This window comes from Acinetobacter sp. YH12070 (assembly GCF_013419625.1).
Lineage (GTDB): Bacteria > Pseudomonadota > Gammaproteobacteria > Pseudomonadales > Moraxellaceae > Acinetobacter > Acinetobacter amyesii.
The window spans coordinates 1-57,671 of record NZ_VOZT01000002.1 but is presented as its reverse complement, the minus strand read 5'-3'; the positions used below and the strand labels follow the sequence as shown (position 1 = coordinate 57,671).

54 protein-coding genes, 1 tRNA gene and 1 pseudogene (1 of these 56 running past the window's edge) are annotated in these 57,671 nt (G+C 42.1%); 40 read left to right on the top strand and 16 right to left on the bottom strand.

Translation table 11 applies throughout. From position 1 onward, the window contains the following. Together FTU17_RS01045 and FTU17_RS01040 are read right to left on the bottom strand one after the other, a co-directional pair. On the bottom strand, window positions 1–523 hold the 5' portion of the coding sequence (locus FTU17_RS01045) for a crotonase/enoyl-CoA hydratase family protein (RefSeq protein WP_180009005.1). Its footprint begins 266 nt before the window's first position; 523 of the gene's 789 nt are visible here — the first part of the coding sequence; the start codon lies at window positions 521–523; its stop codon lies beyond the left edge, outside the window. 111 nt (window positions 524–634) lie between these two features. Continuing rightward, window positions 635–3,442: an ATP-binding protein gene (locus tag FTU17_RS01040; RefSeq protein WP_180134510.1), complete on the bottom strand. Its 2,808-nt coding sequence runs from the start codon at window positions 3,440–3,442 to the stop codon at window positions 635–637. A gap of 153 nt (window positions 3,443–3,595) precedes the next feature. On the opposite strand from FTU17_RS01040, the gene cysM reads away from it, so the two are divergent. From cysM to FTU17_RS00905, 27 genes are all read left to right on the top strand, one after another. Next, window positions 3,596–4,516 carry a cysteine synthase CysM gene (cysM, locus tag FTU17_RS01035; RefSeq protein ID WP_180055878.1) on the top strand — a complete coding sequence of 307 codons (921 nt, stop codon included), beginning with the start codon at window positions 3,596–3,598 and terminating at the stop codon, window positions 4,514–4,516. Between the two features lie 32 nt (window positions 4,517–4,548). Next, window positions 4,549–5,367 (top strand): 3'-5' exonuclease, encoded by an 819-nt coding sequence (locus FTU17_RS01030; protein ID WP_078191277.1) that lies wholly within the window; start codon window positions 4,549–4,551, stop codon window positions 5,365–5,367. A gap of 6 nt (window positions 5,368–5,373) precedes the next feature. Then, a complete protein-coding gene (gene rlmD, locus FTU17_RS01025) occupies window positions 5,374–6,762 on the top strand; it encodes a 23S rRNA (uracil(1939)-C(5))-methyltransferase RlmD (protein WP_180134509.1) in 1,389 nt (462 codons plus the stop codon). Window positions 6,763–6,795: 33 nt separating this feature from the next. Continuing rightward, on the top strand, window positions 6,796–9,102 hold the full coding sequence (locus tag FTU17_RS01020; RefSeq protein ID WP_180134508.1) for a bifunctional (p)ppGpp synthetase/guanosine-3',5'-bis(diphosphate) 3'-pyrophosphohydrolase: 2,307 nt from the start codon (window positions 6,796–6,798) through the stop codon (window positions 9,100–9,102). 166 nt (window positions 9,103–9,268) lie between these two features. Further along, window positions 9,269–9,652 carry a transposase gene (locus tag FTU17_RS01015; protein ID WP_180134507.1) on the top strand — a complete coding sequence of 128 codons (384 nt, stop codon included), beginning with the start codon at window positions 9,269–9,271 and terminating at the stop codon, window positions 9,650–9,652. Then, window positions 9,649–9,984, top strand: coding sequence for an IS66 family insertion sequence element accessory protein TnpB (tnpB, locus tag FTU17_RS01010; protein ID WP_004691519.1), 336 nt, complete (start codon window positions 9,649–9,651; stop codon window positions 9,982–9,984). Before FTU17_RS01015 ends, tnpB begins: the two co-directional genes overlap by 4 nt. A 74-nt stretch (window positions 9,985–10,058) precedes the next feature. After that, the gene (locus tag FTU17_RS01005; RefSeq protein WP_180134506.1) at window positions 10,059–11,705 is read left to right on the top strand and encodes an IS66 family transposase; all 1,647 of its coding nucleotides are present in this window, start codon (window positions 10,059–10,061) and stop codon (window positions 11,703–11,705) included. Between the two features lie 152 nt (window positions 11,706–11,857). After that, window positions 11,858–12,481, top strand: a complete 624-nt coding sequence (locus tag FTU17_RS01000) for a beta-ketoacyl synthase chain length factor (RefSeq protein ID WP_180134505.1) — start codon at window positions 11,858–11,860, stop codon at window positions 12,479–12,481. Then, window positions 12,475–13,287 carry a 1-acyl-sn-glycerol-3-phosphate acyltransferase gene (locus FTU17_RS00995; protein ID WP_180134504.1) on the top strand — a complete coding sequence of 271 codons (813 nt, stop codon included), beginning with the start codon at window positions 12,475–12,477 and terminating at the stop codon, window positions 13,285–13,287. The genes FTU17_RS01000 and FTU17_RS00995 overlap by 7 nt, the downstream gene beginning before the upstream one ends. Next, window positions 13,271–13,531: a phosphopantetheine-binding protein gene (locus FTU17_RS00990; protein WP_180134503.1), complete on the top strand. Its 261-nt coding sequence runs from the start codon at window positions 13,271–13,273 to the stop codon at window positions 13,529–13,531. The genes FTU17_RS00995 and FTU17_RS00990 overlap by 17 nt, the downstream gene beginning before the upstream one ends. A 9-nt stretch (window positions 13,532–13,540) precedes the next feature. Beyond that, window positions 13,541–13,789 carry an acyl carrier protein gene (locus tag FTU17_RS00985; RefSeq protein ID WP_111885456.1) on the top strand — a complete coding sequence of 83 codons (249 nt, stop codon included), beginning with the start codon at window positions 13,541–13,543 and terminating at the stop codon, window positions 13,787–13,789. Further along, a complete protein-coding gene (locus FTU17_RS00980; RefSeq protein WP_180134502.1) occupies window positions 13,786–14,340 on the top strand; it encodes a septation protein IspZ in 555 nt (184 codons plus the stop codon). Before FTU17_RS00985 ends, FTU17_RS00980 begins: the two co-directional genes overlap by 4 nt. A gap of 54 nt (window positions 14,341–14,394) precedes the next feature. Then, the gene (locus FTU17_RS00975) at window positions 14,395–16,062 is read left to right on the top strand and encodes an AMP-binding protein (RefSeq protein WP_180134501.1); all 1,668 of its coding nucleotides are present in this window, start codon (window positions 14,395–14,397) and stop codon (window positions 16,060–16,062) included. 15 nt (window positions 16,063–16,077) lie between these two features. Continuing rightward, the gene (locus tag FTU17_RS00970) at window positions 16,078–16,812 is read left to right on the top strand and encodes a glycosyltransferase family 2 protein (RefSeq protein ID WP_111885459.1); all 735 of its coding nucleotides are present in this window, start codon (window positions 16,078–16,080) and stop codon (window positions 16,810–16,812) included. A 68-nt stretch (window positions 16,813–16,880) separates the two neighbouring features. Next, the gene (locus FTU17_RS00965) at window positions 16,881–17,759 is read left to right on the top strand and encodes an acyltransferase (protein ID WP_180134543.1); all 879 of its coding nucleotides are present in this window, start codon (window positions 16,881–16,883) and stop codon (window positions 17,757–17,759) included. Window positions 17,760–17,764: 5 nt separating this feature from the next. Further along, window positions 17,765–19,288: an aromatic amino acid ammonia-lyase gene (gene hutH, locus FTU17_RS00960; RefSeq protein WP_180134500.1), complete on the top strand. Its 1,524-nt coding sequence runs from the start codon at window positions 17,765–17,767 to the stop codon at window positions 19,286–19,288. A gap of 15 nt (window positions 19,289–19,303) precedes the next feature. Further along, a complete protein-coding gene (locus FTU17_RS00955; RefSeq protein WP_180134499.1) occupies window positions 19,304–19,723 on the top strand; it encodes a thioesterase family protein in 420 nt (139 codons plus the stop codon). Window positions 19,724–19,793: 70 nt separating this feature from the next. Beyond that, window positions 19,794–20,372, top strand: a complete 579-nt coding sequence (locus FTU17_RS00950) for an outer membrane lipoprotein carrier protein LolA (RefSeq protein WP_257227352.1) — start codon at window positions 19,794–19,796, stop codon at window positions 20,370–20,372. Then, entirely contained in the window at window positions 20,347–22,671 is a 2,325-nt protein-coding gene (locus FTU17_RS00945) for an MMPL family transporter (RefSeq protein WP_180134497.1), read from the top strand. The genes FTU17_RS00950 and FTU17_RS00945 overlap by 26 nt, the downstream gene beginning before the upstream one ends. Before the next feature lie 19 nt (window positions 22,672–22,690). Continuing rightward, window positions 22,691–23,989: an NAD(P)/FAD-dependent oxidoreductase gene (locus FTU17_RS00940; protein WP_111885825.1), complete on the top strand. Its 1,299-nt coding sequence runs from the start codon at window positions 22,691–22,693 to the stop codon at window positions 23,987–23,989. Then, window positions 23,979–24,548, top strand: coding sequence for a DUF3261 domain-containing protein (locus FTU17_RS00935; RefSeq protein WP_111885824.1), 570 nt, complete (start codon window positions 23,979–23,981; stop codon window positions 24,546–24,548). Before FTU17_RS00940 ends, FTU17_RS00935 begins: the two co-directional genes overlap by 11 nt. Before the next feature lie 7 nt (window positions 24,549–24,555). Further along, window positions 24,556–25,737, top strand: coding sequence for a beta-ketoacyl-[acyl-carrier-protein] synthase family protein (locus tag FTU17_RS00930; RefSeq protein ID WP_257227351.1), 1,182 nt, complete (start codon window positions 24,556–24,558; stop codon window positions 25,735–25,737). Then, entirely contained in the window at window positions 25,734–26,165 is a 432-nt protein-coding gene (locus FTU17_RS00925) for a 3-hydroxylacyl-ACP dehydratase (protein ID WP_111885823.1), read from the top strand. The genes FTU17_RS00930 and FTU17_RS00925 overlap by 4 nt, the downstream gene beginning before the upstream one ends. 2 nt (window positions 26,166–26,167) lie before the next feature. Further along, window positions 26,168–26,893, top strand: a complete 726-nt coding sequence (locus FTU17_RS00920) for a 3-ketoacyl-ACP reductase FabG2 (RefSeq protein WP_180039864.1) — start codon at window positions 26,168–26,170, stop codon at window positions 26,891–26,893. Beyond that, entirely contained in the window at window positions 26,893–28,113 is a 1,221-nt protein-coding gene (locus tag FTU17_RS00915) for a beta-ketoacyl-ACP synthase (protein ID WP_111885822.1), read from the top strand. Before FTU17_RS00920 ends, FTU17_RS00915 begins: the two co-directional genes overlap by 1 nt. A 21-nt stretch (window positions 28,114–28,134) precedes the next feature. Then, on the top strand, window positions 28,135–28,569 hold the full coding sequence (locus tag FTU17_RS00910; RefSeq protein ID WP_180134495.1) for an excinuclease: 435 nt from the start codon (window positions 28,135–28,137) through the stop codon (window positions 28,567–28,569). 123 nt (window positions 28,570–28,692) lie between these two features. Further along, entirely contained in the window at window positions 28,693–29,268 is a 576-nt protein-coding gene (locus FTU17_RS00905; protein ID WP_180134494.1) for a 4'-phosphopantetheinyl transferase superfamily protein, read from the top strand. Between the two features lie 128 nt (window positions 29,269–29,396). On the opposite strand, the gene secF is transcribed toward FTU17_RS00905, so the two are convergent. The 8 genes from secF to queA form a co-directional block, all read right to left on the bottom strand. Next, window positions 29,397–30,359 (bottom strand): protein translocase subunit SecF, encoded by a 963-nt coding sequence (secF, locus tag FTU17_RS00900; RefSeq protein ID WP_111885820.1) that lies wholly within the window; start codon window positions 30,357–30,359, stop codon window positions 29,397–29,399. Between the two features lie 10 nt (window positions 30,360–30,369). Next, window positions 30,370–32,268: a protein translocase subunit SecD gene (secD, locus tag FTU17_RS00895; RefSeq protein WP_111885819.1), complete on the bottom strand. Its 1,899-nt coding sequence runs from the start codon at window positions 32,266–32,268 to the stop codon at window positions 30,370–30,372. 54 nt (window positions 32,269–32,322) lie between these two features. Further along, complete coding sequence (gene yajC, locus FTU17_RS00890; protein ID WP_078191271.1) at window positions 32,323–32,652, bottom strand: preprotein translocase subunit YajC; 330 nt, start codon at window positions 32,650–32,652, stop codon at window positions 32,323–32,325. A 106-nt stretch (window positions 32,653–32,758) separates the two neighbouring features. Beyond that, the gene (gene tgt, locus FTU17_RS00885) at window positions 32,759–33,889 is read right to left on the bottom strand and encodes a tRNA guanosine(34) transglycosylase Tgt (RefSeq protein ID WP_180134493.1); all 1,131 of its coding nucleotides are present in this window, start codon (window positions 33,887–33,889) and stop codon (window positions 32,759–32,761) included. A gap of 80 nt (window positions 33,890–33,969) precedes the next feature. Further along, the gene (locus FTU17_RS00880) at window positions 33,970–34,866 is read right to left on the bottom strand and encodes a DUF4303 domain-containing protein (protein ID WP_180134492.1); all 897 of its coding nucleotides are present in this window, start codon (window positions 34,864–34,866) and stop codon (window positions 33,970–33,972) included. 80 nt (window positions 34,867–34,946) lie between these two features. Beyond that, entirely contained in the window at window positions 34,947–35,513 is a 567-nt protein-coding gene (locus tag FTU17_RS00875) for a LemA family protein (RefSeq protein ID WP_180009021.1), read from the bottom strand. 54 nt (window positions 35,514–35,567) lie between these two features. Next, a complete protein-coding gene (locus FTU17_RS00870; RefSeq protein ID WP_180009023.1) occupies window positions 35,568–36,596 on the bottom strand; it encodes a hypothetical protein in 1,029 nt (342 codons plus the stop codon). A gap of 21 nt (window positions 36,597–36,617) precedes the next feature. After that, window positions 36,618–37,658: a tRNA preQ1(34) S-adenosylmethionine ribosyltransferase-isomerase QueA gene (queA, locus tag FTU17_RS00865; protein WP_078191326.1), complete on the bottom strand. Its 1,041-nt coding sequence runs from the start codon at window positions 37,656–37,658 to the stop codon at window positions 36,618–36,620. A gap of 178 nt (window positions 37,659–37,836) precedes the next feature. Between queA and FTU17_RS00860 the strand changes: the two genes are divergently transcribed. Further along, window positions 37,837–37,923 (top strand) — tRNA-Leu (locus FTU17_RS00860). A 257-nt stretch (window positions 37,924–38,180) separates the two neighbouring features. Here FTU17_RS00860 and FTU17_RS00855 read toward each other — a convergent pair. Together FTU17_RS00855 and FTU17_RS00850 are read right to left on the bottom strand one after the other, a co-directional pair. Continuing rightward, window positions 38,181–38,480 carry an HNH endonuclease gene (locus tag FTU17_RS00855; protein WP_180009650.1) on the bottom strand — a complete coding sequence of 100 codons (300 nt, stop codon included), beginning with the start codon at window positions 38,478–38,480 and terminating at the stop codon, window positions 38,181–38,183. A 159-nt stretch (window positions 38,481–38,639) separates the two neighbouring features. Further along, entirely contained in the window at window positions 38,640–38,786 is a 147-nt protein-coding gene (locus tag FTU17_RS00850; RefSeq protein WP_180009651.1) for a hypothetical protein, read from the bottom strand. A gap of 119 nt (window positions 38,787–38,905) precedes the next feature. Here FTU17_RS00850 and FTU17_RS00845 point away from each other — a divergent pair. Beyond that, window positions 38,906–39,651, top strand: a protein-coding gene (locus tag FTU17_RS00845; protein WP_180134491.1) for an IS5 family transposase whose coding sequence is annotated in 2 segments (ribosomal slippage) — window positions 38,906–39,107 and window positions 39,107–39,651 — 747 coding nt in all. Because the reading frame shifts where the segments join, the coding sequence is not laid out codon by codon here. Between the two features lie 32 nt (window positions 39,652–39,683). Here FTU17_RS00845 and FTU17_RS00840 read toward each other — a convergent pair. Together FTU17_RS00840 and FTU17_RS00835 are read right to left on the bottom strand one after the other, a co-directional pair. Next, on the bottom strand, window positions 39,684–39,875 hold the full coding sequence (locus FTU17_RS00840; RefSeq protein WP_180009406.1) for a hypothetical protein: 192 nt from the start codon (window positions 39,873–39,875) through the stop codon (window positions 39,684–39,686). 566 nt (window positions 39,876–40,441) lie between these two features. Next, on the bottom strand, window positions 40,442–42,676 hold the full coding sequence (locus tag FTU17_RS00835) for an NADP-dependent isocitrate dehydrogenase (protein ID WP_180009405.1): 2,235 nt from the start codon (window positions 42,674–42,676) through the stop codon (window positions 40,442–40,444). A gap of 1,121 nt (window positions 42,677–43,797) precedes the next feature. Between FTU17_RS00835 and FTU17_RS00830 the strand changes: the two genes are divergently transcribed. The 11 genes from FTU17_RS00830 to rfbC all read left to right on the top strand — a co-directional run bounded on the left by FTU17_RS00830 (window position 43,798) and on the right by rfbC (window position 56,187). Further along, entirely contained in the window at window positions 43,798–45,084 is a 1,287-nt protein-coding gene (locus FTU17_RS00830; protein ID WP_180009404.1) for a sensor histidine kinase KdpD, read from the top strand. A 92-nt stretch (window positions 45,085–45,176) separates the two neighbouring features. Next, a complete protein-coding gene (glnE, locus tag FTU17_RS00825; RefSeq protein WP_180009403.1) occupies window positions 45,177–47,936 on the top strand; it encodes a bifunctional [glutamate--ammonia ligase]-adenylyl-L-tyrosine phosphorylase/[glutamate--ammonia-ligase] adenylyltransferase in 2,760 nt (919 codons plus the stop codon). An 18-nt stretch (window positions 47,937–47,954) separates the two neighbouring features. Continuing rightward, on the top strand, window positions 47,955–48,881 hold the full coding sequence (locus FTU17_RS00820; protein ID WP_180009402.1) for a branched-chain amino acid transaminase: 927 nt from the start codon (window positions 47,955–47,957) through the stop codon (window positions 48,879–48,881). A gap of 83 nt (window positions 48,882–48,964) precedes the next feature. Further along, window positions 48,965–49,855: a mitochondrial fission ELM1 family protein gene (locus FTU17_RS00815; protein ID WP_180009401.1), complete on the top strand. Its 891-nt coding sequence runs from the start codon at window positions 48,965–48,967 to the stop codon at window positions 49,853–49,855. A 13-nt stretch (window positions 49,856–49,868) separates the two neighbouring features. Beyond that, entirely contained in the window at window positions 49,869–50,678 is an 810-nt protein-coding gene (locus FTU17_RS00810; RefSeq protein WP_180009400.1) for a polysaccharide deacetylase family protein, read from the top strand. A 2-nt stretch (window positions 50,679–50,680) separates the two neighbouring features. Then, window positions 50,681–51,670, top strand: a complete 990-nt coding sequence (locus FTU17_RS00805) for a glycosyltransferase (protein WP_180009399.1) — start codon at window positions 50,681–50,683, stop codon at window positions 51,668–51,670. Beyond that, complete coding sequence (locus tag FTU17_RS00800; RefSeq protein WP_180009398.1) at window positions 51,660–52,685, top strand: ELM1/GtrOC1 family putative glycosyltransferase; 1,026 nt, start codon at window positions 51,660–51,662, stop codon at window positions 52,683–52,685. The genes FTU17_RS00805 and FTU17_RS00800 overlap by 11 nt, the downstream gene beginning before the upstream one ends. Window positions 52,686–52,776: 91 nt before the next feature. Continuing rightward, window positions 52,777–53,844, top strand: a complete 1,068-nt coding sequence (gene rfbB / locus FTU17_RS00795) for a dTDP-glucose 4,6-dehydratase (protein WP_096901154.1) — start codon at window positions 52,777–52,779, stop codon at window positions 53,842–53,844. A gap of 2 nt (window positions 53,845–53,846) precedes the next feature. Further along, window positions 53,847–54,740, top strand: a complete 894-nt coding sequence (gene rfbD, locus FTU17_RS00790; RefSeq protein ID WP_096901155.1) for a dTDP-4-dehydrorhamnose reductase — start codon at window positions 53,847–53,849, stop codon at window positions 54,738–54,740. Next, window positions 54,737–55,621, top strand: coding sequence for a glucose-1-phosphate thymidylyltransferase RfbA (gene rfbA / locus FTU17_RS00785; protein ID WP_179993906.1), 885 nt, complete (start codon window positions 54,737–54,739; stop codon window positions 55,619–55,621). The genes rfbD and rfbA overlap by 4 nt, the downstream gene beginning before the upstream one ends. Beyond that, on the top strand, window positions 55,618–56,187 hold the full coding sequence (gene rfbC, locus FTU17_RS00780) for a dTDP-4-dehydrorhamnose 3,5-epimerase (protein WP_180009397.1): 570 nt from the start codon (window positions 55,618–55,620) through the stop codon (window positions 56,185–56,187). Before rfbA ends, rfbC begins: the two co-directional genes overlap by 4 nt. 34 nt (window positions 56,188–56,221) lie before the next feature. Here the strand turns inward: rfbC and FTU17_RS00775 are convergent, their stop codons facing one another. Both FTU17_RS00775 and FTU17_RS00770 read right to left on the bottom strand, forming a co-directional pair. Beyond that, on the bottom strand, window positions 56,222–57,526 hold the full coding sequence (locus FTU17_RS00775; protein WP_180134490.1) for a glycosyltransferase family 25 protein: 1,305 nt from the start codon (window positions 57,524–57,526) through the stop codon (window positions 56,222–56,224). A gap of 45 nt (window positions 57,527–57,571) precedes the next feature. After that, window positions 57,572–57,671: pseudogene (locus FTU17_RS00770) on the bottom strand (IS1 family transposase); the annotation flags it as partial.

Sequence of the window (57,671 nt, the reverse complement as noted above, 5' to 3'; positions counted from 1 at the left end):
ATTCTGCGTCAAAAATACGTGCTGTTAAGGTTAATTCTTTGGCTAAATCCAGTCCAATCACACCTTTGAGTGAGCGCGTTAAGCCCATATCAGGGACTAAGCCCCAACGACTTTCCATAATCGACATTTGCGTTTTCGGGTGGGCAATACGGATATCGGCAGCCAAGGCAAGTTGCATGCCTGCACCAAAGCAAAAGCCTTCAAGTGCGGCAATCACCGGCACAGGAAGCTGTTGCCAAATCAGGAAGGCTTTTTGAAATAAACTTTGACCGGGCTTTAACAGTTCCCACGCGGCATAGGCACGATTTTTTGGATCATTTAGGTCAGCCAAATCAATGCCAGCACTAAATACATTGGCTTCACCGGTTAAAATGACACAGCGTAAGCTACGATCTTTTTTTAATTTTTCAGCGGTGCTGACCAATTCTTTGAGCAATGCAAAGCTCATTGCATTACGTTTTTCTGGACGGTTTAAGTAAACCGTTGCAATGCCATTATTTTTTTCTACACGTAATAAAGCCATGGTAATTACTCTTGTTGTTTCTGCGCCCGAGCATAGCATGCACCCTGATAGGATACATGACAGTGCAGTCACAACAGAAGCTGGACGGCACTGACTTTAGTCGGACTGTGCTTAATTATTTTGTTTGGCTAAGATTTGTTGAGCTGCGTGTTCAACTTGAGCCATGACATTTTTTAACTCATCAAAACGGTTCAGGGTTTCTTGGACAAAAGCGTCATCTGCTTTACGGCGTTCCTTACGTAAGGTCGATACAAACTGCTCAAAATGACCTGAAACCTCTTGGAGGGTCGGAGCGCCCACATAGCGGGTTGCGCCATAAAGCCGATGTAGCACATGCTCTAATTGTGGAAAATCTTCATCTTCGATGAGCTGTGCCATTTCATGGGTTTCTTGCTCAAAGCTATCGACGAGCATTTTCAGTAAATCGACCGCAAGGTCTTCTTTATTCGCGGCCAACTGCAAGCTTTGCTGCCAATCTAAAATACTTGGCTCTAGGGCTTCAATCACCGAACTGCGCTCTAAAACCGGCACTTTCTTAAAGTTATCGGTAGTCCATTGAGTCAAGATTTGAATAATTTGATCCATTTGAATGGGCTTGGTGACATAGTCATCCATACCACTTTGCAGAAGCTTTTGTTTTTCATCAGAGAGCGCATGTGCCGTCAAAGCGATGATAGGAAGGCGCTTATGATTTTCAAAGGTTGACTCAAGTGAACGAATAGCGCGCGTGGTATCGACACCTGACATCACAGGCATTTGAATATCCATAAAGATGAGGTCAAAAGCTGCCAAACCTTGCTCTTGGCGAGCCTGAATGATTTCTATGGCTTCTTGTCCACTCAAAGCCTTGGTGGTTTTCACATTTAACTCAGAGAGCAGGGCTTCAAGTACAATCAGGTTCGGTAAATGATCGTCGACAGCCAAAATGTGCAGACCTTGACCATTAAATTCTTCATGTTGCTCTTGATCAAACCACGGCTCATTACTCAACAACTGAATCAGCGCTGTACGGCTGAGGGGTTGATGCAATGGGCGAGCACGGTACTCGTTCAACATGTTTGGATCGAGCATCATTTGGTAGCCATAAACCGCTAAGTTACCGCTATAACGATGACGAATTTCTTTGAGTAAAGCTTCGGAGTCACCACTATGATCGACGATCAACCAGGTATTTTCGTTGGTTTGCAACTGATTGAGTCGGCTAAATAAATCAAGGATCGACTGCGTTTCAATATGTTCAACATCATAATTTTCTAAATAATGACGCAGGACATTGGCAGTTGCTGGATGCGCCAAATAAGAAACAACTTGTAGATTGCTAAATTGTGGATGCACAATTTCAATTTCTTCATCGACCACAAAGCGCGCAGTAAACCAGAAGGTTGAGCCTTTTTCTGTTGGGGCACGTTCTTGGTTATCTTCAAAACCAATTTGTCCATGCATCAGGCTGACCAATTGTTTGGAAATGGCAAGACCTAAACCTGTACCGCCAAATTGGCGGGTCACAGATGCATCACCTTGTGAGAATGATTCAAACAGTTTTTTGCGGTCGGTACCGCTTAAGCCAATTCCACTGTCTTGGACACTAAAGTGCAGCAGGCATTGACCGATGTCATCATGCTCCATACGGACACGGACAATAATTTCACCATCTGGAGTGAACTTAATCGCATTTGAAATTAAGTTGGTCAAAATTTGCTTGAAGCGCAGGGCATCACCAACCACAAATTTCGGCACATTGTCCGCATAGTAGAAGGTCATATCAATATGCTTTTGCGCTGCCAATGGCGACAACATATCCATCACATCAAAGACGGCTTCTTCTAAGTCGAATTGTGCAGTTTCGAGTTCTAGTTTGCCGGCATCAATTTTGGAGAAATCAAGCACGTCATTAATTAAAGCCAATAAATGCGCTGAAGATTTACGAATCGTTTGTAGATATAAATTTTGCTCATTACTGAGGTTGCCTTGGCGCAGTAAAAGATGAATAAAGCCATCAATACTGTTAAGTGGCGTGCGCAGTTCATGGGAAATATTGGCTAAGAACACCGACTTCGACTGATTGGCATGGATCGCTTGGTCACGAGCTTGACGATAGGTGATGTTTTGCACTTCCAAAGTATCGAGGGTGCGTCTTAAGTCATCTTCAGTTTGTTCGGTATGTTCACGTAACTCTAAGAAACTGAAATGCAAGCGTTTAACCACATTGGCAATATCACGCTGTAATAAACGGAGCTCGCCAGTACTGTTAATGATCATGTGCTGATCTAGAGTATCGGCATTTAAACGTTGTAACTGCATACGAATTTCGTACATTGGTGCAATCCAACGACGTGAATAGAAATTCAAACAAAGCAAAAGTAATAAGAGCGTCAATAAACCTGTTGCAATCAACACGATTAACACGCGATAGCGGGCAATTTGCAGCGGTTGATTATCCAGTTCAATGCTTAACCATGCCGGCGTCTGGGTTGAATCTGAAATTTTCAGGGCATAAACATGGTTACCCTGATGTGCAATTGGTCCAATAAAAGATGCCTTACTGTCAAAAGCAGGCCAAATAGCTTGATCTTGAAAGCCAATGCTCAGGCGGTTATTGCCTTTGAAATCTATAATCGCAGCACGAATCAAATGTTTTTCGTTCAACATGCTTTGCATGGCATTACGAGCTTGATCAAACTGCCACGGATAATGGTTGAGCAACTCTATAGCCGATTCTGATGTCGGTTGATAGCGCGTCAGAATCGCAACAGCCATTTGTCTTTGTTGTGCTTTGGCTGCATTGGAGGTTTCTGTTATTACCAACATCGCACCGACACAGGCCAAAATGGTGATCGGCACAAAAATAAGTGCAATCAACTGACCATAGGCATGATTTAAGTGTAGGCGTTTAAAAAGCTTTTTGTTGATATTTGACATGGTTTAAGCAGTTTATTCCTTATGCCCCGAATATTAGCATGGATTATTTAAAACTGATTGCGCTTTAATCACTTTCGCGAAAAAGCGAGGCAAATGGGTGCAGGCAAAGGCATTTTTTCATACAATAGGCGCACCTCGATATAGGTGTGAATAATGAGTAATACAACCCCTGATTTTCAAGCAGACGATTTTTTATTAGACCATTACGTCGGCAACACGCCGTTAGTGCGTTTACAGCGTCTGGCAAGTCATACTCAAGCAACAGTATTAGCCAAGTTAGAAGGCAATAACCCAGCGGGTTCGGTCAAAGATCGCCCTGCATATAACATGATTATGCAAGCGGAAAAGCGTGGTCAGATTAAACTGGGTGATACGTTGATTGAAGCGACGAGCGGAAATACGGGGATTGCTTTAGCCATGGTTGCAGCAATGCGTGGCTATAAAATGACTTTGATCATGCCCGCAAGTTCTAGCCAAGAGCGTAAAGATGCCATGCGTGCCTACGGTGCTGAACTGATCGAATCAGAAAACATGGAAGAAGCACGTGATCTTGCCCTTCAAATGGAAAAAGACGGCAAAGGTTTAGTCCTAAACCAGTTTGGTAACCCAGACAATGTGGAAGCACATTACCTTACTACTGGGCCTGAAATTTGGAAACAAACAGGTGGTAAAATTACACATTTCGTCAGCTCAATGGGAACCACCGGGACCATTATGGGGATTTCAAAATATTTAAAAGAACAAAATCCGGATATTCAAATTGTTGGTTTACAACCGTCTGAAGGTTCAAACATTGCCGGTATTCGCCGTTGGCCACAAGAATATCTTCCTACGATTTTTGACCCTTCACGTGTTGATCGCATTATGGATATTCCGCAAATTGAAGCGGAAAAAACAGCTCGTCGTTTAGCACGTACAGAAGGTATCAGTGCAGGTACCTCATCGGGTGGTGCGGTATGGGCTTCAGTTAAATTGGCTGAAGAAAATCCGGATGCCGTGATTGTTTGCATCGTATGTGACCGTGGTGACCGATACTTGTCTACTGGTCTATTCTCTGTTGTTGATCCTGAATAATTACAGTGGCCGATCGGCACTGGTGAGTACTTATGCGTTTACCTGTTTTAATTTTTGATATCGAAACACTGACAGATTTGAAGTCAGGTGCGCATTTGTATGGACTGGATCTGCCTGAGGTGGATTTAGATGCTGCGCTGACTAAACTGCGTCGCCAAGAGGCGGGCACGGATTTTCAGCGTTTGGCCTTGCATGAAATTGTCTGTATCTCTGGACTATGGATTGATGAAAAGGGCATGAAGTTGTTTTCATTTAGTCGTGAAGACAATAGCGAAGCTGAAATTTTAAAAAAATTCGTTTCTATTTTTGAAAAGCGTCATCCGACCTTGGTTAGTTGGAACGGTTCGCAGTTTGATTTGCCTGTAATTTTGTTCCGTGCCATGTATCACGGACTATCTGCACCAAGTTTGTTCGATCAGGGCGAGATTGATACGCAAAAGCGCTATAATAACTACCAGAATCGTTATCATCATCGTCATGTAGATTTGATGGATGTCATGGCCATGTTCCATGGTCGTCATTTTCAAAAGCTCGACGATGCAGCACATTTACTTGGTTTCCCTGGTAAACGTGGTGATGGTGGCTACCATGTGCCTGAATATGTACGTGAACAACAGTGGACTGAACTGACCAGCTACTGTGAAGGCGATGTGCTCAATACATGGTTGATTTATTTACGCTGGCTGTTGCTGAAAGGGCAGTTATTGTTGAATGATCATCAGCACCTGATTCAAAGTACGATTCAATATTTACAAACTCAGCCGCAACACGCTGACTTTTTATCGGTATGGCAGCAAACCTCGCAGCGTACCGAATTCACTCAATCTGATTTCCCATCTTCCACACATTAGGTACGCATGAAACACAAAGCCAAACCCCAAAAAGCCCAACAACCCATTTATACATTTCAGGTTGAATCGCTTTCACATGAGGGGCGAGGCATAGCGCACTTTGGGACGCATCCAGATCATCCTGCAGAAAAACACGGTAAGAAAGTCTTTATCCGTTATGCCTTGCCGGGTGAAACAGTGCGTGCGCGTATTACCAATGTCGTTAAGCGTCTTGAAGAAGCAGACAGTCTGGAATTGCTGAGTGAAGAGTCGTCTCTACGGGTAAAACCTGCCTGTCCACATTATGGGGTCTGTGGTGGTTGTAGCATGCAACATATCCATCCCGACGAGCAAATTCGTTTAAAACAAGACGTTTTACAATCACATTTGCAACATTTTGCAGGGATACAACCTGATCAATGGTTAGCTCCTTTGCGTTCATTGCGTGAAGACTACCGTCGCAAAGCACGTATTGGTGTGCGCTACCTACCTGCAAAAGATAAGCTCGTGGTTGGCTTTCGTGAGAGCCAGTCAAATAAGCTGACTTCGATTGACCGTTGTATGGTGTTGGATCGTGAGTTTGGCTCAATCACCACACTCAAACAATTGTTACAAAGTTTGCAAGGTAAAGCAGATATTGGGCATATGGAACTGGCCATGGGAGATCAAGAAATTGCTCTCCTGATTCGTCATACGGCGGAACTTTGCGCGGAAGATGTCAACCAATTAGTAAAATTTGCGTTACATAAAGAGTGGCAACTGTACTTACAACCTGAAGGGCCAGACAGCTTACATCGCGTGGATCATCCCGATGCACCGATGCGTCTGCACTATGGTCTAAGTGACTTTGGTGTGGAATTTGGCTTTAATCCTCATGACTTCACGCAAGTGAATTCCACGATTAATCCGCAAATGGTGAAACTGGCATGTGAATTGCTTCAGTTACAACAGGGTGAGCGAGTTCTAGATCTGTTTTGTGGCTTAGGAAACTTTTCTTTACCACTTGCTCAATGTGTGGGTTCAACGGGTCAAGTCGTTGCAGTTGAAGGGAGTGAAGAAATGGTTCAGCGTGGTGCAGAAAATGCACAAAACAATGGCCTTTCGCAACTGAAATTTTATTCACAAGATTTAACAAAAGATTTTTCGCATCATTCTTGGGCAAAACAAGGATTTGATGCATTATTGATAGACCCACCACGTTCTGGTGCAGAAGAAATAATGCGTTATGTGCCCAAATTTGGTGCAAAAAGAATCGTTTATGTGTCATGTAATCCTGCAACACTAGCACGCGATGCTGGAATGCTGGTACAACAAGGCTACCGTTTGAAAAAAGCGGGTGTCATGGACATGTTTACCCATACAGGGCATGTCGAATCGATTGCTTTGTTCGAAAAAGAAAATCAGATAAACGATTAAAAGTTATGAAGCGTAGAAAACTAGGAGTAGGGTATGGTCACAGTACGTGAACAATTACCTGGACGTCTCAATGAGCTGTCTCAGGAAACGACTGTAGAACATGCCGAGCAAGCACAGCATGATTTGGCTGAATGGCTAGAGCGTGTGAGTGGCATGTTTGACGGGGCTCCTCTAAAGCAACTCGAAGAAGTTGCACATCTGACCTTACAGAATGAACTTGAAACAACGGTCAACCATCGCTCGAATACCTTCTATACGGGTATTGAAATGGCGGATATTCTTGCTCATCTGTATGCGGATGAAGATACGTTATCAGCAGCCATGCTGTATCGAAGTGTTCGTGAAGGCGTAACCAGTTTAGAAGAAGTCCAAAGCAAATTTGGCGATCAAGTGTATGCTTTGGTGAAAGGCACGCTTGCCATGGGTAAGTTGTCTGACCTGATTGAGCAAAATAAACGTCTAGAAGATCATTTTAATAATAACCAACGTGAACATTTGACCGGCATTTATAAAATGCTGATTTCGGTGACCGAAGATGTACGTGTTGTATTAATCAAACTTTCTGAACGTACCTATGCATTACGTGAGTTGGCGCACTCAACCAAAGAGCGTCAAGAGCGTGTCGCACGAGAAATTTTAACCATTTACTCGCCGCTTGCGCACCGTTTAGGGATTGCACAGCTTAAGTGGGAGCTAGAAGATCTTGCTTTCCGTTATCTAGCACCTGAACGCTATAAAGAAATTGCATCCTTACTAAATGAAAAACGTTTAGAGCGTGAACAATATATTCAGTTCGTGACAGAAAAGTTACGTAAAGAACTATTAGATCATGGCATTGAGGCCGAGATTAATGGTCGGGTGAAACACATTTATTCGATTTATCGAAAAATGAAGAGTAAGAACCTGAGCTTTGATCAGCTTTATGACATTCGAGCGGTTCGTGTTCTGGTGGATAATGTACCTGAGTGTTATCACACACTGGGGATCGTTCATCAGATTTGGCGTCATATTCCGCATCAGTTCGATGATTATATTACCAACCCGAAAGCCAATGGTTATCGCTCACTGCATACGGCCGTGATTGCAGAGAACAAATCTTTAGAAGTGCAAATTCGTACGCACAATATGCACGAAGAAGCTGAACTCGGGGTGTGTTCGCACTTTAACTATAAAGAAGGCTCTAAAACCACAGATTATTCATTTAATCATCGCTTACATTCTTTGCGTGCAGTGCTTGAACATTATCAAGAACGAAATGATGCTAGCGCCCATAAAGAAGATGAAGATTCTGAAAACTTCGAACAAATCCAAGAGTTTGAAGATTTTGAGAAAATCTATGTGTTTAGTCGTGATGGTGATATCAAAGAATTACCACGTGGTTCGACTGTGCTCGACTTTGCCTATCATGTGCATACTGAAGTGGGTAACAAGTGCTATGCAGCACGGGTGAACCAACGTTATGTGCCTCTAACCTATACCCTAAAAACTGGGGAGCAGGTCGAGATTTTAACCAAAAAAGATCGTGAACCGAACCGAGATTGGTTGGTGAACTCGCTGGGTTATATCAAGACGGCTCGTGCACGTGACAAGTTGCGTCATTGGTTCCGTCAGCAAGACCGTAGTAAAAACTTGGAAGTGGGACGTGAGATTCTGAATAAAGAATTGTCACGTTTGGCGATTCACCCGAAAAGTATCGATTTGAATGATTACTGCAATCATTTTAATGTGAAATTGGGTGAAGATATCTTGATTGGCTTGGTGAGTGGTGACATTAGCCTGCATGCCTTAATCAATCAGGTTAACCGTCATATGCACCTCGATCAGGATGAGCCTGAACTGGTGTTAAAACCGACATTGAACCCTCGTGCAAGTCATACGCTTTCGGCGCATGGTATTTTGATTGATGGTCTGGACAATGTAGAACTACACATTGCTCAGTGTTGTCAGCCTGTGCATGGTGAATCGATTGCCGGTTATATCACCCTGAATCGTGGCGTGAGTATCCATAAGGTCGCATGTCCGGATTATATCCGTATGATTGGACAAGAGCCTGAACGTGCGGTTGAAGCGGATTGGGAAATGCAGCCAACCCGTGGTCAAAGTGTGCAAATCGTGGTGGAAGCTTATGACCGTCGTGGTTTGCTTAAAGATTTGACTCAAGTGATTTTCTCAGACCAAATCAACATTCGTCAGGTGAATACGATTTCCGAAAGTGATGGTATTGCCAATATGAAGTTATTGATTGAAGTGAAGGGATTGGCGCAGTTGTCGAAACTGTTGGCACGTCTAGAGCAACAACCGGGCATTATCAGCGCACGTCGCTTGGTACAAGGTAGCTAAAAATAAAATTGTATAAAAAACCCGCTGCGTGCGGGTTTTTTATATTTTGGCTTTTATATTATTTCATGGGGAAATATAACGTAAGCGTCCGCTGAACACACCTTATGAATTCATCCTATAAGCCTTAATTTAGTCCCCACTTAAAAACAAGTGGGGACTAAAATTTATGACTACAAATCACCAGACATCCATCGCATCTCTTACGATAAAACGAAGAACATACAGTGCTGAATTTAAACAGCAGATCGTTCAGGCTTGTAAAGCACCGGACGTTTCAATTGCTTCGGTCGCTTTGCAACATGGATTGAATACAAATCTTGTATCCAAATGGATTCGCTTAATTGATGGTAAGCCAGGGAATGATCGCTCACCACTACCGAATAAACCTGCATTTATTGCCTTATCTTGCTCTGCACCATTAGATCCTACTCCTACTGACATGTTAACGGTTCAAATTACTTTACCCCACTCAAAAGCAGAAATTGGCTTGAAATGGCAAGTATCAGAAATATCTGCTTTAGCAGAATTACTCAAGGCACTTGCAACATGATCCGCATTGATGAAATCTGGCTTTCTACCCAACCTCTGGATATGCGAGCAGGGATGGATACTATCATGGCTCAGGTGGTGAGAGCCTTTGGCTACATTAAACCGCATTGTGCTTACCTGTTCTGTAATAAACGTGGCCATCGCATGAAAGTGCTGGTACATGATGGACTGGGCATCTGGCTGTGTGCCCGGCGGCTGGAACAGGGAAAATTCCACTGGGCGCAGGTTCACCAGGGTGAAAGCATGGCGATCAGTCCGGAACAGTTACAGGCACTGATCCAGGGTTTACCTTGGCAGCGCATTGGACGGCAGCAGGTGGTGACGATGCTCTAAACTAGGCTGGTCCATTCTGCTATTCTCCAAACGTTCTATTTCCTCTGCGTCATGACCTCAGGCATACTGCGGTCATGAAAATGCTGCCTGATTTAAGCCAACTGACCCATGAACAACTGCTGGAATTTACCCGGCAGTTGGCGATGCAGCATCAGTCTCTGGCACAATCAAATCAAGAATTAGAAAAATCAAACCAACAATTAGATACCAAAGTTCAGCATCTTGAAGTATCCAATCAGCAATTAGATGCTCAAGTTCAACATCTTTCTATTCTCAATCAAAAATACGAGCATGAACTCGCACTATTTAAACAGCACAAATTCGGCAGTAAAAACGAACATCTCACTGCAAAACAAATCCATCTCTGGGATGAAGCGGTCGAAGAAGATATTGCAGCCGTTGATCTGGAACTGGAACGGCTGAATGCAGATAAAACCGATGCAGCGACACAGAAAGCCAAAGCAAATAAACCTAAACGTCGACTGCTGCCCGATCATCTACACACCATCCGTATTGAGCATGAACCAACATCAACCCAATGTGCTTGTGGCTGCACCTTGCGTCGTATCGGCGAAGATATCAGTGAAAAACTGCATTTCAGACCGGCACAGTTCTATAAGGAACAGCATGTGCGTGGCAAATGGGTCTGTGATCAGTGTGACACCCTGACTCAGCAAGCGATGCCCGCCTATGTGATTGATAAAGGCATTGCTTCACCTGAATTGCTCAGCCATGTGTTGGTATCGAAGTATGCCGATCATTTGCCGCTGTACCGTCAGCGCCTGATCTATCAGCGGGCTGGCATTGATCTGTCCAGATCCACTTTATCTGACTGGATTGGTCGCTGCGGTGTGGAACTGGAACCTCTGGCCAATGCCTTAAAACAGGTGGTGTTGCAACAGCGGGTAATCCATGCCGATGAAACGCCGGTCACCATCATGCGGATGGGTGAGAATGAGAAAAAACCGAAGAAAGGTTATGTCTGGGCCTATGCCACCACACAGTACAATCCAGTTCAAGCGGTGATCTATGACTTTCAGGATAGCCGTTCAGGTCAGCATGCAGAAGAGTTCCTGAATGGCTGGCAGGGCCATCTGGTCTGTGATGATTACAGTGGTTATAAAGCACGCTTTAAATCAGGCGATGTCATTGAGGTGGGCTGCATGGCGCATGCACGTCGTAAATTCCATGAGCTACATGTGACTGGGAAAAGTCAGATCGCTGAACAGGCATTACTGATGATTCAGAAACTGTATGCGATAGAAGCAGAACTCAGGAAAAAGACCGATAGTACAGCAGAACACCGCCGCGAATACCGACAACAGCACAGCCAACCGGTGATGCAACAACTGTATGAATGGCTCAACCAACATTATCTGATGGTGCCATCGAGTTCTCCAACCGCCAAGGCCATCAAATACACTCTGAAGCGTTGGCCAGCCTTAAGCCGCTATCTGGATGATGGCAATCTACCCATTGACAATAACTGGGCAGAGAACTCAATGCGTCCCTGGGCATTGGGCCGTAAGAACTGGTTGTTTGCAGGTTCGCTGCGCAGCGGCCAGCGAGCGGCGAATATCATGACTTTAATCCAGTCAGCAAAGCTGAATGGCTTGGATCCGTATGCCTATTTAAGTGATGTGCTGAAAAGGCTGCCGACGCATAAAGCGACCCAAATAGAAGAATTACTGCCACATCGCTGGAAATCCAACTCAAATTAAAAAATAGGCATGGGGTTCAGCGGACGCTTACAATATAACTAAATCTATGATATTTCAAACGGTCAACATATATTCTGTAAAAAAAAAATCGTCAATGCTATAATCCGCGCCATTCTGAAATATATGTTTTAAAGGCTAAGGAAATACAGCGCATGGTGCTTATGAATATATCTCGGCTGGTGATGAGCCGGGCCGATGAGGTATTTCCTGCCTTAGAGCAAATTCCTGCAATGCAGCGTCGCCGTTTGTCATTGGTGGCGAAGCTGGCTTTAAACTCGGCTATGCAGGTTTTGGCGAACCAGCGCGTTGACTATATTGTATGGGTTTCGCAGTATGGTGATGAAACCAAGACCCTGAAAATTTTAGAAGATGTGCTGCATGAGCAAACACCATCGCCGACGCAGTTTTCAACTTCTGTACATAACGCTGTATCCGGTCTGTATTCGATCTTATGCAAAGATGCTACTCCTTCAACCAGTTTAGCTGGTTCTTGGAATGATGCATTGATTGAAGCCTATGCTTGGCTCAAGACGATGCCCGAAGCCAGCCGCGCGTTGGTGGTGTATTATGATGAAGCATTACCTGAGCTGTATGCTGAACATCAGCCCTTTACTGCTTTTGCCATGAGCGCAGTGGTTTCACTGCAACCTGAAAATTTAAAGCTGGATCTTTCCCACCATTCGTATAAACAGACGTATTTTCAGCAGGCATTGCAATTTTATCATTTCTGGCAAGATGACAGTCTATTTGAAAGCGCTGCGTGGACAAAATGCTGAACTTAAAAAATATCAAGAAAAAAGCCAATTATGTCTGGCGTGTCGGTGCGACAGGCTTTAGTTTTGCCAGCTTTGGAGCAGGTGGAGCAGCGATAGGTGGCCTTGTTGCGCCTTTGGTGAAACTCAGTACCCAAGATGAAGCCTTACGCATACAGCGCACGCAAAAAGTCATTAAGCACAGCTTTAAAGGCTTTACTGAAATGATGGTTAAGCTGGGCATTATGACCTATGAAGTTGAAGGGCTGGAAAAACTGCAGCACAGTCAGCAGGAGTTGGTGATTGCCAATCATCCGACACTGATTGACGTTGTGGTTTTAATTGGTTTAATGGAACAGGCAAATTGCGTGGTTAAACAGGCGCTGTGGTCTAACCCATTTACCAAAGGTCCTGTGCAGAGTGCAGGCTATATTCTAAATGCAGGTTCAGAACAATTTATTCAGGATTGCGTGAACAAACTGCAGCAGGATAAAGCGGCATCGTTACTGATTTTCCCAGAAGGGACACGGACTGAAAAAGATACACTGTTGAATGACTTTCAGCGCGGCGCTGCCAATATTGCCTTGCGCGCAGGTGTACCAATTCGGCCAGTACTGATTACATGTACACCTTCGACCCTGACCAAAAATGAAAAGTGGTATCACATCCCAGAACAGCCTTTTCATATTCACGTGAAAGTTTTGGATGCGATCCAAGTGGAAGACGTATTGGATGATGTTAGTGTCAATCCAAAAAATGTACGTCAATTAAATCAACAATTACAGCGGTTTTTTAACCAAGAGTTATCTTTAAATGAACAATCTTGCTGATGAATTGAAGCAAATGATTATTGATGTGCTTGCCCTAGAAGACATCACCATTGCAGACATTGAAACAGAATCGCCTTTATTTGGCGACGGTTTGGGTTTGGATTCAATTGATGCATTGGAGCTGGGCTTGGCATTGAAAAAGCGTTACGGCATTCATTTAAATGCAGAGTCTGCAGAAACCAAAGAACACTTTAAATCAATTCAAAGCTTAGTGGCTTTAGTTGAAGCTCAGAAAACAACATAAGAGGTTGCTATGCTTGCACAAGAAACCGTTTTAGAAAAATTGCGCGAATGGATGGACGAATTGTTTGAAATCGCGCCTGAAGATGTACAGCTTGAGTCCAATCTGGCAACAGATTTGGATGTAGACAGTATTGATGCGATTGATTTGGTCGTAAAGATTAAAGAATTAACCGGTAAGCAAGTAAATCCGGAAGATTTTAAAAATGTCCGCACCGTACAGGACGTTGTAGCCGTCATTCAGAATATGTCAGCTGAATGAATGCAGTTTTTAAAGGGATAGCAGTAATCGGATTGATTCTCTATCCTTTTTTTGTCGGCTATGGTTTGGCAAAAGGCCACTATGCATGGGTGAGTGTGCTGCTGATTGCACTGGGCATGATGCGCATGTTCAGCAAGGGCAATGCTTTGCTGTGGCCTTTGACCGGCTTTGCTATACTCTGCGGTGGGCTAAGCTTGATACTTAAAGATCATGCGTGGCTAAAACTGTACCCAGTCTGCATGAATGTGGGTGCTTTGATTATTTTCAGTATGACCTTAATCAAACCGCCATCCATGATTGAGCGCTTTGCGCGGTTAGCTGAGCCAGAATTACCGCCAGAAGGCGTGCATTGGACACGTCAAGTCACCAAAGTGTGGTGCGGATTTTTTGCTATCAATGCGCTGATTGCATTATGGACGGTGTATTTTGTGTCAATGAAGATTTGGGTGCTGTATAACGGTTTTATTTCCTATGTGTTGATGGGTATTTTATTGCTCGGAGAGTACTTGCTGCGCAAACGCCAGCAGCGATTGCATCAGGCGCAAAAATAGCGTCATTTTCATTTTTTTAATTTAGAAAATAATCACGGTTTAGAAATAACATTTATGTCTTGTCATTTTCAGCACCATCTGCATTCATCCCGAACTTTATGTATTCAGTCTGATCTACGTGAAATTTCATTTCAGGATTTTTGGCAGGATGTTGCGCTGCAGGCAATTCAGATCCGCATGTCATCTGAACCTGTTTGGGCGCTGTGGGAACAAGACAGCTATGAGTTTTTGGTGCTGCTATTTGCTGCTTTGCAGGCAAAAAAACAGGTATTGCTGCCGCCCAACCGTGTCAGTGACTTAGAAAAAGAATTGGCTGCCGAGCAGATCTATTTTTTAAAACGCAGTGAAATCTCAGATAAAAAACATCAAGAAACTTTTGAATTTGATGACGCCTTTTTAAATCAGGCGCAGGTGTATTTTTATACCTCAGGCTCTACGGGCCAACCGAAAAAAATTCCTCGTACCTTACAGCAGCTGTTTAATGAAGTTTGCGGCCTAGATGCCAGCTTTGCTTTGCCCGAACAGGCCGTCGCAATTGCAACAGTCAGCCATCAGCATATCTATGGCTTATTGTTTAAACTGCTGTGGCCTTTAGCGAGTGGGCGCAGCTTTTATCAAAAGCAATTGGCCTTTCCAGAAGATGTAGCAGATATTCAAAAGAAAATCGCGCATTTACTGCTGCCAAACTATGTGATTTCCAGCCCAGCCTTGCTTAAACGCTGGACCAAGGATGTACTGCTGCAAGACTGTATTATGGTGTATTCCTCTGGCGGCAAGCTGGATGCGGGTGTCCGCCCATATTTGAACAGTCCCATTACAGAAGTGTTTGGCAGTTCTGAAACAGGCGGAATTGCGCATCGTCAGCAGGATGATGCCTTATGGACTCCTTTTGCCAATGTTGATATTCAGGCTCAGGAACAGCAAGAATTGGCAGTCAAAACCAATCATGCATTTAGTACAGACTGGATTTTGACGGGTGATAAAGTCGAACTGACAGAAACGGCGAACTCTAAGGGCCCATTTCGATTGCTGGGCCGTTTAGACCGAATTGTGAAACTGGAAGAAAAGCGTTTAAGCCTCGATGCCATTGAACTGAAAATTTCAGATTTAGAGGCTGTACAGCAATGTCATGTATTAGTTTATGAAAAAGAGCACCGTCAAATTTTAGCCGCGGTGGCTGTGCTGACGGATGAAGCGCGTCAGCATCTGCAGGAAATGGGCAAAGCGGCATTCGTAGCGCATTTAAAAAAACAGTTAAGTGAAAAGCTGGAGAGTATTGCCATTCCGCGGCAATGGCGTTTCTTGTCTCTGATGCCGCAAAATGCGCAATCAAAACTCAATAAGCAGTATTTAAAGTCTTTGTTTCAGCTGATGCAGCTGCCTGTAGTTTTGACACAGCAGATACACGATGAGCAGCTTAATTTAGCGCTGGAATTCAGTCCTGAGTTAGAATGTTTTAAAGGACATTTTCCGAATTTTCCAATTTATCCAGGCGTTGGTCAAATTGGCTTCATTCAGCATTTTGCAAAGCAGCATTGGGCAGATTTGCAATGGTGCAATGGTTTTGAGCAGTTAAAATTTCAGGACTTGATTCGTCCTTATCAATGTGTGGATTTATCCTTAGTGCGAAAGGCGCACAAAGTCAGTTTTGAACTGAAACAACACGATAAAACATTGGCTTCTGGGCGGCTGCTGTTTGCTGTTTCAGCGGCAGAAGAATAAGCCGAGGGTATAAGAATGCAGCATTGCTTTGTAATTCCAGTTTATAACCATCCGCATTATTTGGCGGCCTTAACTGAACATCTAAACGTTTTTCAGTTGCCTATTATTATGGTGAATGATGGCAGTGATGCTGAATGTACAGCGGTGCTGCGGTCATTGGCTGCAGATAACCCTTTACTGGATTTGGTTGAGCATGAAGTTAATCAAGGCAAGGGCGGGGCGGTTATGACGGGGCTGCAGCATGCATATAAGCAGGGCTATAGTCACGCCTTGCAATTAGACTCGGATGGTCAGCACGATTGGAATGATATTCAGCGCTTTTTAGATGCCTCGACGCAGCATCCAGAAGCGATGGTGATTGGTCAGCCTGTATTTGATGCGACTGTCCCGAAAAAACGCTTATATGGACGTTATGCAACACATATTTGGGTCTGGATTAACAGCCTATCTTTTGAAATAAAAGACAGTATGTGCGGTTTTCGAGTTTATCCGCTGGCGCAGACAGTAAACGTACTGAATAGCGCTAAATTTCAGCCGCGCATGGGCTTTGACTCAGAAATTTTGGTGCGCTTGAAATGGGAAAATGTACATTTTGTGAATGTGCCTACGCGGGTCATCTATCCTGAAGATGGTATTTCGCATTTTAATGTTTGGCGAGATAATTTAGGAATGGCTCGCGCGCATAGCCGCTTATTGGGCGGCATGCTGCTGCGCTTACCCAAATTGCTGTATTACAAAGTGAAAGGCTAAGCGTGTCAGAGCAAAAAAAGACAGAAAAAAGCACTCCCAAATGGAGCAGCATCAAAGAGCGTGGCGGCATGTTGCCACTGATGCTGATGCTCGGCTTTTACCGATTGGGTGGACGCTGGCTGTGCAGATTGGTGCTGTATTTTGTGATTATGTGGTATTGGCTGTTTTCAAACACAGCACGCCAAGCTTCTTTACTGTATTTAAAAAAGCTGCATCATTTTGCAGGCAGTCAATCGCCTTTTGCGTCTGAGCCGCATATGGGGCAGACCTATACGCATTTAATGCAGTTTGGCGAATGCATTTTAGATAAAATTGAAGGCTGGCTGGGCAATGTGGCTGAGCAGGAACTGCAATTACATGGGCATGAACATTTCCGTGCGCATTACCAAAAAGGCGCAGTGATTGTTGTTTCACATTTTGGCAATATTGAGCTGCTGCGTGCGGTGAAGTCTGAACATGCACAAAAAATTAATGTGCTGGTCTATCAAAAGCACGCGACAAAATTTAATGAATTTTTAAAGAAGCTGAATGAGCATGCAGATGTGAATTTGGTTTCGGTAGATGAGCTGGGTATAGAAACCGCATTGATTTTGCAAGATAAGCTGGATCAAGGCGAATGGGTGATTGTGGCTGCCGACCGTGTGCCTGTGCAGTCTGGCCGTGTCCAGCCTGTTGAGTTTTTAGGGGAACAGGCGCTGTGGCCGCAAGGCGCGTGGATTTTGGCAAGTTTATTGAAAGCGCCCGTTTTGGCGGTGTTTTGCTATCGGGTGCAAGCGCATTTTGAAGTGCATATTCATAAAGTGGCAGATCAGCTGAACTGGCCGCGTAAAGAGCGCATGCAAGCCATGCAGCAGACCACTCGGCAATATGTGCAGCTGCTGGAACAGCATTGCATGCGTGCGCCGTATCAATGGTTTAATTTTTATAATTTTTGGAATAAAGGATAAGTCTTGTGTTAACGATTGGGGAATTCGCTCTCAGCATTGAAGATATTGTGGCTGTTGCGCGTAAAGAACATCAAGTAGCACTGCCTGCTTCAGATGAGTGGAATGCATTGATTCAGCGCGGCGCAGATTTTCTCGATCAGTTATTGCAGGATGAAGGCGTTATTTATGGCGTAACCACAGGCTATGGCGATTCTTGCCTTGTGGAAATTCCACCGCATCAAGTAAATGAACTGCCTTTGCATTTGTCACGCTTTCATGGCTGCGGTATGGGCCAAAATTTGGATTTAATCACCGCGCGTGCAGTGGTCGCAGTGCGTTTATGTTCGCTGGCACGCGGCTATTCAGGTGTATCGCACGCCTTGCTGCAGCGTTTGGCGTGGATGCTGAATGAAGATGTGATTCCCGTCATTCCATCGGAAGGTTCTGTCGGCGCTAGCGGTGATTTAACCCCATTGTCTTATATTGCGGGTGCGCTGGTAGGCGAGCGTGATGTGTATTATCAAGACAAGATTGTACCCATTGCAGAGGTCTATGCCGAAAAAGGCATGCAGCCTTTAGTGATGCGCCCTAAAGAAGGTTTGGCCTTGATGAATGGTACAGCGGTGATGACTGCCATTGCGTGCCTGAACTATAAAAAAGCAGAACAGATTGCCTTGGCTAGCACCATGGTAACGGCATTGAATGTCTTGGCGCTGGAAGGAAATCCAAGCCATTTTGATGAAGTACTGTTTGCGCAAAAACCACATCCAGGCCAGCAGCAGATTGCTGCGCAACTGCGTGTTTGGCTGAACAGCCAAGTGCAGACAGAGCACCAAAGTTCACGTCTGCAGGACCGTTACTCACTGCGCTGTGCACCGCATATTATTGGCGTATTTGAAGACTCAAAAGTGTGGCTGCGCCAGTTTATTGAAAATGAATTAAATTCCAGCAATGACAATCCATTGATTGATCCTGTGAATTTGCGTGTACTGCATGGCGGACATTTCTATGGCGGTCATATTGCGCAGGCCATGGACAGTTTAAAAATCATGATTGCCAATATTGCAGACTTGATGGACCGCCAGCTCGCGCAATTGGTCGATTACAAAATGAATAACGGCCTGCCGCGCAACTTGACGGGTTCAAGCCCAGAACGCATGCCGTTGAATCATGGATTTAAAGCCGTGCAAATTGGGGTGTCGGCATGGACAGCAGAAGCACTGAAACAGACTTTGTCAGCATCAATTTTTTCTCGTTCAACTGAATGTCATAATCAAGATAAAGTCAGTATGGGAACCATTGCAGCGCGTGATGCGAGTCGTGTGATTGCGCTGACTGAACAGGTAATGGCGGCATTGAGCTGTGCTGCTGTGCAGGCGGTTCAATTGAAAGGTTTAGATACAGAACTCAGTCCAGTATTAACAGCATTTCAACAGTGGGTGCTTCAAAGCTTCAACTATGTGGAGGAAGATCGCCCTTTACAAAACGAGCTGCAGGCGCTGGTCAACCGTTTTGAAAATTTAGAACTTTTGAACAGCATTGCTGTATAAGCCAAGGATAAAGCGATGCATGCAGATGTGATTATTGATGTGCCTTTTCATGATGTGGACACAATGAATGTGGTTTGGCATGGGCATTATTTAAAATATTTTGAAATTGCCCGCTGTAAGCTGCTGGATCAGTTTCATTATAACTATACGCAAATGCGTGATTCAGGCTATGTATGGCCTGTAATTGAAAGCCATGTGCGCTACGTGCAGGGCATCGAATTTGAACAAAAAATCCGTGTACGCGCAATTTTAAAAGAATGGGAAAACCGTCTGAAAATTGAGTATCAGATTTTTGATGCAATTTCGGGCAGACGCCTCACTAAAGGTTATACCACGCAAGTGGCAGTGAAGATTGCAACACGTGAAATGTGTTACCAGTCGCCTCAAATTTTATTGGACTGTTTAAATGTATGGTCTGAATTTAAAGCGGAGTAGTAGGATGAATATTCGATCTCCTATTTTAAAAGCAGTATTGCCGCTGTGTTTGATTACAGCTTCTGCTCTGATGACATCTGCAGGTCATGCGCAGAATACCAAATTGAAGCAGGTCTTTTCGCAATTGGCGGCAACGCCAGTGGTACGCGCCAATTTTGAACAGCAGAAAAAATTGGCTTCGCTGAATAAAACCTATGTTTCGAAAGGCGAAGTGCTGTTCAGTAAAAATCAGGGCGTGCTTTGGCAAATTCAAAGTCCTGTGAAAGCAGATCTAATCGTGACGCCGCGTAAGCTGGTGCAAAAAACGCAGCGCACTTCAAGCCAAATTGCAGTTGATAAAACGCCTTATGGTTCTGTTGCGACTATGTTTTTACAGCTGATGTCTGGTAATGAAACTGCACTGGCGAAAAACTTTAATGTGGTTTCAGCCAATTATACTCCTGCACAGTGGAATGTGGTGCTGACACCAAAGAGCAGTTTATTTAAAAAACTGTTTGTCCGTGTTGATGCTCAAGGTCAGCGTTATGTGAACCGCATTGTGATTCAGGAACAGGCCAATAACAGCACGGTCATCCGATTTAGTCAGCAAAGCGCTCAACCTCAAACTTTAACGGCTGCGGAAAATGCGCTTTTCCAATTGGCAAAATAAATTTACAGCCATTTGGCTGGTCATACTCTGTGTCATTGCGGTCGTTTTAGCTGCGGCATGGCTGAACAATGGCATTAAAATTCAGACCAATATTTTTGCCTTGCTGCCAGAAACACATCAAGATGCGAATCTGGAGCGTGCGCAAAACTATGTCAGCAATCAGCTGAATGACAAAGTCTTTGTAGTGCTGGATGCTCAAAATGATCAGCAGCTGGATCAAGCCACAAAACTACTGAAAACGCAGGCCAATCAAAGCCAACTATTTCAGCCTATGCGTCCTCAGCTGGACTATGACAAATTTGCCAAACTGCTGTATCAGCACAAGGCAGGGCTATTAACCCAGAGCGATCGTGAACTGCTGCAGCACAAAGATTATGCCACCTTAGCAGAGCAAGGCTTATTGCAATTGATGAGTCCGGGTATGCCGGTCACGGCGGAAATGCTGCAAAGTGATCCGCTGTTGCTGTTTCCACGTTATGCGATGGGGCTTAGCGCGTTACAGAACAATTCAGATATTAGCCTAGAACAAGGCTTTGCCACCAAGCGCGATGAACAGGGCATTTCCAGATTGGTGGTGCTGCAGCTTAAGAACAGTCCTTACAGCATTGCCTATCAAGAACAGACCGATGCTTTTATTCAGCAGATGAATCAGCATCTGCGCCAATTGCAGGTTAAACCGCATTGGACAGGAACACTGCTGTTTGCGCAATTTGGCACAAACTCTGCGAAAGAAGAAATTTCGACGATTGGTGTCGGTTCAACCCTAGGCATTCTGCTTTTGGTGTGGTTTGGCTTCCGTTCTATCCGCCCCATGCTGACAGAAATGGTCGCTGTGGGAACGGGCAGCTTGGTTGCATTTGCCGTTACATATAGTATTTTTGGCGAAATTCATTTAATGACTTTGGTCTTTGGCGCCAGTTTGATTGGTGTCTGTGTGGATTTTTCATTTTACTTTATGGCCATGCAGTCTCAGCACCGTCAAATTGATGGTTTTGCCGTCTTAAAGCCATTATTGCCGAGCTTATTTGTGGGTCTGATGACCACGCTGCTGGCTTATGTGGTGCTGAGCTTTACGCCATTTCCGGGCTTTAAGCAGATCGCAGTGTTCTCTATGGTTGGCCTAAGCGCGGCATGGGTGACCAGTATTTTACTGCTGCCGCGCTTGCCTGCTTTAAATGCCGAACCTGCAATTCGTATGCTGAGTTTTATTGGTCATGCGCGCAACTATATTCAAGCACGTAATCGCTTACGCTATGTTTTGATGGCGCTGATTGTTGCAGTGACTGGCAGCAGCTTACTGTTCTTAAAAAGCAATGATGACATCCGTAACTTGCAAAGTATGGATCAACGCTTAAAACAGGAAGATCAGTATGTGCGCGAACGCTTTATGCAGCAGCAGGGCAGTGATTATTTTGTGGTGCAGGGCAAAACACCTGCAGAATTAGAGCGCAATGAACAGCATTTACTGGATCAGCTGTCTAAATTGCAGCAGGCTGGAAAATTAGATGCTGTACAGGCGCTGGGTCAGTGGGTGCTGCCTCTAGTGCAGCAAAAGCAGAATGTAGCTATGCTTCAGGCCATTCCTGAGCAGGCATTGCGTGATTATGCACAGGCGCTGCAGCTGAATGAGTCTGAGGTTTTGAATTGGCAAGTCAATTTGAAGCATCAGCCGCTGCTGAGTGATGCTGTGTTTCAAGATCATCCGCTGCATTTTTTACAGATGAATTCTACCCAGCGTTTAGTCATGCTGCAAAATGTGTATGATGTGGTAGCTTTGCAAAAATTAAGCAATCACAATGTGCAGCTGCTGCGGCCAGTCAATCAGCTGTCTGAGCTATTTCAGCAGCATCGTATACAAGCGCAGTGGCTGCTGCTGAGTGCTTTGGCAATTTTAGCCATTGGCTTAGGGCTGCTATATGGGAAAAAATCCATCTTGCCGCTGGTGCTGCCCGTGACCATGGCGCTGATGACGACCTTTGCCATACAAGCTTGGTTAGGCGTAGAAATTAATCTGTTCAGCATTATGGGCACCTTCCTGATTATCGGCATTGGCGTGGACTATGCGATTTTCTATCGTCATGGACACGACCATCCGCAAGTGGTTGGCATGGCGCTGTTTCTATGCATGATGTCGACTTTCTTTGGGTTTGGACTTCTGTCCTTTAGCCATACCTATGCCATTCACAGCTTTGGCTTGACGGTGCTGCTCGGGGTCATTTTTTCATTTATTTATGCAACATTGTTTACATCTTCCGATGCAGAGCATGTTGTGGTTCAGCAATATCAGCCAAAGAGCTGAGTAATAAGGTAATAGTGCAATGAGCACACTACAGCACACAGATGTCTTAATTATTGGCGCAGGGCCTTCGGGCAGTTCGGCAGCAGCCTTACTGCGTCAAAAAGGCTATCAAGTGACGGTGATCGAAAAACAATATTTTCCGCGCTTTTCAATTGGGGAATCTCTACTGCCGCAGTCTATGGTATTTCTAGAAGAAGCTGGCCTGCTGGAGACGGTGCGTGAGCATGTCGAAGAATATGCATTTCAATTTAAAAACGGCGCAGCTTTCCTAAAAGGCCCGCAGCGCAGTTTCTATGATTTTACCCAAAAATTCAGTGAAGGCCCGGGCACTACTTGGCAAGTGCGCCGTGCCAATTTTGACCATTTGCTGGCGCAGCAGGCAGGCAAAATGGGTGCAGACATCCGCTTTGGTCATGAAGTGACCGCTGTAGATGTAGAAAGCGCGCATCCCATTTTGACGGTGAAAGATGAACAAGGTCAGCCTTATCAAATTCAAGGCAAGTTCTTGTTGGATGCCAGCGGCTTTGGCCGAATTTTGCCTAAATTTTTAGATTTAGAAAGCCCGTCAGATTTCCCAGTTCGCCGCGCCGTATTTACGCATATTGAAGACGGTATTTTGGATGATCCAGAATTTGACCGTGAAAAAATCTTGATTGCGGTACATGAAAAAGATCACCGCGCATGGTATTGGCTGATTCCTTTTGCCGATGGACGTTCATCGTTTGGTGTGGTTGCAGAGCAAGACTTTTTTGAAAAATATGGTTATGACGGTAGTCCCGATTATGATTTAGAGGCATTGCAAAAACGCATTTTGGCGGATGATGTGAGTTTATCTAAGGTGTTGCGCAAAGCGAAGCATGATACGCCAGTCCGTACATTGGTTGGCTATTCTGCCAATGTTAAACAGCTGGCTTCACATAATTATGCATTGCTCGGCAACGCGGGCGAGTTTTTAGATCCTGTGTTCTCTTCAGGGGTGACTATTGCGCTGAAATCTTCTAGCTTGGCCATTCCTTTGGTTGATCAAGTATTGCAAGGTCAGTCTGTGGACTGGATGGTGCAGTATGAAAAACCATTACGCAAAGGTATTCAAGTGTTCCGCGCTTATGTGGAATCTTGGTATACAGGCGAATTTCAAGATGTGGTATTTTCAACGAAGCAAGATGAAAAAATCCGCCGCATGATTGCCTCACTTTTGGCAGGCTATGCGTGGGATGAAACAAACCCGATTCACCGTAATGCCAAGCAGCGTTTGAGTACATTGGCAGAATATTGCCGCGAAGCGCACATGCGGGAAACCATGACAGATGGCACTTAATGTAAATGCTAAAATCACTGCTTTAGTTTTGGCTGGCGCTGTCTTGTGCAGCGGCTGTCAAAGCTTGGCGCCTAAAATTCTGCCAAAGGCGCAAGGTTTGTCTGCGCCACAATGGACCGCGCAAAGCTATCAGCGCCAAGATCAGATTGAAGTGCAATGGAAAGAACATGGCTTCAGTTTTTTGCTGTATCAGCAGCAAAGCGGTCAGCAGCTGGACATGCTGGCGCTGAGCCTGACTGGGCAGCAGCTGTTTAAACTTAGTTTTGATGGGCAGCAGGTTCGTGTGGAACAGCGTATAGATGCCATGAAATACTTGCCCTTTGACTATGTGGTGAGGGATATTCTGTACGCAACCTATCCACAGTTTATGGCTTTACATGCAGGGCAAACGGCTGTGAGGCAAAAAGACGGTGTGGTCTATATCAATCAGCAGCCCGTGTTAAACATTCAGCCGCTAGAGGGAGCGGTTGAACTGAATAACCTGCAAGTACCGTATCAAATGGTAATTAGCGCAGTGAGCAATACTTTGGAAGATGATCGAGGCGAGAGTGACCAATAACAATATCATGCGCCATTCTGCTGTGGGGATACAGTTCAGCGCGGCTTTGTCTTCTTTGGGGGAAAATGCCAGTGAATTGAAAAATGCACTGTGCACAGCAGGCAATACATTAACGCAGCGTCAAGATTTAATCGCGGAGCGCACGGTTTGGGTGGGGGCTTCTGCTGCATCCTTAGGGCAAAACATACCAGAACATTTGCAGTTTGCAGATTCGCGTAATTTAAGATTTGCTTTAACGGCTTTGCGGCAAATAGAGGCTGATATTCGCGCCTATACAGCACAATTTGCAAAGCAGCGCCTTGCAGTCATTGTTGGCACTTCGACTTCAGGCATTGCCGATAATGAAGCAATATTAAAGGCGCATTTTCAGCAACTTTCTGCAGAGCCGATTAGCCATCATAAACAGGAAATGGGCTGTGTGGCGAAATCACTGCAGCAGTACTTGGGCTGGGAAGGTCCTGCATATACCATTTCAACTGCCTGTTCTTCGGCAGCCAAAGCCATGGCTGCAGGGCAGCGCCTGCTGAATGCAGATCTAGCAGATGCCGTTTTAGTTGGCGGTGTAGATACTTTGTGCAAATTGACTTTGAATGGTTTTGACAGTTTGGAAAGCTTATCCAGCTCTATTTGCCAGCCTTGCGGCGCACACCGTGACGGCATCAATATTGGTGAAGCGGCGGCATTATTTTTATTGTCCAAAGACTCGGCTCCAGTGATGCTACTGTCAAGTGGTGAATCTATGGATGCATGGCATATTTCTGCGCCGCATCCAGAAGGGCGAGGTGCGGCAGAAGCGATGCAAAAAGCATTGGATGCTGCTGATTTAAATGCTACAGATATTAGCTATTTGAATTTGCATGGCACGTCTACTCCGCAAAATGACCTCATGGAAATTAAAGCGGTGCAGACCATTTTTGCAGATTATCCAGTTGCGCTGAGCAGCACCAAACACAAAACGGGTCACTGCCTAGGTGCGGCAGGTGCGATTGAAGCTTTTATTTGCCAGCAGGTGCTGTTAGATCAATCTTGGCTGCCTTTACATCACGCAGGTGAATTAGACCCTGCTTTGGCTCAGCAGAATTATGTTTTGAATAGCCATGCAGCGCAGCCGATGCATTATGTAATGAGCAACTCCTTTGCCTTTGGCGGCAGCAATATCAGTTTAATTTTAGGAACCGTTTTGCCATGATGGATGCCGTACAGTTTATTCCGCATGAACAACCGATGGTTTTTGTAGATCATTTGATTGAAGCCAATGACAGTTATGCCATTGCAGAATTGCAGATTCGACCTGAGTTGATGTTTTGTGAAGCAGAAGGTTTGCCGACATGGAGCAGCATTGAATTAATGGCGCAAACCATCAGTGCCTATGCGGGACATAAAGGGCAAACGAAAGGCTTGCCGCCTAAAGTCGGCTTTTTATTGGGTACACGTAAAATGCAGTTGCCCTGTCCATATTTCGCTGTGGGCAATACCGTGCGTATTCGAGTTGAGCAGAGCTATCTGCACGAAGGTCTAGGCCAGTTTAATTGTGAAATTGAATATCAAGAACATCGCTTTAGCGCCATGCTGAGTGTATTTGAACCAGAAAATATGAATGACGCGATTGGGAAATGAACGTGAGTAGAAGAATTTTAGTAACAGGATCCAGCCGCGGTATAGGTAAGGCAATTGCTTTGGAATTGGCAAAAGCTGGTTTTGATATCACTGTGCATGCGCGGTCTCGTCAGCAGGAAGCGGAGCAGGTAGCGCAAGAAATTCAGGCCATGGGACAAAGCAGTCATGTGTTGATGTTTGATGTGAATGACCGTGAAAATATAGCCTCAATTTTAGAACAGAATATGGCTGAGCATGGCGCATTTTATGGTGTGGTGCTGAATGCTGGCTTAACCCGTGATGGCGCTTTTCCAGCTTTGACCGATGATGATTGGGATGAGGTGGTATCGACCTCACTGAATGGTTTTTACAATGTGCTTAAGCCATTGATGATGCCGATGATCCGTTTGAAAAAAGGCGGCCGTATTGTCACTTTATCTTCCGTTTCTGGCGTGATGGGCAACCGCGGGCAAGTCAATTACAGCGCTGCCAAAGCAGGCTTAATTGGTGCAACCAAAGCATTGGCACTGGAATTAGCAAAACGAAAAATTACTGTGAATTGTGTAGCACCAGGTTTAATTGAAACTGAAATGGTGATAGAAGAAGTCAAAGAACATGCATTGAAAATGATTCCAATGCAGCGCATGGGGCAAGTGGATGAAGTGGCAAAAACGGTTAAGTTTTTATGCAGTGATGATGCCAGCTATATTACCCGCCAAGTGATTTCGGTAAATGGAGGACTGATTTGATGAAACGTGTAGTTGTTACAGGCATGTCAGGTATCACTTCATTGGGTGAAACTGCAGATCAAATTTTTGAACAATTTGCAGCAGGCAAAAGCGGCATCCGCTACATGCCAGATTGGGAAATCTATGGTGATCTACGCAGTAAGCTGGGTGGTCCTGTAGAGAGCTTTACCGTTCCCAAGCATTTTAACCGTAAGGTGACTCGCGGCATGGGGCGTGTAGCCTTAATGTCTGTGGTCTGCGCAGAAAAAGCGCTGGAAGATGCTGGCCTGCTCAACCATGAAATTCTGCATAGCGGCGAAGCGGGTGTGGCCTTTGGTTCATCTGCTGGCAGTGTTGATGCGGTCGGTGAGTTTGGCGCCATGCTGCTGGATAATAATATGAACAAGCTGAATGCGACGACCTATATTCGCATGATGTCGCATACCAGCGCAGTCAATATGACGGTGTATTTTGGTTTGAAAGGACAGACCTTGCCAACATCCAGTGCCTGTACTTCAGGCTCTATGGCGATTGGTCAGGCTTATGAAGCCATTAAATACGGCAAGCAGACCGTGATGATTGCAGGCGGAGCAGAAGAGCTGAGCGCTGCTGGTTCTGCGGTGTTTGATGTGCTGCTGGCCACCAGTACGCAAAATGACAGCCCAGAAAAAACTCCACGTCCTTTTGATGCAAAGCGTGATGGTTTGGTGGTGGGCGAGGGTACAGGCTGTCTGATTTTAGAAGAATATGAACATGCCAAAGCACGCGGCGCGAACATTTATGCAGAAATTATTGGTTATGGAACCAATACCGATGGTCAGCATGTAACACGCCCAGATTCTGAGATGATGGGACGCTGCATGGAGCTGGCACTGAAAGATGCGCAGGTAGATGCCTCAGAAATTGATTATGTGAATGCGCACGGTACATCTACCGATCAAGGTGATGTCGCTGAAACTCAAGCGACAGCGCGCATATTAGGCAAGAAGCCGATCAGCTCCTTAAAGAGTTATTTTGGGCATACGCTAGGTGCTTGCGGCGCGATTGAAGCGTGGCTGAGTATTGAAATGATGCACCGTAAACAGCTGGTGCCGACTTTAAATTTAGAACAGCTTGACAGCGACTGCGGCGATTTGGATTATATCGTCAATGAAATGCGTTCAGCAGAAACGCACATGCTGATGAGCAACAATTTTGCATTTGGAGGGATTAATACCTCCTTGATATTTAAACAGGTTTAATTTAAAAAAGAGGGAAAAATAATGATATTGAAAAATATCTGTGCTGCAGCTGTATTGATGGCAGGGGCAATGACCGTTGTGCATGCAGCAGATGCCATGCATGATTTTAATTTCAAAGAAGCTGTTGATCGTGCAGTTGCTGAAGGTACGCTAGATGGTTCTGTGAAATTTTATCTGGCAGGGACAAAATCTGGTGGTAAAGTCATTGAAAAAGGTTTAGTCACCAATAAAAAAACCAACGGGTTTGCCAAATCTGCAGAAAGCTCATGTGACCATGTACTGCGTTCTGCATTGATTCAATTCCAAAATACCGCTAAAGCCAAAGGCGCGAATGCAGTAACTAACTTGGTGAGTTTCTACAAGTCAAATGAAACTCGCAGCACCACCACATATCAATGCGCGAAAGGAACTGCGATTGCAGGCGTAGCGCTGAAAGGTGATATCGTTAAATTTTAAGTGATTACTGTATTTTAAACATAAACATCAAGCTGAGCAGGGCATGAATAAGCCAAGAACCATTCAAGTGCTATAAATGCCATTGCTCAACTTGCGCCTTTAACGCGCGATGCATTTTCTGATATGCGCGCTTATCAGGCCTATAAAAAACAGCAAATTTATCAGCAGCGCAATTTACATCTTTCAGACGCCATGCAGCGGCCCGTGCAAGACACAGATTTTTTAAAGACTGAATTTGGTAAACCTTATTTAGCCCAAACAGCAGCGCTTGCCTTTAATCACTCGCATAGCCAGCACCATTATGCTTTGGCAATCAGCAGTCATAATCATGATATAGGCGTAGACGTGGAAGACTTAGCGCGCAAGATGCGTTTTGATGCTTTAGCGCGCCATGCTTTTCATCCCAATGAGTTGGCAAACTGGGGGCAGGCGGACAATTCAGATGAATACTGGTTTAAAGTGTGGACCACCAAAGAGGCCGTATTAAAGGCTTCTGGCCTGAGTATTCGTATAAGTTTGAACGAATTGGATACGCAGATACATCCCATGCACAATGGCGGGATATGCAGCCATCCAGAAATTGGGACTTTTGCGTATCAAAACTTTTTATTACCCAGCACGATGTTAACAGTTTCGTGGCGTTCAGCGCTGTCCTGCAACGGTTTTGCATTCCCAGACATTCAAATTTTTCAGCATTGAAAAATAGAATTTAGAGTGTGGAAATAGGCTGATTTTCAGCTTAATACTATTCATATAAATTTATATAAATACGCCATAAAAAAACCCATCCGAAGATGGGTTTTGATCTGAACTATAAGTTGAAAGGCTTAAGGAATCTCTTCTTCTTCAAATTCAGGCTTCACTTGTACAATGAAGTCTTGACGGTTCAGGCCACGCCATAACGCGAAGGCTGTACCAATGTAAATTGATGAATATGTACCCACAAATACACCAACAAACATTGCAACAGAGAACCATTTCAGACCATCACCGCCCAGTACCATCATCGCTACAACAACCAGTAACAGTGTCATAGAGGTGTGAATGGTACGGCGAAGTGTTTCAGTCAAAGCACTGTTCACAACTTCAAGAGGTTCAGCACCGCGAATCTTACGGAAGTTTTCACGAATACGGTCAGATACAACGATGTTATCGTTGAGCGAGAAGCCGATAATCGCGAGTAGCGCAGCCAAAACTGTTAAGTCAAACGGCCACTGCATCATAGCAAAGATACCAATGGTCACCACGATATCGTGGAATAAAGACAGTACAGCGCCCATCGCAAGTTTGAACTCAAAGCGAATAGTGACATAAACCAGCATGAGCAGTAGGGCAAGACCAACAGCGCCCGCAGAACGCACGTAGAGTTCATTACCGACTTGACCACCAACCACATCAACTTTATGTACTTCTGCTTTATTGCCTGGCAATTGAGCGGCAGTCGTAATGGCTTTGGTTAGGTCTTCAGCTTCAATGTCTTTTTGAACTGGCATACGAACCATCAGGTCGCGGTCAGATCCTAAGGTTTGTACCACAGGGTCTTTAAAACCAGCTTTTGTCAGCGCTGAGCTCACATCGGTAGATTTTACTGGTTGACTATAGTTCAACTCTGCTGCCACACCGCCAGTAAAGTCCAAACCGAGGTTTAGACCTTTGGTGCAAATAAAAAAGATACTTGCGAGCGTTAAAATAATCGATATCAAGGCTGCCGGTTTGGCAATCTTCATAAACGGAATAATGCGCTCGTTGTCAGGACGGCCGTATTGTTTCGGTTGAGTATTTTCAGTCATCTTAGATCTCCTAAATGCTCAACTTCTTCAGGTTACGTTTTTTACCATAAATGATTTGTACGATTGCACGTGTCACAGTAATTGCTGTGAACATTGAGCACACAATACCAATCATTAGGGTAACCGCGAAGCCTTTAATCGGGCCTGTACCAATTGCAAACAGAATGAAAGCAACCAAGAATGTGGTTAAGTTGGAGTCAAAGATGGTGTTATACGCACGATCATAACCCGCAACAATCGCCTGTTTCGGTGAGGCACCCCATTTAATTTCCTCTCGTATCCGCTCACAGATCAGTACGTTGGCATCGACCGCCATACCAATGGTAATTACGATACCTGCAATACCCGGCAGGGTGAGGGATGCGCCAATCCAAGACATGATAGTTAAGATCATGGCAAGGTTAACCACGAGAGCAAAGTTGGCAATCAAACCGAACACACGGAAGAAGACCACCATCCAAATAGCAACCAATAAGAAACCGATTTGAGTTGATAATACGCCTTTGTCGATGTTTTCTTGACCGAGACTCGGACCAATCACACGTTCTTCCACGAAGTACATTGGCGCTGCCAAAGCACCTGCACGTAACATCAATGCAAGTTCAGATGCTTCTTGAGGTGAATCCAGACCAGTAATACGGAACTGAGAACCTAATACGGCTTGAATAGTTGCCGCATTGATGACCACAGATTCGGTATAAGGTGTACGAACTTCAGTTTGTGTACCTGTTGCAGGATCAGCAACATAACTAATTTTTTGTTTGTTCTCGATGAACAAAACTGCCATTCGTTTGCCTACAGCATTACGAGTAGCTTCAGACATTAACTTACCGCCTGCAGTGTCCAACGTAATGTTTACTTCAGCACCACCTGTATCTTGGCTAAAACCTGATGACGCGTTTTGTACACGTTCACCCGTTAAGATACGGTTACGGTTAAGCAATAATTGACGACCACTGTCCAAAGATTCATAAGCAAAAGCTTCGGTACCCGGAGGTAATGAGCCTTTTGCTTGACCTGTGTATGGATCGATGTATTGATCATTTAAGTCAGAAACTAAGCGGAACTCAAGGTTTGCAGTACGACCAAGTACACGTTTTGCTTCAGCAGTATCTTGTACACCCGGTAATTCAACCACAATACGGTTGCTACCTTGAGTTTGCACCAATGCTTCCGCTACACCTAACTCGTTAATACGGTTACGTAAAGTTGTTAAGTTTTGGTTGACAGCATAAGACTGAATTTCTTGTTTACGTGTATCTGTGTAGCTTAAACGTAGTGTTGAACCTTCAGTTGTTGCAACCGCTTGTTGAGTATATTCATTGCCGTTACGACGAAGGAAATCCATAGCTGCAGAACGGTCATCATTATTTGCAAATTGCATCGTAATGGTGTTGTTGTTCAAAGATAAGCTATTGAATTTTAATTTATTGTCGCGAAGTTGGCGACGTAAGTCAGCCGCAGACGTTTCCATACGTTGTGAAATGGCTTTATCCATATCCACTTCAAGTAGGAAATGTACACCACCACGTAAATCCAGACCCAGCTTCATTGGTTTAGCACCAATTTTTTGTAGCCATTCTGGCGTAGTAGGCGCAAGGTTTAATGCGACGACATAATTTTCACCGAGCCCACGACGCAGTGCTTCTTTCGCTTTTAATTGTTGTTCGCTCGAATCAACACGTAATAAAGCGGCATTATTGGTGAAGCTATTGTCATGGCTGGCAATATTTTCAGATTTTAAAATCTGCTCTGCTTTTTGTACGATGCTTTGATCAATCTGGGTACCGGCTTTGGCACCTGAAATTTGAACAGCAGGTTCATCAGGATACAAACTTGGCAGGGCATATAATGTACTGATGACTAGTACCACTAGAATCAGTAGATATTTCCATGCTGGGTAACGCATTCGTTTTCTTCTTAAAATGAAAAAAGCCGTGCGGGTGCACGACTTATTTTTTGATTAAAGGTTATTTAGAGTGCCTTCAGGCAGAACTGAAATCACACTTGCGCGTTGTACTTTTACTTCTACGCCACGGTTCAGTTCAACAACTGCAAAATCACCTTCGATTTTTGTGATTTTACCCATTAAACCGCCCGCAAAAACAACTTCACTACCAACACCTAGGCTTTCAATTAGTGCACGATGTTCTTTTGCACGTTTTGATTGAGGGCGCCAGATCAAGAAGTAGAAGATTGCGACAAATACCGCAATCATCAACAGGTTTGCCATCATGCTTGGTTGCTGTGCAGCTTCACCTGCCGCGTGAGCAGTAGAAATAAAAAGGCTCATTTCATTTTCCTAAACTAAAAAAACTGGTTATCAATACTTTGATAAATAAATTGGACTTGTTCAGCAATTTACCTTGTCTTTTTCTTCAGCGCAAATGCTGAAAGAATTAATCTTGAGGACAAGGTGGCACTTCCATGCCGCGACGACGATAAAAGTCTTCAACAAACTCATCAAAAGTGCCATGGTCAAGAGCATCACGCATCGCTTCAGTTAGACGTAGGTAATAACGTAAGTTATGAATAGTACCGAGCATCGAACCTAGCATTTCGCCGCATTTCTCAAGATGGAAGAGATAAGATTTGGTGAAGTTTGTACAGGTATAACAGTCGCAATGTGGGTCAAGCGGACTTTGATCATGACGATATTTGGCATTACGAATACGCACTAAACCGTCGGTCACAAAATAATGACCATTACGTGCATTTCGAGTTGGCATCACACAGTCAAACATATCGACACCGCGACGAACCGCTTCTACGATATCTTCTGGTTTACCGACACCCATCAAGTAACGTGGTTTATCCGCAGGCATTTTCTCTGGAAGATAATCCAATACTTTGATCATTTCTTCTTTTGGTTCGCCAACAGACAAGCCGCCAATCGCATAACCATCAAAATCAATTTCTTTCAGGCCATTTAAAGATTCATCACGTAAATCTTCGTACATGCCGCCTTGGATAATTCCAAACAGGGCATTACGGTTTTTCAGCACGTCATGATGTTGAGTCTTACAACGTTTCGCCCAACGCAATGAAAGCTGCAGTGATTTTTGCGCTTCTTCATATGTCGCAGGATAAGGCGTACATTCATCAAAAATCATCACGATGTCTGAATTCAGCGTGTGCTGAATATCCATCGAAATTTCAGGAGATAAAAAGACTTTAGAGCCGTCAATTGGAGAGCGGAAAGTCACGCCATCTTCTTTAATTTTGCGCATAGCGCCAAGGCTGAAGACTTGGAAACCGCCTGAATCTGTCAAAATCGGGTTATTCCATTTCATGAATTGGTGTAAACCACCATGTTCACGAATAACATCTAGGCCTGGGCGTAGATATAAATGGAAAGTATTACCCAAAATAACTTGGGATTTAATTTCTTTAATGTCACGTGGGAGCATGCCTTTTACAGTACCGTAAGTACCAACAGGCATGAACATAGGTGTTTCAACAACACCATGTTCAAGGGTTAAACGGCCGCGACGAGCACGGCCCGATTGCGCCAATTTTTCAAACTTCATACAAGGTCCAGATCAAGGCGAAAAAACAGTTCGCTGATGGTAAGAGTGCTAAAAGTGCTCTATTTTCCTTGATTCTGCGGTTAAACGCTAGCTTTGTCGGGTGTTAAGTCTGTAAATTTATAGATTGCGTCTTGTGACAAGGCTTCATCTGAACTCTTGGCATTAAAATAGAACTGGTTAATTCGCTGCAAAATTTCTTCTTTTTCCATCGCAAATGTGCCTTTCGGGTCCGATGTCATGGCCACGATACTGTCAATAAGCTTTTGAATATAAGGATTCGTGGTTGCATAGCTTTTTTCTAAGCTTAAAAGATAGACTTCATTAGCTACATGTAAATAGTTATAAGGTTGTATTTCAACGATTTGAGCCAAATCAATCAGCAGGTCTTTATCATACTGAGACAGCTTCATACGTTTAGGTAAGCTGTCGAGTTTGAGCGGTTGTTTGGATTTAAGAAAATCGTCAAGTTGTGTACTTGGAGGATTTAAAACCTGAGCTGAATAAATCTCTATTTCGGGCTGTGTCGGCACCGTGATAAAAAACAGAATATTGTCCAATTCAATGCCATAGGACTGAGCCAAGTCGACTTTTGTTTGTTGTATGGCATTGAGCAAGATTGAAAGATGGTTAGCCGATTCAGACTTTATTATGCTTTCGATCGAAGATGGATCAAGGTCTAAAAGACCCACTTCATTTACCGATGTCATTTTGAACTGCGCCAAGTCTTGACTTAAAGACGGTAGGCTACGATAGCGCCATTTCGACACATTCCATCGATCATGCGCTGCAAGATATTGAGCAGAATCTTCATCTTCGGCAAAAACACTACGCTGCGTAGAGACAGCGATATAGTCCATGGAAAAATAGGGATTGAACACCAACGTACATGCGTAAATATGGTCGTCTTGGTGCTGCTCATAGAGTTTGAAAAACGCCTGAATCAGCACATTTTTCAGTGCATTAATTTGATTTTGCATATTTTATTTTTCTTTCTAGTTTTGGAGGTGCTTGATCACCTCATCATTATTTTTTTACTTTGGTACGTTAAAGCCCGAACTTAAAAGTTCGGACGATAATCAAAATTTTGGCTGGCAGCTTGATCGCGGAAAGGGCGAACCGCTTTTTTACTCAGCAATAGCGTATTAATAATATTGTTAGGAAACACTTGAATGTGGTTGTTGAACAACTCGACGTTGCGGTTAAAAATAGTAATCGCCGCACCGACATTTTCGTTTTGTTCTTCAATTTCATTCATCATTTTCAGATAAATATCATTGGCTTTGAGCTCTGGATAGTTTTCAACCACAACATTCAGGCTGCGCATTAGATCTTGATTTAAGGCTTCAATACGCTGTAATTGGCTGACATCGGTACTATTTACGTTCAAATTCATAATATTTTGACGGAGTTCAGTGACTTTTGCCAAAGTCCCTTGTTCAAAATTGGAATATTGCTCAACCAAAGGCTGTAATCCATCTAAAATTTTGATTTTTTGACGTTCATAGCTGGCTACATCTGACCATGCACGAATGGTTGCATTGTGATGTCGGACAATGTTGTTGCGAATCATGATTGCACCAATCAACAATGCAATGATGATTAAAACAAAGATCAAAAGCCCCATAAAATTTTATCCTCAAGATAAAAGGTCGTAAGTTAAAACATTATTGTATGAAATCTATTTTAAAAACTGCGTTAAATCGTTTTTCAAATTTTCTAAAGCATTTAATTTAAAGGTTCTGAGATGTCCACGCAATGCCGAAACATCTTGAATTCGTTTTGCTTTACTACTGACTTTAAATAAATCTGTAGAGCCAAGATAGCACATTATGCGGTGGCTCGGATGAAATAGCAGATCACCTTCACGGTTTTGAAAAAAATCCGCCAGTCGGAGGACAAAGCCCGGGCTGAGCAATTTAGCGATTTCCATTTGGTTCTCGCCATAAAACTTTAATTTTTGATTAGTTTGAATGTCGCTGCTGTGCCAATGAAAACTATAGGGATAGCCAAAGTTTTTGCCTGTTGCAGATACGGCAAGACCATGGATGCCAATATCAAAAACAAATACGCCCCACAGGTCTTTATGAATTTCTTTAACCGTGACTTCATCACCGTCTTTGTCACGTACTTTCAGTTCATTCACATAGTGATAATGAAAGACCATGACTTGATGCTGTTGCTGATTTTCATCTTCCCAAACCGTACTGGCGAAGGTCTGAATGTCATTCGAAAGGCTGCCTTGCTTAAACACGGGGAACATGCGTTTAAGATTGCCAATAAACTGTAGATTATTCAGTGGCATCGAAATGTATTGAGGCTGTCGGTTAAAAGCCAGTTGGTATTTTCTGGCAATGCATTCGGTTTCTAAAAACGCAATAACTTCTTCGAGCGGATCATCTTTTTCATAGCTGATATAGGCCCAGAACACCATGGCTAACCCCACAGCAAAGCAGAGCTGTGCCCAGCCATGATCGGGCTGAATCACAATAAACAGCATGAAGCCGATACCCAGCGCAGCTAAAGCTAGGGGGAGTAAATTTTCAAATTTGAGCGTAATGGGTGCGTTCCATGGATGCAGCCCATCGAGGAGCTCTTGGTGAGTTTTGGCGTTTCGGCCTATATCCCAGAGCTGAGCGATATTCTGAAAAACCACAGCATTCTTTTTTCGACGAATATGGATGGAGTGTTTTACAGAATCTATCGGCATAGGGATGATTTCAGCGTAATTTTATTTGTGGTTAATATTATCAATTAACATCGCATCACCATAACTAAAGAAGCGATATTGGCTGTCGACGGCATGGTGATAAGCATTCAAAATATTGTCTCGATTAGACAACGCTGAAACTAACATGAGCAGGGTAGACTCAGGTAAATGGAAGTTGGTAATTAAACGATCGACCACTTTGAACTCATAACCAGGGTAGATAAAGATTTGCGTATCACCTGTCCAACCCTTGAGTTCGCCGCCATTGGCTTGAGCGGCACTTTCAGTCGCGCGAGTCGCTGTAGTACCGACAGCAATGACTTTATTGCCACGTGCTTTTGTCTCACGGATTAAAGCCATAGATTCTTCTGATACGTCACACCATTCGCTGTGCATGATGTGATTTTCAATGTCATTGGTGCGCACGGGTAAGAATGTACCAGCACCCACATGCAAGGTAACAAAGGTTTTATTTACGCCTTTGTCTGCCAATTTTTTGAGTAGCGCTTCATCAAAATGTAAGCTTGCTGTTGGTGCTGCAACTGAAGCCAATTTGGTCGGATCGTTAAAAACAGTTTGGTAACGTTCGGTATCAATCGCTTCTGCTTCACGGTTAAAGTAAGGCGGAATCGGTAAAGCACCGTATAAATCTAAAACTTGTAAAATAGGCTGTGAAAATTCCACAACAAATAAGTTTTCATGACGGCCTTGAACGGTCACTTTAACTTCGTCTGGACCGATAAATAATTCCGCACCTTCTTTAGGCGTATTGCTGGCTTTAATGTGGCAATGTGCGGTTTTTGGATCAAGAATACGTTCAACCAAAACCTCAACTGCACCACCTGTAGCGCGTTTGCCTTTTAAGCGAGCTTTCATCACTTTGGTATCGTTCAGTACCAATAAGTCACCTTCATTGAGCAAGTCTAAAATGTCAGTGAAATGATGGTCGTGGTATTCGCCATTCAGGTCGAGATGGAGCAGGCGTGATGCACTACGTGTTTCAAGCGGATAGCGGGCAATGAGTTCGTCAGGGAGATTGAAGTTAAAGTCAGAAAGTTGCATGTTAAGAAATCTGAAAAGGGGATAATGAAATTTGGCTTAGTATAAGCTTTTTTGGGTTTTAACGCTGAAATTGATGGATTATCCATCTAAAAATTCTTATACGGTTTATTTTTAATCAAATGAGAACATCATGCGTTGACAAGTTTTTGAAACAGTTTATTATACGTTTCAACACCTTCCCGAGGTGGTGAAATTGGTAGACGCGGTGGATTCAAAATCCACTATCAGAGATGATGTGTCGGTTCGAGTCCGACCCTCGGGACCAAAATTCTAAAAGACCCCAAGCTTATTAAGACTTGGGGTTTTTTATGTCTAAAAGTAATGAATTATATAAAATTCCTAGAAAATTTCCAATGATTTCACTAGCCACGTTTCAGGTGGTCACTTCGTAAAATGAGTACCTGAATTTTGTTTGGGTACTCATGGTGGAATCAGATGCTAAGCTTAAATTATTAGATCAATACAATAATCAAATGTGATTGATCGGGTGTCTTATAGGGCTTGTAGTATTTAAAAGATTTATTAACTATCTAAAGCTACTTTGATGACATCTGCAATTGTCTCAGTGTTGACACCTCTTTTTCGAGCATTCTCAGAGTGGAACCAAGTTGCTAAGTCTTTATTGCCTTTAGATGCATTGCAGCCAACACAGCACAATGCAATATTGGTTAAGGTTGTAATTCTTATATCGTTGATAATGTGTTCCCAAGACTTCTTGTTGGCTCTTTCAGTGCCAAACTTTTTGCCGCAATATACACGGCACAGGTCTCGCTCCGAGACCGCATCTTCTATGTGCTTTGGTATTCCCCATGAATTTGCCATTTTAGGTTTTCCTTATTTTATGGCTGTAGTCCAATGATATATTTACTAACTTTTTAGTGTAGTTAAGCATCTCCGCCAATGCCGTATATACTCTCTCTACGTAAATGAAACAGTACTACTACCATTCAAATTAATTCCTATTCATGTAGCTAACTCTTGTTAAGAAACAGGCATACCTGCTTTATTACAATCTCTTTCCGTCACATCCATCACAGCTTTAGAATTTGAAATTATTTTCTGAAGTTTTTTAGCTTTTTCTAAATTTTTATATTTAGCTTTTTTTGTTACCGCAGTTGTTTTATTCATATATGTTAAAGAGCTACAACTCAAAAAGAAGACTTTTTTATAGGGTCTGTTGACATTTGTTGATTAAAAAAATAGCGAGATAGTAAAATTAAATCGCCAAACCCAATTTTACACTCGCTATGCCTCGAACAATGCTAAATGATCAACACTGGTCCAAGTTACTTGCTATTTTCCGTCACTTTAATATTTATCTCAAATTAAATTTACGGAATTTTATTGAAGCGATTTTATTTCGAATTAGAACAGGCTGTCCTTGGCGTGATTTACCTCAAGAGTTTGGTAAATCAAATTCTATTTTTAAGAAATATAATCGATGGTCTAAAATAGTAAGTTTATGAATATTTTTAAATTATTCAGCCAGCATGCTGATAAAGAGTGGATTTTTATCGATGGGAGCCATGTACGAGCGCATCAACATTCAGCTGCTATTAAGAATCAAAGTATTTCCAAAAGTATTGGTGGTAATAGTTCAAAAATACATTTAGCAATCGATTCAAATGGTAATCCTATTGAATTTATTATTTCAGATGGAACTTCACATGATATTAAGGTTGCACCTGATCTTGTATCAAAATTAGATTTAACAGAGTCAGAAATGCTATGTGCAGATAAAGGCTATGATTCAGAAAGTTTCAGAAAGAAAATTAGAGAAAGTAATACGAAAGCAAACATTCCTCGAAGATCAAATGCCAAATCTAGCAATGATGATATGGACTGGTATATGTATAAAATCAGACATTTAGTTGAAAATGCATTTTGTAGATTAAAACAATTTAGAGGAATTGCCACAAGATACGATAAGCTAAAACGTAACTATCAAAGCGCTGTTGCTTTAGCTTGTATATTTATATGGTTGCCTCTTTAGCTCAATTTATCGGCTGTAAATGTCAACACACCCTAGTCAGAATCAGTTAATTTAGCACCACTTAACTCTTTATCTGCTAGACGATCCATAGCTGCTGAATTGTATTTTATACCTTTTTGATAAGGTGCTATTTCTTTATTAAATTCAGTCAATAGGGAGTTTCCTGCGGCTACTTCTAAACTTACAGCACTTAAGACTATTAGGAAAAAAATTGCTCTTTTCATATCAATATCCAATCATTCTTTATTAATCGTCTTTCTGTTTGAGAAAGCTAATATCGCCTTTTATGAATCTATATCCCCAGTATAGAAAAATTGGTAGCAGAAAAATTACAAATTCTTCCGTAGTTCCATCAAATAGAAGCAGTAAAGGAAACAGTGAATATATTACAGTTATGACGATAGCTATTCTGTCTTTTTTTACCATTTTAATTCTGCGTAAATTCTAAAATTATATTGGCTAATATTACCTAATATTCTTTAATTTCATATAGCTGAATTCGATCAACTTTAGCAATAATATCTCTGTTTTAATCATTTAATTGGTTTGATAACCTACTGTCATAGGAATAAAACAATTTATTGAGTCGAATACATAACATGACTACCGAAACACCAAAAAACTATAGTTGAATGAAAAATCCTAATCTTTGATCACTCACATTCATAAAATTTAGAGCAAAGTATTAAATGAAAGAGTTGTCATAATACTATAGAAATGAGGGTATAAAAAAACCAGCGCCGAAGCGCTGGTTTTTTACATTACTAACTTAGGTTAGTTTTGCATCAACTTATTGAGCAGCATCAAGAGCAGCATTCAAAGTTGCGCTTGGGCGCATTACAGCATTTACTTTCGCTGTATCTACAGCGTAGTAACCACCGATGTCCGCAGCTTTACCTTGAACTTCAGCAAGTTCTGCAACGATTTTTTCTTCGTTGTCAGCAAGTGCTTGAGCAAGAGGAGCGAATTTCGCTTTAAGATCTGCATCTTCGTTTTGCGCAGCAAGTTCTTCAGCCCAGTATTTAGCAAGGTAGAAGTGGCTGCCACGGTTGTCAAGTTCGCCAGTACGACGTGATGGAGACTTGTCATTGTCAAGCAATTTACCAGTCGCAGCATCAAGCGTATTTGCAAGAAGTTTAGCTTTCGCGTTGTCTTCTTTAATGCCCATTTCTTCAAGAGAAACAGCAAGCGCCAAGAACTCACCTAAAGAATCCCAACGTAAGTGGTTTTCTTCTACAAGTTGTTGTACGTGTTTAGGCGCAGAACCCCCCGCACCAGTTTCGTACATACCGCCACCAGCCATTAGAGGCACGATAGAAAGCATTTTCGCAGAAGTACCCAATTCCATAATCGGGAACAAGTCTGTTAGGTAGTCACGTAGGATGTTACCAGTTACAGAAATTGTATCTAGGCCGCGAGCAACACGTTCAAGTGTATAACGCATAGCACGTACTTGAGACATGATTTGAATGTCTAAACCAGTAGTGTCGTGCTCTTTCAAGTAAGTTTGAACTTTCTTGATGAGTTCGTTTTCGTGTGGACGGTACGGGTCAAGCCAGAAGATCGCAGGCATGCCTGAGTTGCGTGCACGAGTCACAGCAAGTTTCACCCAGTCACGGATTGGAGCGTCTTTCACTTGGCACATACGCCAGATATCGCCTTCTTCCACGTTTTGTGACATCAACACTTCACCAGTTTCTAGGTCAGTGATGTTTGCAACACCCGCTTCAGCGATTTCGAAAGTTTTGTCGTGTGAGCCGTATTCTTCAGCTTTTTGCGCCATCAAACCAACGTTTGGAACTGTACCCATAGTACGTGGGTCAAAGTTACCATTCCATTTACAGAAATTGATCATTTCTTGGTAGATACGCGCGAAAGTAGATTCAGGCATTACAGCTTTACAGTCGTACTGTTTGCCGTCAGCACCCCACATTTTACCACCACCACGGATCATTGCAGGCATAGATGCATCTACAATTACGTCGTTAGGTGAGTGGAAGTTCGTGATACCTTTTGCTGAATCAACCATTGCAAGTGCAGGACGGTGTTCTTGGCAAGCATGTAAGTCAGCAATGATTTCTTCACGAAGAGAAGTCGGAAGAGTTTCAATTTTTTCGTAAAGACCAGACATACCGTTGTTGATGTTAATACCTAACTCATCAAACAATTTGCCGTGTTTTTCGAATGCTTCTTTATAGTAAATCTTCACACAGTGACCGAAAACGATTGGGTGAGACACCTTCATCATGGTCGCTTTTACGTGTAGAGAGAATAAAATGCCTGCTTCTTTACAATCATCTAATTCTTTTTCATAGAAGTCGCAAAGTGCTTTTTTGCTCATGAACATTGAGTCGATGATTTCGCCGTCTTGAAGCGCAACTTTAGGCTTAAGAACAATAGTTTCACCAGACTTAGTGATCAATTCCATTTTTACATTGCGAGCGCGGTCTAAAGTCATCGACTTTTCGCCGTGGTAGAAGTCACCTTCGTCCATGTGAGAAACGTGAGTTTGTGACCACTGTTTCCATTCGCTCATAGAGTGCGGATGTTTCTTCGCGTAATTTTTTACTGCAGTAGGCGCACGACGGTCAGAGTTACCTTCACGAAGTACAGGATTTACAGCAGAACCTAGGCATTTGCTATAACGTGCCTTGATTTCTTTTTCTTCCTCAGTCGCTGGGTTTTCTGGGTAGTTCGGAATTGCAAAACCTTTAGACTGTAATTCTTTAATGCAAGCAGTTAATTGGCCAACTGAAGCACTGATGTTCGGAAGTTTGATAATGTTTGTGCTTGGATCTTGGGTTAATTGTCCAAGCTCTGCCAAGTTATTTGGCACCTTTTGTTCTTCGCTTAGGTAGTCTGAAAATTCAGCGAGTACACGTGCTGCAACTGAGATATCGCGTTTAACGATTTCAACGCCAGCAGGTTTAGTAAAGGTTTCAATGATCGGCAGCAGAGAGTAAGTCGCCAATAATGGCGCCTCGTCGGTCAGTGTGTAGATGATAGTTGACTTTCCACCAGCCATATATAGCCCCTTGCTTTAGATTGTGTCTTTGAGGTCTGAGCTTGTGGCTCGCCTCTATGAACCGATTTGCTTAAATAAAACTATGAAAGTATCGGGGTTCATTGCTTTTCAGTCAACGCAAGATCCTGTGATGTGGTCATTTCGTAGAAAAATGATACAAAAGAAGTGCAGTTTGACGCCCAATTTTAGCGCAAAACCGAGAAGGGGAATATTGAAAGCTTGTTATTCATAGCTTAAAGCTATTGAACTATTAAATTTATATCATTTTTTTGGGGCTGATCTGTTCTTTATGGCTCGTTCAAGTTTTAGTTGTAAAGCAAAGCGTTTGATAGGTCAAACCGAATGCCTTAACTTTTAGGTGTAGATTTGGTGCGGAAGTTCGAAAATTAGTCAGGATCTGTGACTTTATAAAAGAACGACGTGCGTTTGATGCCCCGTTTGACTTTGAAAGGTCGCGGAATGTTTATGCGATAACTTATAGATCTGATGAATAAGGCATGGCACTTTTTCAGCTTCAGTCATTTGGGTGAATGAGTTTATGTACAGCAGAAGCGTGAATCGAATCTTTAGCTTAGTTTAATAAATTAAAAGCGAGACAGTTTTGTTTGAAGTAGCAATGACACGCTCAACTGATAAAAACTAATAAATTAGTCTAATAGAAAAACTTAAAAATAGATTCATTTAGTGTAGCTGACTGAAACGAGCATCCTGATGAGCAATCTGGTCATAGAATAGTCATAAAACTCACTATTTTTTGTGATGTAGTTAAAGAAAATTAAACCCAGTTTTTTAGGTCTTATGTAAGTAAATATTTCTTTTGGTCATGTTTTTAGTTTGAATAAAACGCGAAAAGTACGATTTAAAATAAACAGTTAATAAAATTTAAATTAATTTAAGTTTCTAATTTTATTGTTTTAATTTTTTTTTACCTTTAATGTTATGTTCTTTATAGATATTTTTATTTTCTAATTGGATGAAAGTTCGATTAAATAGCGCATTCGTAAATGATGTTTGTTTTTTTGTTGGGTTTTGTTATTGAGTGTTTGGGCTATTTTTGCTATTAATCTTGAACATAACAGTTGGTTTTTATCTTTAAGATAAACCCTGAGGAGAGCAACGGGATGGCTTTACGTTTACTGGATATTGGTACACAAACCGAATTATTAACTGCCTGTCGTTTGTCTTTATTGATGGGGGTTTATACGGACGACAACCGCATTGCAGAATTTTTAAAGTTCGCGCGTGGTATTGTGCAAGTCGAGAATGCTGTCCTCGCATTTAAAAATGAACCTTATATATGGTATGCGTCAGAGCACATATTTAAGGCCTTTATGGCCGAAGCTGATGATGATCGTCTAGATCAGTTTTTTGCTGAACATTCTCGTATAGACCGAGACGCTGAAAATTACCAAGCTTATTCCAACTATATGCAAGAACTTGGATTAGGGCATCAGCGTTTAGTCGCTTTCGATTTAAAATATGATCAAGACTCTATTGGTAAAGTGATTTTGTTTGATGATCAAGTCACTGCATTTGAATCCAAACAATTAAAGATCGTTGAAGAATTTGTACAAAGTCTAGTCAATATTATTCAACTTCGCGTTGAAAATGCCGAATTAAAAGAAGCCTATGAACAGCAGTCGGCACTTAATTTTAGTAAGACTAAATTTTTCCAAATTATTGCGCATGATTTAAGAGCACCTTTTCATGGTCTATTGGGCTTTTCTGAAGTTTTGGCGCAGGAACGCAATACCTTAGATGATTCAAGTGTGCAAAATATTGCAGACTATTTATATGACACCACACAGTCGACGTATAACCTTTTAGAAAGCTTATTAAACTGGGCTATGGCAGAAGGTGGTCGCTTTGTTTATCACCCGATTAATTTTGATTTACATCAGTCTGCAAAAATCGTAAGTGATGTCTTAAATAGCTTGGCTGTGAAGAAAAATATTCGACTGATCAATGCCGTGCCTGAAGGCATTAAAGTCAATGCAGATATCAATATGATCACATCAGTGATGCAAAACTTGGTGTCAAACGCATTGAAATTTACCCATACCGATGGTAGAGGTGTGGTGACGATTTCAGCCGATCGAGATGGAGAACGGGTTGTATTCACTATTCAAGATACTGGATTGGGCATGACCCAAGCTCAGATTGATGATTTATTTCAGCAAAAACTGACGGTTAGTATTAAAGGTACGGCAGGAGAACGTGGTACGGGGTTGGGTTTAGTCCTTTGTAAACGTTTTGTGGACTTAAATCAGGGTGAAATTGTGGTGAACTCGAAAGAAGGTGAAGGCACACAATTTAAAGTCTGGTTGCCACAGGCGACGAGCCTGCATCAAACCCTAAATACCGAGAGCAGCAGTGCACAGAAAGATGCGACCTTAAGTGAACTTTAATGCGCATCTATTGGTATAAAAGCCTAAAAATACTTTTCCCTAAGCGTTATCAACTGTTATAACTAGAAAAAAATCACGCTAGGGTTTGTGAAATGAATGCGGAGCAATTGCAGAAAACATTACGTGCCAGTCAATATGCTGAACAGGTGCTCGGAATCCATCAGGCCAGTTTAGAACAAGACTATGCAATTGATCAGTTTCAAACCTCGCTCAGTACAGCACAAATTCAACATTTTGTCGCAAGCAGCCTCGCTGATATCCAAGATGAAAATAGCTGGATGCGTGCAATTCGTGTGCTGCGCGCACGTCTCATGTTTCGTTGGATTTGGCAAGATGCCAATCAACTCACCGATGTCGTCACCTTAACGCGAGAGCTTTCAGACTTTGCCGATGCGTCCATCTGTGCGGCAAAAGATTTTGCACTAAAGCCGTTGATTGCGAAATATGGCGAACCGCTAGGCTATAAGGGGAAAGTTCAAGACCTAATTGTGGTTGCCATGGGAAAACTTGGTGCACAGGAACTTAATCTTTCAAGTGATATTGATCTTATTTTTGCCTTTGATGAACAGGGCGAAACCAATGGTCGAAAATGTATTGATGTACAGCAGTTCTGTATTTTGTGGGGACAAAAATTAATTTACCTGCTTGACCATATTACCGCAGATGGTTTTGTCTTCCGTGTAGATATGCGCCTTCGCCCATGGGGTGATGGTTCTGCCTTGGCAATCAGTCATGCGGCATTAGAAAAATATTTAAGCCAGCATGGACGCGAATGGGAGCGCTATGCCTGGATTAAGGCACGGATCGTCACTGGCGGTAAAGAAGGCGCCGAGTTACTGGAAATGACCCGACCTTTCGTCTTCCGTAAATATGTCGATTACACCGCTTTCGAAGCCATGCGTGAAATGAAAGCCATGATCGAACGTGAAGTGCTACGTCGTAATATCGAAGATGACATTAAACTCGGTGCAGGCGGAATTCGTGAAGTTGAGTTTATTGTTCAAGTCTTTCAGCTCATCTATGGCGGTTCAAAACTCGAGTTGCAAGACCGTCAATGTTTAGTGAGTTTGCATCATTTAGGTGAAGTTGGATTATTAGAAAATACCGCGGTTGCTGATTTAGAAGATGCGTATTTATTTTTACGTCGTATTGAACATGCGATACAAGCGCTCAATGATCAGCAAACCCAATCGTTGCCACATGAGCCTGAACCCCGCCAACGTATTTTAGATACTTTAGGTTTTGCATCTTGGGATGACTTTTTGCATGTACTCAATCAGAAGCGTGCCAAAGTCATTTACCAATTTGAACATCTTATCAAAGAAAAAGAACCCGATCCGTTATTGGAAAGTTTTAGTCATTTAGAAGCCCAGTTGAACGATGTTCTAGATGATGATGCCAAAAATTTAATTCACGAATTTTGGTATGGACATGCGCTGAAAAAATTACCTGCCAAAGCTGTACAGCGCTTAAAAACCTTTTGGCCACATCTCATTGAGGCGATATTACAGTCAGATAAACCTCAGGTGGCCTTACTACGTCTCATGCCTTTGGTGGAGTCGGTGCTGCGCCGTACAGTCTATTTGGTGATGCTGATTGAGAGCAAAGGGGCATTACAACGATTAGTGAAAATGGCAACAGTGAGTCCTTGGATCTGCGAAGAATTGACGCATTATCCCGTGCTGTTGGATGAGTTTTTGTCGATGGATTTTGAGCTGCCAAAGCGTAAAGATTTAGAAGACTCTCTACGTCAACAACTGCTTCGAATTGAAATTGATCAAGTTGAAGATCAGATGCGTGTTCTTCGATTATTTAAAAAATCCAATGTCTTAGCAGTAGCTGCTAGTGATGTTTTGGCCGAAAGCCCGTTGATGAAAGTATCGGATGCATTGACCGATATTGCTGAAGTGTCGGTGAATGCAACCTTGCATTTGGCATATCAAATTGTTGCCAAAAAACATGGTTATCCAATCGATGCAGAAGGGCAGCGTTGTTCGATTGATCACACGGCTTTCGCGGTAATTGGCTATGGCAAGGTGGGTGGCATCGAGCTAGGTTATGGTTCGGACTTGGATTTGGTCTTTATTCACTATATGGACGAACAAGCGGATACCGATGGACAGAAACCAATTAGTGGCTTTGAATTTGCCATGCGGGTGGCACAAAAATTTATGTCCTTAATGACCACGCAAACCCTAGATGGTCGAGTGTATGAGGTGGATACACGTTTACGACCTTCGGGAGAGGCGGGGTTACTGGTGACCAGCTTAAAAGCCTTTGAGCAATATCAACAAAAGAATGCTTGGGTCTGGGAGCATCAAGCTTTGGTCCGTGCCAGAACCATTGCAGGTGAGCACAGTTTACGGATTGAAATTGAAAACTTGCGCTGCAATATTTTGACTCAGCCACGCGATGAGAACAATGTTCGTGCAGAAGTGCTAAAAATGCGCCAAAAAATGAAAGACCATCTAGGTTCTTCTAAAGAGCAGCAAAAAGATGGAATTTTTCATTTAAAACAAGATGCAGGTGGTATCGTTGACATCGAATTTATGGCACAGTATGCAGTATTAGCATGGAGTGGGTCGAATCCCGATCTCGCCCATTACTCTGACAACGTACGAATCCTTGAGGATGCCGCAAGAACGGATTGCTTATCCAGCGCCGATGCGACAGCATTGATTCAAGCTTATCTCCGTGAACGAGCCGAGAGCCATCGTCTAGCACTTGCGAATCAATCCATGCAAGTTTCAGCTGATGATTGGCACGATACCCGAGTGGTCGTTTGCAAGCTATGGCAAAGATTAATTGATCCAACTGCAACGTTTGCATTGGATAAAAATGACTGTGTATAAAAATTTGGAGTGTGTGCCATGAACTTGGCTGATCGTGATGGTTTTATTTGGCAAGATGGACAATTGGTTGACTGGCGTGAGGCGAAAACTCACGTATTAACACATACATTGCATTACAGCATGGGTGTGTTTGAAGGCGTCCGTGCTTATGAAACTCCGAATGGAACGGCTATTTTCCGTTTAAAAGAACACACTAAGCGTTTATTAAATTCTGCAAAAATTTATCAAATGAAAGTCCCATTTGATCATGCAGTATTAGAACAAGCTCAAATTGATGTGGTTCGTGAAAATAAATTGGCTTCTTGCTATTTACGCCCAATTATTTTTATTGGTTCAGAAAAATTAGGTATTGCAGCAACTGACAATACAATTCATGCCGTTGTTGCTGCATGGAGCTGGGGTGCTTACCTTGGTGATGAAGCGATGGCGAAGGGTATTCGTGTTAAAACGTCTTCATTTACGCACCATCATCCAAACGTGACCATGTGTAAAGCAAAAGCATCTGGTAACTATACTTTGTCCATTCTTGCACACCAAGAAGTGGCACATGCTGGCTATGACGAAGCAATGTTACTCGACCCACAAGGTTATGTATGTCAAGGTTCAGGCGAAAATGTATTCTTAGTTCGTGATGGTGTGATTCATACTCCTGACATCGCGGGTGGTGCACTTGATGGTATTACTCGTCAAACCATTATTACGATTGCGAAAGACCTTGGTTTTGAAGTAGTTGAACGTCGTATTACACGTGACGAATTCTACATTGCAGATGAAGCATTCTTCACAGGTACTGCTGCTGAAGTGACGCCAATCCGTGAATATGATGACCGTCAAATTGGTGAAGGTTGTCGTGGTCCAATCACTGAGCAAATCCAAACTGCATTCTTTAATGCGGTTCAGGGTAAAGACCCTAAATATGCGCACTGGTTAACTTACGTAAAATAAGCTGATCGGTTAAGATGAAAAGGCGAAACTAAGTTTCGCCTTTTTTATTGGCTTGAAGATATTGAATTTTTTGGAACGAGACTATGCATATTGTTTATGTCAGTGATGGTAAAGCAGGACATCGCTCACAGGCTCTAGGTTTATTTAAGGCCATGCACAAGCAAACAAATATTGAGTTAACTTTTGAAGAAATTTCAATTGATCAGCTACCACTCTTGAGTTTATTGACTGCATATAAAAAACAAAAACATGCTGCAGTATCGCAGCCACCTGATTATATTTTTGGGGTAGGCAGTCATACGCAATTACGTGTTTTATTGATGGGTAAAGTTTTTCCATGTGCGAAAACTGTCATTTTAATGAAACCAAATTTTCCTTTGTCTTGGTTTGATCATGTGATTATTCCTGAACATGATGGTGTACCAGAGCAGGCAAATGTGATTGTTACACAAGGTGCGTTGAATCCCATTGAAAATGAGCAGCGACACATAGCAAACCGTATTTTGATTGCGTTAGGTGGTTCATCTAAACGGCATATTTGGAATGCAGATAAGGTGATGTCTGCGATTGGGCAGATTGTGCAGCAGAACATGCAGTGTGACATTATTTTGACGAGTTCTAGGCGTACACCTGCTGATTTTTTACCTGCAGTGGCTCAGCAAAGTTTTGCTTCACAACTGCAAATTTTTCCAGTTGATGAAACGCCGCAGGGTTGGATTTTTGAAGAGATGCAAAAAGCGGAAGCTGTATGGGTGACTGAAGATAGCGTATCTATGATATACGAAGCACTCACCGCAGGCTGTAAAGTGGGGCTTGTTCAGATAGATCGAGCGAAAGAGGATCGAATTACGCGTTCCGTGCAGCATTTGATTGATCAAAAACTTGTATCGAATGCTAGACAAATTGCTGAATTATATTCTACGACTGCTTTTAAAGAAGCAGAGCGTGTGGCAACATATCTTTTAATCAAGTAGCTGTGATTTAATCGTGATTTATATTCTGATTGTTTTATTTATCTTGTTGTTCGCATTCAGTTATAAGTACGCATGGTGGAAGCCAGCAGTAGATTGGGATAGACCACGAATTTTAATGTATCACATGGTACGTGAGCATATAGATGGTGCAAAGTTTAATAAATTACGAGTTAAGCCTACTGAGTTTGAAAAGCAAATAGCATGGTTAAAAGCAGAAGGTTTTAACTTTGTAACTATGCAGGAATTACAAGATCATTGGGGGGAGCATCCTGCAAAAACTGTTGCAATCACTTTTGATGATGGTTATTTAGATAACTTGGAAAATGCTTTTGCAATTTTAGAAAAATATCAAGCCAAAGCGACGATTTATGTAGTGGTAGACCGACATGATCGAGATTGGTCAACCTACAAAAAAGCGCATCATAATAGTGGTGAACTTGCCCGTGAACCTAAATTAAATGATGAACAAGTCAAATTTTTATCAAATTCTGGTTTGATTGAAATTGGTTCACATACAATGACCCATGCGAATCTTGCAAAGTTGGATGATACTGAATGCTTAGATGAGTTAACACAATCCAAGCAATCACTTGAAAGTTTGATTCATCGCTCTGTAAATAGCTTTGCATATCCATTTGGTATTTATGCAGCGCGTGATGTAAGTTTGGCGCAGCAGGCAGGATATACCAATGCAGTAACAACACAAGAAGGCATAGATGGGAAAATGCCTGATTTTATGCAATTGCAACGTATTAAAATCAGCGGAAAAGATTCATTATTTGCTTTTAAATTGCGAATGAAATTGGGGAAGCGGGAAGGTTAGTGATGAAAGTAGCATTGGTCATGGCAGGTGATGAAGAAGGAGGGTTAGAAAAACATGTTGTTGAATTGGCTAACTGTCTAATGAAACATCACCAAGTCACAGTTGTTGCACATGAAAAGTACCGTAGTCGATTAAAAACAGAATTTATCGGAATTGATCTGTCGAAGAGCAGAAGAAATATTATTGTTCTGTTTCAACTTTATAGAGCATTGAAAGCACTTCAATCTGATATTGTACATGTACATGGAAATAAAGCTGCTGCAATGGTGGGTAGTATTTTAAAATTTCTACCGACTAAAAGTGTTGCCACTTTACATAGCCGTAAAAAAAATACCAAAATGTTTAAGGGTTTTGATGCGGTGATTGCAGTGAGTCCCAATGCCGCAGAAACTTTAGAACATCCTAATAAGTACATTATTCTAAATGGAATTGAACCGCCTGAGCTTAATTCCGATATTAATAAAATAACTCCACCTGTCGTTTTGGCTGTAGGAAGATTAGTGCCCGTTAAGGGTTTTGATCTTTTAATTCAAGCATGGCAAGACATACCAAATGCACAGCTTTGGATTGTAGGAGAAGGTTTTGAAAAGCAAAAGTTGGCAACACTTATTAATGAGTTAGCTTTACAAAAGAGTGTAAAGTTACTAGGTTTTCGTAATGATATTACTGATTTGATGCAGCAAGCTTCTCTTTATGTGATGTCATCTCATTATGAAGGATGTCCATATACCATGATAGAGGCTTTGCTTTGTAAAATACCTATGATATCAACAGCTGTAGGGGCAATGACCCAAATTTTACCTAAGCAGTACCTCTGTGCTGAAAATGATGCAAATGCATTACATCATCTGATCGTACATGCTTTAGAAAATTTAAAACAAGTAGAGCATGATTTTATGCCGGTATTTGCTGGTGCAGAAAAAAACCTAGTTTTAAATGGAATGGTCAAGAATATTGAAATGGTCTATCGTGAGGTGTTAGATGGAAAATAGTCACCTGATGATTTTAGCTTTAACGGATGGTAAAGCAGGACATGAAACACAAACCAAGGGTATACTCACCTTACTGAATAACGGAAATCAATATGAAGTACAGTGGCTCAAGATTTACAAAGTCAGTAAATTAACGAAGCATATACTCAAAGTTTTTTTGCCTATTGTGAGCCCGAAATGGGCATTAGGTTTTTATCTGGATACTGTTCAATTACAAGTTTTACAGTCAGATTGTGCTCTCCTTGTTTCAGCCGGTGGTGAAACACTTCTGCCAAATGCCTTGCTTAAAAAGTATTTTCAGCAGCAGGGGAAAGCTACCAAGAATGTGATTGCAACCTCATTAAGAGGGATTCCAGCTTGTTATTTTGATGCTGTATTTACTATTGATGATAAATACAAAAATCAAAAACCTTTTATTTATTACCCAATTGCACCAAATAAACAACTTACTTTTCAATTGGAACATAGAGTTCAGCAAGCAAAGCAAAATCTGGATTGTATGGAACAGAAAGCACTGATTATTTTAATTGGTGCAGATACTAAAACATCCAAAATTGGGACTTCTTATGAATGGATTGAGTGGATTAAGTACCTGGCGCGGAACTATCCAGATTGGAAAATTCTGATCAGTACATCCAGGCGTACACCCGAAGATTTTGAGAAGGATCTACAGCAGGCCTTCACTGGAAATCCACAGATAGCTTTAACACTAGTCAATCATGGTCAGCAATGTGATATTGCTGATTATATTTATGCAGCGGACTTAATCATTTGTTCACCTGAATCAACCTCGATGATCAGTGAGGCGTTGGTGAGTGAAAAGAAAGTGTTGATTCCTGTATTCAAATCCAGTGTATTTGATAAGGAACTTGAAAATTATCTAGCTAAGTTTGAGCGAGAGCGATGGCTTAGTAAGGTTTATATAGATAAAATGGCAGACCTAATTGGAGTTGTTGAGAAGATTACACCACAGAAACATAGAATGAATTTGCTCGATCAATTCAAAAATATTTAACTCTCACCATAGAAGTTAACTATTTATGTCGATGTTCTAAAAATTCTTCTTTGATATGATTTGTGTGCTCTAGATTTTTTTGGGGGGGAAAATGAGATTTTTAATTACAGGTGGTGCAGGCTTTATTGGATCTGCAGTGATTCGCCATATTATTCAGAATACAGAACATGAAGTCTTAAATGTTGATAAACTAACCTATGCCGGTAATCTAGAATCGTTAAGTTCCATTTCTAATTACTCTCGTTATCAATTCTCCCAAACCGATATTTGTAATCGTGCCGCACTAGATCAATTATTTACAGATTTCCAACCTGATGCAGTGATGCACTTGGCTGCAGAATCCCACGTAGACCGTTCGATTTCTGGGCCTTATGCTTTTATTGAAACCAATATCATCGGCACTTATCAAATGTTGGAAGCAAGCCGCGCTTACTGGTTAGGCTTAAATGAAAAAAAGAAGGCTACATTCCGTTTTCACCATATTTCAACAGATGAGGTCTATGGTGATTTAGAAGGAACAACGGATTTATTTACAGAAAAAACCCCTTATTCTCCTAGTTCACCTTATTCAGCAAGTAAAGCGAGTTCAGACCATCTGGTTCGTGCTTGGAATCGGACCTATGGATTACCGATTTTAGTGACCAACTGTTCCAATAACTATGGTCCTTACCATTTTCCAGAAAAACTCATTCCATTAATGATCTTAAATGCTTTGCAAGGAAAAGCACTTCCAGTCTATGGTAATGGCCAGCAAATTCGTGACTGGTTATTTGTGGAAGATCATGCCCGTGCACTTTATACTGTCGTGACTCAGGGGCAAGTAGGTGAAACCTATAACATTGGTGGTCACAATGAAAAAGCCAATATTGATGTAGTTCTTACCATTTGTTCTTTACTCGAAGAACTGGCTCCTAATAAACCACAAGGTGTTGAACGTTATCGAGACTTAATTACGTATGTAAAAGACCGCCCAGGCCATGATGTACGTTATGCGATTGATGCTTCAAAAATTGAACATGAATTGGGTTGGACACCGAAAGAATCATTTGAAACGGGATTACGTAAAACGGTTGAATGGTACTTAAACAATAATGAATGGGTTGAACACGTTCAAAGTGGTGAATATCAATCCTGGTTAAATAAGCAATACCAAGGATAAGCATGAAGATTTTATTGCTTGGAAAAAATGGTCAGGTTGGGTGGGAACTACAACGTGCTCTAGCTCCTTTGGGTGATGTTATTGCATTAGACCGGCATGGTCTAGCGGGACTGTCCGGTGATATGACCCAGCCACGGGCGATTTATAACACGATCATGACGGTAAAACCTGATGTGGTCGTGAATGCTGCTGCCTATACAGCCGTGGATTTAGCTGAAACAGAGCAGGATCAAGCCGATTTAGTGAATCATCAAACGGTAAAAGCTGCAGCTGAAGCGTGCCAACAAGTCAATGCACTGTTTGTGCATTACTCGACAGACTATGTTTTTGATGGCTTAGGTCAGACTTCATTTCTTGAAACGGATCGCATTGCACCCTTAAATGTTTATGGTCAAACCAAAGTGCAAGGTGAGCAGGCAATTATTGCAAGTGGTTGTGATTACCTAATTTTCAGAACCTCATGGGTCTATGCTGCTCGAGGAAAAAATTTCTTGAAAACTATGCTGAATTTGGCTCAGCAGCGAGAAGAACTCTCTATCATTGATGATCAAGTGGGTGCCCCTACCTCGGCTGAGTTGATTGCGGATATTACGGCACAGGCCATTCCACAAACAGCGGCTGACAGCATGAAAACAGGGGTTTATCACCTTGTAGCAAGTGGTGAAACTTCATGGTTTGGGTATGCCAATTATGTTTTTGAGCAGGCACGAGTCTTTGGATTGGAATTGGCTGTACAAAAGGTCAATCCCATTCCTACCATGGCGTATCCAACTCCAGCCACACGACCACATAATTCACGATTAAACAATCAAAAGTTACAGCAAACCTTCAGATTGAATTTGCCGCATTGGCAAGAAGGTGTAAAACGAATACTAGCGGAGCTATTAAGCAAATGAGTATAAAACGTAAGGGTATTATTTTAGCAGGCGGTTCCGGTACACGCTTACATCCGATTACCAAAGGTGTGTCCAAGCAACTTCTACCAATTTACGATAAGCCAATGATTTACTATCCGCTTTCTGTATTGATGCTGGCGGGTATTCGTGAAGTTTTAATTATTTCAACACCTGAAGACCTTCCAAACTTTGAAAAATTATTGGGCGATGGTTCCCAATTTGGTATTGAATTGAGCTATAAGGTGCAACCTTCTCCTGATGGTTTGGCACAAGCATTCCTGATCGGTGAAGAATTTATTGGTCAAGACAATGTCTGTCTAATTTTGGGTGATAATATTTACTACGGTCAGCACTTCAGTGAGCAACTTGAGGCCGCGAATGCACGTGAGCATGGAGCCACAGTCTTTGGCTATCATGTTACAGATCCTGAGCGTTTTGGTGTGGTTGAATTTGACAAAACTGGTAAGGTACTCAGTATTGAAGAAAAACCTGTACAGCCAAAATCTCCTTATGCGGTTACAGGTTTATATTTCTATGACAATCGTGTCGTTGAATTTGCCAAGCAAGTTAAACCTTCAGCTCGTGGCGAACTTGAAATTACCGACATTAATAATGCTTACTTGAAAGATGGTTCACTCAATGTCGAACTACTTGGTCGTGGCTTTGCCTGGCTGGATACAGGTACGCATGAATCTTTGCTTGAAGCAGGGCAGTTTGTTTATACCATTGAAAAACGTCAATCGTTGAAAGTGGCTTGTCTTGAAGAGATTGGTTTTAACCAAGGTTGGATTAGTAAAATTCAATTACTAGACAGTGCTAGTGCTTTAAAGAAAACAGAATACGGTCAATATCTGTATAAAATTGCGGATGAAGCACAATGAAAATTGAACAAACCAAAATTGAAGGCTTGCTGATTATACATCCACAAGTGTTTGGTGATGATCGTGGCTGGTTTATGGAAAGTTTTAATCATCAACGTTTTGCTCAAGCACTTGAAGAGTTAAATTTACCCGTACCAACATTTGTTCAGGATAATCACTCCCTGTCGCAAAAGGGAGTGCTACGCGGTTTACACTTCCAAAAAACTCCATATGCTCAGGGCAAATTGGTTCGAGTTGTGCAAGGCCGGGTATGGGATGTGGCTGTTGATATTCGGCCCGAATCTAAAACCTATCGTCAATCGGTTGGTGTGGAACTCAGTGCTGAGAATAAAACCATGTTTTGGATTCCAGAAGGATTTGCACATGGTTTTATTGCATTAGAGGACAATACCCAGTTTTTGTATAAAACCACCAATTACTATAATAAAGAAAGTGAAGGTGCGATTATCTGGAATGATCCGACACTGGCAATTGACTGGCCTTTAAATCAGGTTGATGAAGTGTTAGTGAGTGAAAAAGATCAGGTGGCCTTATCTTTTAATGGTAAATTATCTTTAAAAAACTAATATAACTAATTAAGATAAAAAATAGTTCTTAAATTTAAGAACTATTTTTTATCTTAGAATTTTTTTTAATGGTTTCTTTAATTAGATTTTGGCTATTTTCTGAAATTTCACAATAGGAAAATGATCGCGAGCTCCTATTCCATAAGGTCGTATGAACATTTTCCTTATGATTAACTATAAACGGAATGGTAGTAATTACATTCAAGTTTTTATGGTTTTCTATGTATCGATCTATAGCATTTTCCCCTAATAGTTTCTTACTATAATCCCAATTTGCAATGTATTCAAAGATTGGTTGGTTGTATATATTAAAAACCATTCCAGTCATTTTATTCGTTTTTATTAATTGATATTTCCCTAAAAACTCTAACGTTGTTATATTAGATTCGGGATGTAAATCAGTAATATAACCAGAAAATATATCCCAGTTATTAGTAGTGCAACAGAGATAATCACAGATTTTATTAAGAGTTTCTTTGAAATCGTTGGGGAATTTTACATCGTCTTCACAAATTATAACTTTTTTAAAATTATAATCTATAGCATATTGGAATATATATTTGTAGCTTAGTCCACAACCAATCCAAGGTGTAAGGTGTCGAACTCCAGGGAATTTCCAAATTTTATTATATTTTAATAATTCATTAGAAAATTCATGCTGTCTTTCGATAGCTTCGGGTAATCCTAAGCACCAAAATTGATCTGTTGGTTTCCATATTTTATGAGTTTTTTTATAAAAATCATCAAAGCTAATTAAGTCCAAAGACATTAGGATACGAAATAAATAAAAATCAAATATATGTTGCTCCTTTGTTATATGATTATATATTTTTCTCTTTTGGAGACTGTATTCCTTAGGGTGGTTGATCCAAAAGTCGATTCTTTCAATCATCCCCTCAATATCCCCTATTTCAACAAAGTCAATATAAGGCATCAAATTATCATGCTGTTCAAAATCAGAGCTTTTTTCTGAAACAATAATAGCATTATTAGAGAGACATTCCTGCAGACGAGTTGTTTCTAATAAGGCATCCTCATAATAGTGAATATTAATAACAACTTTTGATTTTTTGATTTCATTCCAAATATCCTCTCCAAAAGCATTATTAATAATTTTTACTTTATATTTGTTTTTTAATGCATCTAAATAATTTTTTCTTCGCTCATTATTTGTGTCACCATAGAACAGAACATCATATTCATAAACATTGTTTTGATTATCAAAAGATGAGGTTGATACTTCAGTTTGTAATTTAAAGCATGATATTGGAGTAAAATATAATTGAGAAAGTGGTAAATGAGTGCTTAAGAATTCAATATTTCTTAATGAATAATCCATAACTAATAGAGAATTTTCGGTGGTGTTTCAAAAAGTATGCTGACATTAAATGAAGCCATTATTGATGTAAAAAAAGGTTAAGTCGAAAGCTTTAAAATGGTTTTCAATCTTTTTTGAAAAATTACAACTCCTTCTAAAACCGCGC

Bases quoted from the DNA above. Each gene is read 5' to 3' on its own strand.
- FTU17_RS01040 (WP_180134510.1), bottom strand. From the start codon at position 3,442: ATGTCAAATATCAACAAAAAGCTTTTTAAACGCCTACACTTAAATCAT.
- cysM (WP_180055878.1), top strand. From the start codon at position 3,596: ATGAGTAATACAACCCCTGATTTTCAAGCAGACGATTTTTTATTAGAC.
- FTU17_RS01030 (WP_078191277.1), top strand. From the start codon at position 4,549: ATGCGTTTACCTGTTTTAATTTTTGATATCGAAACACTGACAGATTTG.
- rlmD (WP_180134509.1), top strand. From the start codon at position 5,374: ATGAAACACAAAGCCAAACCCCAAAAAGCCCAACAACCCATTTATACA.
- FTU17_RS01020 (WP_180134508.1), top strand. From the start codon at position 6,796: ATGGTCACAGTACGTGAACAATTACCTGGACGTCTCAATGAGCTGTCT.
- FTU17_RS01015 (WP_180134507.1), top strand. From the start codon at position 9,269: ATGACTACAAATCACCAGACATCCATCGCATCTCTTACGATAAAACGA.
- tnpB (WP_004691519.1), top strand. From the start codon at position 9,649: ATGATCCGCATTGATGAAATCTGGCTTTCTACCCAACCTCTGGATATG.
- FTU17_RS01005 (WP_180134506.1), top strand. From the start codon at position 10,059: ATGAAAATGCTGCCTGATTTAAGCCAACTGACCCATGAACAACTGCTG.
- FTU17_RS01000 (WP_180134505.1), top strand. From the start codon at position 11,858: ATGGTGCTTATGAATATATCTCGGCTGGTGATGAGCCGGGCCGATGAG.
- FTU17_RS00995 (WP_180134504.1), top strand. From the start codon at position 12,475: ATGCTGAACTTAAAAAATATCAAGAAAAAAGCCAATTATGTCTGGCGT.
- FTU17_RS00990 (WP_180134503.1), top strand. From the start codon at position 13,271: ATGAACAATCTTGCTGATGAATTGAAGCAAATGATTATTGATGTGCTT.
- FTU17_RS00985 (WP_111885456.1), top strand. From the start codon at position 13,541: ATGCTTGCACAAGAAACCGTTTTAGAAAAATTGCGCGAATGGATGGAC.
- FTU17_RS00980 (WP_180134502.1), top strand. From the start codon at position 13,786: ATGAATGCAGTTTTTAAAGGGATAGCAGTAATCGGATTGATTCTCTAT.
- FTU17_RS00975 (WP_180134501.1), top strand. From the start codon at position 14,395: ATGTCTTGTCATTTTCAGCACCATCTGCATTCATCCCGAACTTTATGT.
- FTU17_RS00970 (WP_111885459.1), top strand. From the start codon at position 16,078: ATGCAGCATTGCTTTGTAATTCCAGTTTATAACCATCCGCATTATTTG.
- FTU17_RS00965 (WP_180134543.1), top strand. From the start codon at position 16,881: ATGTTGCCACTGATGCTGATGCTCGGCTTTTACCGATTGGGTGGACGC.
- FTU17_RS00955 (WP_180134499.1), top strand. From the start codon at position 19,304: ATGCATGCAGATGTGATTATTGATGTGCCTTTTCATGATGTGGACACA.
- FTU17_RS00950 (WP_257227352.1), top strand. From the start codon at position 19,794: ATGACATCTGCAGGTCATGCGCAGAATACCAAATTGAAGCAGGTCTTT.
- FTU17_RS00945 (WP_180134497.1), top strand. From the start codon at position 20,347: ATGCGCTTTTCCAATTGGCAAAATAAATTTACAGCCATTTGGCTGGTC.
- FTU17_RS00940 (WP_111885825.1), top strand. From the start codon at position 22,691: ATGAGCACACTACAGCACACAGATGTCTTAATTATTGGCGCAGGGCCT.
- FTU17_RS00935 (WP_111885824.1), top strand. From the start codon at position 23,979: ATGGCACTTAATGTAAATGCTAAAATCACTGCTTTAGTTTTGGCTGGC.
- FTU17_RS00930 (WP_257227351.1), top strand. From the start codon at position 24,556: ATGCGCCATTCTGCTGTGGGGATACAGTTCAGCGCGGCTTTGTCTTCT.
- FTU17_RS00925 (WP_111885823.1), top strand. From the start codon at position 25,734: ATGATGGATGCCGTACAGTTTATTCCGCATGAACAACCGATGGTTTTT.
- FTU17_RS00915 (WP_111885822.1), top strand. From the start codon at position 26,893: ATGAAACGTGTAGTTGTTACAGGCATGTCAGGTATCACTTCATTGGGT.
- FTU17_RS00910 (WP_180134495.1), top strand. From the start codon at position 28,135: ATGATATTGAAAAATATCTGTGCTGCAGCTGTATTGATGGCAGGGGCA.
- FTU17_RS00905 (WP_180134494.1), top strand. From the start codon at position 28,693: ATGCGCGCTTATCAGGCCTATAAAAAACAGCAAATTTATCAGCAGCGC.
- secF (WP_111885820.1), bottom strand. From the start codon at position 30,359: ATGACTGAAAATACTCAACCGAAACAATACGGCCGTCCTGACAACGAG.
- secD (WP_111885819.1), bottom strand. From the start codon at position 32,268: ATGCGTTACCCAGCATGGAAATATCTACTGATTCTAGTGGTACTAGTC.
- yajC (WP_078191271.1), bottom strand. From the start codon at position 32,652: ATGAGCCTTTTTATTTCTACTGCTCACGCGGCAGGTGAAGCTGCACAG.
- tgt (WP_180134493.1), bottom strand. From the start codon at position 33,889: ATGAAGTTTGAAAAATTGGCGCAATCGGGCCGTGCTCGTCGCGGCCGT.
- FTU17_RS00880 (WP_180134492.1), bottom strand. From the start codon at position 34,866: ATGCAAAATCAAATTAATGCACTGAAAAATGTGCTGATTCAGGCGTTT.
- FTU17_RS00875 (WP_180009021.1), bottom strand. From the start codon at position 35,513: ATGGGGCTTTTGATCTTTGTTTTAATCATCATTGCATTGTTGATTGGT.
- FTU17_RS00870 (WP_180009023.1), bottom strand. From the start codon at position 36,596: ATGCCGATAGATTCTGTAAAACACTCCATCCATATTCGTCGAAAAAAG.
- queA (WP_078191326.1), bottom strand. From the start codon at position 37,658: ATGCAACTTTCTGACTTTAACTTCAATCTCCCTGACGAACTCATTGCC.
- FTU17_RS00855 (WP_180009650.1), bottom strand. From the start codon at position 38,480: ATGGCAAATTCATGGGGAATACCAAAGCACATAGAAGATGCGGTCTCG.
- FTU17_RS00850 (WP_180009651.1), bottom strand. From the start codon at position 38,786: ATGAATAAAACAACTGCGGTAACAAAAAAAGCTAAATATAAAAATTTA.
- FTU17_RS00840 (WP_180009406.1), bottom strand. From the start codon at position 39,875: ATGAAAAGAGCAATTTTTTTCCTAATAGTCTTAAGTGCTGTAAGTTTA.
- FTU17_RS00835 (WP_180009405.1), bottom strand. From the start codon at position 42,676: ATGGCTGGTGGAAAGTCAACTATCATCTACACACTGACCGACGAGGCG.
- FTU17_RS00830 (WP_180009404.1), top strand. From the start codon at position 43,798: ATGGCTTTACGTTTACTGGATATTGGTACACAAACCGAATTATTAACT.
- glnE (WP_180009403.1), top strand. From the start codon at position 45,177: ATGAATGCGGAGCAATTGCAGAAAACATTACGTGCCAGTCAATATGCT.
- FTU17_RS00820 (WP_180009402.1), top strand. From the start codon at position 47,955: ATGAACTTGGCTGATCGTGATGGTTTTATTTGGCAAGATGGACAATTG.
- FTU17_RS00815 (WP_180009401.1), top strand. From the start codon at position 48,965: ATGCATATTGTTTATGTCAGTGATGGTAAAGCAGGACATCGCTCACAG.
- FTU17_RS00805 (WP_180009399.1), top strand. From the start codon at position 50,681: ATGAAAGTAGCATTGGTCATGGCAGGTGATGAAGAAGGAGGGTTAGAA.
- FTU17_RS00800 (WP_180009398.1), top strand. From the start codon at position 51,660: ATGGAAAATAGTCACCTGATGATTTTAGCTTTAACGGATGGTAAAGCA.
- rfbB (WP_096901154.1), top strand. From the start codon at position 52,777: ATGAGATTTTTAATTACAGGTGGTGCAGGCTTTATTGGATCTGCAGTG.
- rfbD (WP_096901155.1), top strand. From the start codon at position 53,847: ATGAAGATTTTATTGCTTGGAAAAAATGGTCAGGTTGGGTGGGAACTA.
- rfbA (WP_179993906.1), top strand. From the start codon at position 54,737: ATGAGTATAAAACGTAAGGGTATTATTTTAGCAGGCGGTTCCGGTACA.
- rfbC (WP_180009397.1), top strand. From the start codon at position 55,618: ATGAAAATTGAACAAACCAAAATTGAAGGCTTGCTGATTATACATCCA.
- FTU17_RS00775 (WP_180134490.1), bottom strand. From the start codon at position 57,526: ATGGATTATTCATTAAGAAATATTGAATTCTTAAGCACTCATTTACCA.